Annotated in this window: 52 protein-coding genes (2 of these 52 cut by a window edge); 26 read left to right on the top strand and 26 right to left on the bottom strand. The window is 71.3% G+C overall.

The annotated features are described in order from the left end of the window. From ABZ855_RS17885 to ABZ855_RS17935, 11 genes are all read right to left on the bottom strand, one after another. Positions 1 to 376, bottom strand: partial view of a glutaminase gene (locus tag ABZ855_RS17885; protein ID WP_360807778.1) — the start only. It extends 569 nt beyond the left edge of the window; 376 of the gene's 945 nt are visible here — the first part of the coding sequence; it begins with the start codon at positions 374 to 376; its stop codon lies beyond the left edge, outside the window. Positions 377 to 435: 59 nt separating this feature from the next. After that, positions 436 to 1,863 carry an aspartate ammonia-lyase gene (gene aspA / locus ABZ855_RS17890; RefSeq protein ID WP_360807780.1) on the bottom strand — a complete coding sequence of 476 codons (1,428 nt, stop codon included), beginning with the start codon at positions 1,861 to 1,863 and terminating at the stop codon, positions 436 to 438. Positions 1,864 to 2,019: 156 nt separating this feature from the next. Next, complete coding sequence (locus ABZ855_RS17895; RefSeq protein ID WP_360808057.1) at positions 2,020 to 3,039, bottom strand: asparaginase; 1,020 nt, start codon at positions 3,037 to 3,039, stop codon at positions 2,020 to 2,022. A 65-nt stretch (positions 3,040 to 3,104) separates the two neighbouring features. After that, on the bottom strand, positions 3,105 to 4,610 hold the full coding sequence (locus ABZ855_RS17900) for an amino acid permease (protein ID WP_360807782.1): 1,506 nt from the start codon (positions 4,608 to 4,610) through the stop codon (positions 3,105 to 3,107). Beyond that, positions 4,607 to 5,308, bottom strand: coding sequence for a FadR/GntR family transcriptional regulator (locus ABZ855_RS17905; protein ID WP_360808059.1), 702 nt, complete (start codon positions 5,306 to 5,308; stop codon positions 4,607 to 4,609). The genes ABZ855_RS17900 and ABZ855_RS17905 overlap by 4 nt, the downstream gene beginning before the upstream one ends. Before the next feature lie 315 nt (positions 5,309 to 5,623). Beyond that, positions 5,624 to 6,457, bottom strand: a complete 834-nt coding sequence (locus ABZ855_RS17910) for an undecaprenyl-diphosphate phosphatase (protein WP_360807784.1) — start codon at positions 6,455 to 6,457, stop codon at positions 5,624 to 5,626. A gap of 81 nt (positions 6,458 to 6,538) precedes the next feature. Further along, on the bottom strand, positions 6,539 to 6,895 hold the full coding sequence (gene crcB / locus ABZ855_RS17915; RefSeq protein ID WP_360807786.1) for a fluoride efflux transporter CrcB: 357 nt from the start codon (positions 6,893 to 6,895) through the stop codon (positions 6,539 to 6,541). Beyond that, complete coding sequence (locus ABZ855_RS17920) at positions 6,892 to 7,275, bottom strand: DUF190 domain-containing protein (protein WP_360807788.1); 384 nt, start codon at positions 7,273 to 7,275, stop codon at positions 6,892 to 6,894. The genes crcB (ABZ855_RS17915) and ABZ855_RS17920 overlap by 4 nt, the downstream gene beginning before the upstream one ends. Then, positions 7,272 to 7,730 (bottom strand): fluoride efflux transporter CrcB, encoded by a 459-nt coding sequence (gene crcB, locus ABZ855_RS17925; RefSeq protein ID WP_360807790.1) that lies wholly within the window; start codon positions 7,728 to 7,730, stop codon positions 7,272 to 7,274. The genes ABZ855_RS17920 and crcB (ABZ855_RS17925) overlap by 4 nt, the downstream gene beginning before the upstream one ends. Positions 7,731 to 7,991: 261 nt before the next feature. After that, entirely contained in the window at positions 7,992 to 9,587 is a 1,596-nt protein-coding gene (locus ABZ855_RS17930) for a glycosyl hydrolase 53 family protein (protein WP_360807792.1), read from the bottom strand. 156 nt (positions 9,588 to 9,743) lie between these two features. Further along, the gene (locus tag ABZ855_RS17935) at positions 9,744 to 11,765 is read right to left on the bottom strand and encodes a beta-galactosidase (RefSeq protein WP_360807794.1); all 2,022 of its coding nucleotides are present in this window, start codon (positions 11,763 to 11,765) and stop codon (positions 9,744 to 9,746) included. A gap of 202 nt (positions 11,766 to 11,967) precedes the next feature. Here ABZ855_RS17935 and ABZ855_RS17940 point away from each other — a divergent pair, with 202 nt between their 5' ends. The 5 genes from ABZ855_RS17940 (at position 11,968) to ABZ855_RS17960 (ending at position 16,636) form a co-directional block, all read left to right on the top strand. Next, positions 11,968 to 13,284, top strand: coding sequence for an extracellular solute-binding protein (locus ABZ855_RS17940; RefSeq protein ID WP_360807795.1), 1,317 nt, complete (start codon positions 11,968 to 11,970; stop codon positions 13,282 to 13,284). Further along, on the top strand, positions 13,281 to 14,204 hold the full coding sequence (locus ABZ855_RS17945) for a sugar ABC transporter permease (protein WP_360807797.1): 924 nt from the start codon (positions 13,281 to 13,283) through the stop codon (positions 14,202 to 14,204). Before ABZ855_RS17940 ends, ABZ855_RS17945 begins: the two co-directional genes overlap by 4 nt. After that, positions 14,201 to 15,106: a carbohydrate ABC transporter permease gene (locus ABZ855_RS17950; protein ID WP_360807800.1), complete on the top strand. Its 906-nt coding sequence runs from the start codon at positions 14,201 to 14,203 to the stop codon at positions 15,104 to 15,106. The genes ABZ855_RS17945 and ABZ855_RS17950 overlap by 4 nt, the downstream gene beginning before the upstream one ends. After that, the gene (locus tag ABZ855_RS17955) at positions 15,103 to 16,134 is read left to right on the top strand and encodes a LacI family DNA-binding transcriptional regulator (RefSeq protein WP_360807802.1); all 1,032 of its coding nucleotides are present in this window, start codon (positions 15,103 to 15,105) and stop codon (positions 16,132 to 16,134) included. Before ABZ855_RS17950 ends, ABZ855_RS17955 begins: the two co-directional genes overlap by 4 nt. 94 nt (positions 16,135 to 16,228) lie before the next feature. Continuing rightward, the gene (locus ABZ855_RS17960) at positions 16,229 to 16,636 is read left to right on the top strand and encodes a MarR family transcriptional regulator (protein ID WP_360807804.1); all 408 of its coding nucleotides are present in this window, start codon (positions 16,229 to 16,231) and stop codon (positions 16,634 to 16,636) included. A 79-nt stretch (positions 16,637 to 16,715) separates the two neighbouring features. Here the strand turns inward: ABZ855_RS17960 and ABZ855_RS17965 are convergent, their stop codons facing one another. Beyond that, on the bottom strand, positions 16,716 to 17,564 hold the full coding sequence (locus ABZ855_RS17965; protein ID WP_360807806.1) for a LysR family transcriptional regulator: 849 nt from the start codon (positions 17,562 to 17,564) through the stop codon (positions 16,716 to 16,718). A 350-nt stretch (positions 17,565 to 17,914) separates the two neighbouring features. On the opposite strand from ABZ855_RS17965, the gene ABZ855_RS17970 reads away from it, so the two are divergent. From ABZ855_RS17970 to ABZ855_RS18010, 9 genes are read left to right on the top strand one after another with little or no spacing between them, the layout of a single operon-like run. Then, on the top strand, positions 17,915 to 18,616 hold the full coding sequence (locus ABZ855_RS17970; protein ID WP_360807808.1) for a lysophospholipase: 702 nt from the start codon (positions 17,915 to 17,917) through the stop codon (positions 18,614 to 18,616). After that, a complete protein-coding gene (locus tag ABZ855_RS17975; RefSeq protein ID WP_360807810.1) occupies positions 18,613 to 19,464 on the top strand; it encodes a sulfurtransferase in 852 nt (283 codons plus the stop codon). The genes ABZ855_RS17970 and ABZ855_RS17975 overlap by 4 nt, the downstream gene beginning before the upstream one ends. 45 nt (positions 19,465 to 19,509) lie before the next feature. Further along, a complete protein-coding gene (locus ABZ855_RS17980) occupies positions 19,510 to 20,388 on the top strand; it encodes an ABC transporter permease (RefSeq protein ID WP_360807812.1) in 879 nt (292 codons plus the stop codon). A 5-nt stretch (positions 20,389 to 20,393) separates the two neighbouring features. Continuing rightward, positions 20,394 to 21,113, top strand: coding sequence for an ABC transporter ATP-binding protein (locus ABZ855_RS17985; protein WP_360807813.1), 720 nt, complete (start codon positions 20,394 to 20,396; stop codon positions 21,111 to 21,113). Beyond that, positions 21,110 to 22,081 (top strand): ABC transporter substrate-binding protein, encoded by a 972-nt coding sequence (locus ABZ855_RS17990; protein WP_360807815.1) that lies wholly within the window; start codon positions 21,110 to 21,112, stop codon positions 22,079 to 22,081. The genes ABZ855_RS17985 and ABZ855_RS17990 overlap by 4 nt, the downstream gene beginning before the upstream one ends. A 23-nt stretch (positions 22,082 to 22,104) precedes the next feature. Next, positions 22,105 to 23,208, top strand: a complete 1,104-nt coding sequence (locus tag ABZ855_RS17995; RefSeq protein WP_360807817.1) for an LLM class flavin-dependent oxidoreductase — start codon at positions 22,105 to 22,107, stop codon at positions 23,206 to 23,208. A 55-nt stretch (positions 23,209 to 23,263) separates the two neighbouring features. Further along, complete coding sequence (locus tag ABZ855_RS18000; RefSeq protein WP_360807819.1) at positions 23,264 to 24,280, top strand: ABC transporter substrate-binding protein; 1,017 nt, start codon at positions 23,264 to 23,266, stop codon at positions 24,278 to 24,280. Beyond that, positions 24,277 to 25,428 (top strand): acyl-CoA dehydrogenase family protein, encoded by a 1,152-nt coding sequence (locus ABZ855_RS18005; protein WP_360807821.1) that lies wholly within the window; start codon positions 24,277 to 24,279, stop codon positions 25,426 to 25,428. The genes ABZ855_RS18000 and ABZ855_RS18005 overlap by 4 nt, the downstream gene beginning before the upstream one ends. Continuing rightward, on the top strand, positions 25,425 to 26,807 hold the full coding sequence (locus ABZ855_RS18010) for an FAD-linked oxidase C-terminal domain-containing protein (protein WP_360807823.1): 1,383 nt from the start codon (positions 25,425 to 25,427) through the stop codon (positions 26,805 to 26,807). The genes ABZ855_RS18005 and ABZ855_RS18010 overlap by 4 nt, the downstream gene beginning before the upstream one ends. Positions 26,808 to 26,819: 12 nt before the next feature. Here ABZ855_RS18010 and ABZ855_RS18015 read toward each other — a convergent pair whose 3' ends face one another. Further along, positions 26,820 to 27,230 carry an SseB family protein gene (locus ABZ855_RS18015; RefSeq protein WP_360807825.1) on the bottom strand — a complete coding sequence of 137 codons (411 nt, stop codon included), beginning with the start codon at positions 27,228 to 27,230 and terminating at the stop codon, positions 26,820 to 26,822. A 206-nt stretch (positions 27,231 to 27,436) separates the two neighbouring features. Here ABZ855_RS18015 and ABZ855_RS18020 point away from each other — a divergent pair, with 206 nt between their 5' ends. Together ABZ855_RS18020 and ABZ855_RS18025 are read left to right on the top strand one after the other, a co-directional pair. Then, a complete protein-coding gene (locus ABZ855_RS18020; RefSeq protein ID WP_360807827.1) occupies positions 27,437 to 28,702 on the top strand; it encodes an alpha-L-fucosidase in 1,266 nt (421 codons plus the stop codon). Positions 28,703 to 28,838: 136 nt separating this feature from the next. After that, positions 28,839 to 30,023 carry a helix-turn-helix domain-containing protein gene (locus ABZ855_RS18025; protein WP_360807829.1) on the top strand — a complete coding sequence of 395 codons (1,185 nt, stop codon included), beginning with the start codon at positions 28,839 to 28,841 and terminating at the stop codon, positions 30,021 to 30,023. 71 nt (positions 30,024 to 30,094) lie between these two features. Here the strand turns inward: ABZ855_RS18025 and ABZ855_RS18030 are convergent, their stop codons facing one another. After that, complete coding sequence (locus ABZ855_RS18030) at positions 30,095 to 30,589, bottom strand: NUDIX domain-containing protein (protein WP_360807831.1); 495 nt, start codon at positions 30,587 to 30,589, stop codon at positions 30,095 to 30,097. Positions 30,590 to 30,655: 66 nt separating this feature from the next. Continuing rightward, entirely contained in the window at positions 30,656 to 32,266 is a 1,611-nt protein-coding gene (gene lnt, locus ABZ855_RS18035; protein WP_360807833.1) for an apolipoprotein N-acyltransferase, read from the bottom strand. A 221-nt stretch (positions 32,267 to 32,487) separates the two neighbouring features. Between lnt and ABZ855_RS18040 the strand changes: the two genes are divergently transcribed. Beyond that, positions 32,488 to 33,552: an O-antigen ligase family protein gene (locus ABZ855_RS18040; RefSeq protein ID WP_360807835.1), complete on the top strand. Its 1,065-nt coding sequence runs from the start codon at positions 32,488 to 32,490 to the stop codon at positions 33,550 to 33,552. A 98-nt stretch (positions 33,553 to 33,650) separates the two neighbouring features. Here ABZ855_RS18040 and ABZ855_RS18045 read toward each other — a convergent pair whose 3' ends face one another. Together ABZ855_RS18045 and ABZ855_RS18050 are read right to left on the bottom strand one after the other, a co-directional pair. Then, positions 33,651 to 34,214: a hypothetical protein gene (locus ABZ855_RS18045; RefSeq protein WP_360807837.1), complete on the bottom strand. Its 564-nt coding sequence runs from the start codon at positions 34,212 to 34,214 to the stop codon at positions 33,651 to 33,653. A 62-nt stretch (positions 34,215 to 34,276) separates the two neighbouring features. Then, positions 34,277 to 35,062, bottom strand: a complete 786-nt coding sequence (locus tag ABZ855_RS18050) for an aspartate/glutamate racemase family protein (RefSeq protein ID WP_360807839.1) — start codon at positions 35,060 to 35,062, stop codon at positions 34,277 to 34,279. A gap of 58 nt (positions 35,063 to 35,120) precedes the next feature. Here ABZ855_RS18050 and ABZ855_RS18055 point away from each other — a divergent pair, with 58 nt between their 5' ends. Further along, positions 35,121 to 36,299: a glycosyltransferase gene (locus ABZ855_RS18055; protein WP_360807841.1), complete on the top strand. Its 1,179-nt coding sequence runs from the start codon at positions 35,121 to 35,123 to the stop codon at positions 36,297 to 36,299. 9 nt (positions 36,300 to 36,308) lie between these two features. On the opposite strand, the gene ABZ855_RS18060 is transcribed toward ABZ855_RS18055, so the two are convergent. Further along, entirely contained in the window at positions 36,309 to 37,595 is a 1,287-nt protein-coding gene (locus ABZ855_RS18060; RefSeq protein ID WP_360808061.1) for a TerD family protein, read from the bottom strand. 275 nt (positions 37,596 to 37,870) lie between these two features. On the opposite strand from ABZ855_RS18060, the gene ABZ855_RS18065 reads away from it, so the two are divergent. The 4 genes from ABZ855_RS18065 (at position 37,871) to ABZ855_RS18080 (ending at position 42,443) form a co-directional block, all read left to right on the top strand. Then, the gene (locus ABZ855_RS18065) at positions 37,871 to 38,311 is read left to right on the top strand and encodes a DUF6643 family protein (protein ID WP_319202885.1); all 441 of its coding nucleotides are present in this window, start codon (positions 37,871 to 37,873) and stop codon (positions 38,309 to 38,311) included. 41 nt (positions 38,312 to 38,352) lie between these two features. After that, on the top strand, positions 38,353 to 39,177 hold the full coding sequence (locus ABZ855_RS18070; protein ID WP_360807844.1) for an MOSC N-terminal beta barrel domain-containing protein: 825 nt from the start codon (positions 38,353 to 38,355) through the stop codon (positions 39,175 to 39,177). A 101-nt stretch (positions 39,178 to 39,278) separates the two neighbouring features. Then, positions 39,279 to 39,884 (top strand): hypothetical protein, encoded by a 606-nt coding sequence (locus ABZ855_RS18075; RefSeq protein WP_360807846.1) that lies wholly within the window; start codon positions 39,279 to 39,281, stop codon positions 39,882 to 39,884. Between the two features lie 117 nt (positions 39,885 to 40,001). Then, positions 40,002 to 42,443 carry a right-handed parallel beta-helix repeat-containing protein gene (locus tag ABZ855_RS18080; RefSeq protein WP_360807848.1) on the top strand — a complete coding sequence of 814 codons (2,442 nt, stop codon included), beginning with the start codon at positions 40,002 to 40,004 and terminating at the stop codon, positions 42,441 to 42,443. On the opposite strand, the gene ABZ855_RS18085 is transcribed toward ABZ855_RS18080, so the two are convergent. Then, positions 42,413 to 44,665 (bottom strand): hypothetical protein, encoded by a 2,253-nt coding sequence (locus ABZ855_RS18085; protein ID WP_360808063.1) that lies wholly within the window; start codon positions 44,663 to 44,665, stop codon positions 42,413 to 42,415. The two genes, ABZ855_RS18080 and ABZ855_RS18085, sit on opposite strands and share 31 nt — an antisense overlap. Before the next feature lie 514 nt (positions 44,666 to 45,179). Here ABZ855_RS18085 and ABZ855_RS18090 point away from each other — a divergent pair. Beyond that, complete coding sequence (locus ABZ855_RS18090) at positions 45,180 to 45,998, top strand: DeoR/GlpR family DNA-binding transcription regulator (protein WP_360807850.1); 819 nt, start codon at positions 45,180 to 45,182, stop codon at positions 45,996 to 45,998. Between the two features lie 78 nt (positions 45,999 to 46,076). Here ABZ855_RS18090 and ABZ855_RS18095 read toward each other — a convergent pair whose 3' ends face one another. After that, complete coding sequence (locus tag ABZ855_RS18095) at positions 46,077 to 47,210, bottom strand: PLP-dependent cysteine synthase family protein (RefSeq protein WP_360808065.1); 1,134 nt, start codon at positions 47,208 to 47,210, stop codon at positions 46,077 to 46,079. Positions 47,211 to 47,552: 342 nt separating this feature from the next. On the opposite strand from ABZ855_RS18095, the gene ABZ855_RS18100 reads away from it, so the two are divergent. Beyond that, positions 47,553 to 47,876 carry a hypothetical protein gene (locus tag ABZ855_RS18100; RefSeq protein WP_319202895.1) on the top strand — a complete coding sequence of 108 codons (324 nt, stop codon included), beginning with the start codon at positions 47,553 to 47,555 and terminating at the stop codon, positions 47,874 to 47,876. Between the two features lie 242 nt (positions 47,877 to 48,118). Further along, positions 48,119 to 48,694, top strand: coding sequence for an ATP-binding protein (locus tag ABZ855_RS18105; protein WP_360807852.1), 576 nt, complete (start codon positions 48,119 to 48,121; stop codon positions 48,692 to 48,694). 65 nt (positions 48,695 to 48,759) lie between these two features. Here the strand turns inward: ABZ855_RS18105 and ABZ855_RS18110 are convergent, their stop codons facing one another. The 5 genes from ABZ855_RS18110 to ABZ855_RS18130 form a co-directional block, all read right to left on the bottom strand. Further along, entirely contained in the window at positions 48,760 to 51,342 is a 2,583-nt protein-coding gene (locus tag ABZ855_RS18110) for an FtsX-like permease family protein (RefSeq protein WP_360807854.1), read from the bottom strand. Continuing rightward, the gene (locus tag ABZ855_RS18115) at positions 51,339 to 52,109 is read right to left on the bottom strand and encodes an ABC transporter ATP-binding protein (RefSeq protein ID WP_360807856.1); all 771 of its coding nucleotides are present in this window, start codon (positions 52,107 to 52,109) and stop codon (positions 51,339 to 51,341) included. The genes ABZ855_RS18110 and ABZ855_RS18115 overlap by 4 nt, the downstream gene beginning before the upstream one ends. Beyond that, entirely contained in the window at positions 52,106 to 52,426 is a 321-nt protein-coding gene (locus tag ABZ855_RS18120; protein WP_360807857.1) for an SHOCT domain-containing protein, read from the bottom strand. The genes ABZ855_RS18115 and ABZ855_RS18120 overlap by 4 nt, the downstream gene beginning before the upstream one ends. 147 nt (positions 52,427 to 52,573) lie before the next feature. Then, complete coding sequence (locus ABZ855_RS18125) at positions 52,574 to 53,806, bottom strand: ROK family protein (RefSeq protein ID WP_360807859.1); 1,233 nt, start codon at positions 53,804 to 53,806, stop codon at positions 52,574 to 52,576. A gap of 48 nt (positions 53,807 to 53,854) precedes the next feature. Then, positions 53,855 to 54,496: an alpha-ketoglutarate-dependent dioxygenase AlkB gene (locus ABZ855_RS18130; protein ID WP_360807861.1), complete on the bottom strand. Its 642-nt coding sequence runs from the start codon at positions 54,494 to 54,496 to the stop codon at positions 53,855 to 53,857. 55 nt (positions 54,497 to 54,551) lie between these two features. Here ABZ855_RS18130 and ABZ855_RS18135 point away from each other — a divergent pair, with 55 nt between their 5' ends. Continuing rightward, entirely contained in the window at positions 54,552 to 55,706 is a 1,155-nt protein-coding gene (locus ABZ855_RS18135) for a methyltransferase (RefSeq protein WP_360807863.1), read from the top strand. Positions 55,707 to 55,732: 26 nt separating this feature from the next. Here the strand turns inward: ABZ855_RS18135 and ABZ855_RS18140 are convergent, their stop codons facing one another. Then, on the bottom strand, positions 55,733 to 56,309 hold the 3' portion of the coding sequence (locus tag ABZ855_RS18140) for an AraC family transcriptional regulator (RefSeq protein WP_360807865.1). Its footprint extends 212 nt past the window's final position; the window shows 577 of its 789 coding nt (coding positions 213–789); its start codon lies off the right edge, out of view; its stop codon occupies positions 55,733 to 55,735.

Genomic DNA, 56,309 nt, shown 5'->3' on the forward strand with positions numbered 1-56,309 from the left:
CCGCGTTGATGAACGGGTTGCGCGGGATGCCGTTCTCGTACTCCAGCTGGACAAGGGAGTTGAAGGGATTGCCGGAGGGTTCGCGGCCCACGTGCTCCCAGAGCTCGTCGCCCTCGCGGGCCAGGTCGAGGGCGAGGGTGAACACCTTGGTGACGGACTGGGCGGAGAACGGCTGCCGCCAGTCCCCCACGCCGTAGACCGTGCCGTCGAGTTCGGCGACGGCCATGCCGAAACTGCGCGGGTCACGCGCGGCGAGCGCGGGGATGTAGTCGGCGGGGCGTCCTCGGCCGGGGGTGCGTCCGATCTCCTCGGCGATGCGTTCCAGGACCGGCTGGAAGGTCGGGGGTGCGGGCGAGGGTGACGGAGCTGCTGCCATGATCGCCATTGTCCCTTCGGGCGGGTCCTGGTACGCGGTCGTGTGTTTCTGAAGTGCCCCTACCGGGCCGCGCCGCTGCCCGCCACGATCTCCGGGCGGAGCAGGTCCGCGAGGCGTTCGGCGGGCAGCAGGCCCTTTTCCAGGACGAGTTCGGCGACGCCCCGGCCGCTCACGAGGGCCTCCTTGGCGATGTCGGTGGCGGCCGTGTACCCGATGTAGGGGTTGAGCGCGGTGACCAGGCCGATGGAGTTCTCCACGCTCGCGCGCAGGGCCTCGGTGTTGGCGGTGATGCCGTCGACGCAGCGTTCGGCGAGGGTGAGGCAGGCGGCGCGCAGATGGGTGATGGACTCCGAGAGGGAGTGCAGGATGATCGGCTCGAACGCGTTGAGCTGGAGCTGTCCGGCCTCGGCGGCCATGGTGATGGTGACGTCGTTGCCGATCACCTCGAAGGCGACCTGGTTGACGACCTCGGGGATGACCGGGTTGACCTTGCCGGGCATGATCGACGAACCGGCCTGCACCGGCGGCAGGTTGATCTCGCCGAGGCCGGCGCGCGGCCCGGAGGACAGCAGCCGCAGGTCGTTGCAGCTCTTGGAGAGCTTCACCGCGACGCGCTTCAGCACCCCCGACATCTGGACGAACGCCCCGCAGTCCTGGGTGGCTTCGACCAGGTTGGCGGCCGTGACGAGAGGCAGGCCGGTGATGGCGGAGAGGTGGCGGCGGGCCGACTCGGCGTATCCGGCGGGGGCGTTGAGGCCCGTACCGATGGCGGTGGCGCCGAGGTTGATCTCGTGGATCAGCTCGACCGCCTCCGCGAGACGGCTGCGGTCCTCCTCGATCATCACGGCGTACGCCGAGAACTCCTGCCCGAGTGTCATCGGCACGGCGTCCTGGAGCTGGGTACGGCCCATCTTCAGCACGTCGTGGAACTCGACGGCCTTGCGGGCGAAGGAGTCCTGGAGCACGGCCATCGCCTTGAGCAGTTCCCGCACCGCGAAGACGGTCGCGATCTTGACGGCGGTCGGGTAGACGTCGTTGGTGGACTGCCCGAGGTTGACGTCCTCGTTGGGGTGCAGGTACTCGTACTGGCCCTTGGCGTGGCCAAGCAGCTCCAGCGCCCGGTTGGCGACGACCTCGTTGGCGTTCATGTTGGTCGAGGTGCCGGCCCCGCCCTGTACGACGTCCACCACGAACTGGTCGTGCAGCCTGCCGCCCCGGATCTCCTGGCAGGCGGCGACGATGGCGGCGGCCTTCTTCGGCGCGAGGAGCCCGAGTTCCTCGTTGGCGAGGGCGGCGGCCTCCTTGACAGCGGCGAGGGCGTCTATGAGGTGCGGGTAGGCGGAGATGGTGGTGCCAGTGATGGGGAAGTTCTCCGTGGCACGCAGGGTGTGGACACCCCAGTAGGCGTCGGCGGGGACGTCCCTGTCGCCGAGCAGGTCGTGTTCGTAGCGGACTGCGGCGGCGCTGCGCTGGGCTGCTGCGGTCATGGTGGGGCGGGCCTCTTTCGGTGGTTGGCGGTGGTCGGCGCGGATGGGGGTGGGGAGGGCTCGGGTCTGCCGGCGAACTCCCGTGGTTCGCCTGGAGCAAGGGCCCGCGCCCGCCGGGCCATGGCTCACGTCCGAGTGGGTTCTACGGGTGCCGTCTCAGGTGTACGTCGGTCCCGCCGGAAGCGGGTCCAGGGCGCGTACCGGGCGGATGCTGCCGACCGGTTCGCCGCCGCCGAGCAGCGGTTCGCCCGCGAACTCGGTGAGCGCCGCCGGGTCGACGCCGGCCCGGGCAAGCGCCGCCGCCATGACCGGGACGCGAGCCCGGTTCGCGCCGTCGGCGATCTTCACCGCGACAGCCCGGCCGTCCGGCAGGGCGGCGACCTGGACGCCCTCGAAGCCGTCCTTGCTGAGCAGCCCGGGTACGGCCCGCATCAGCGCGGCCACGTCCCGGCCCGAGCCGGAGGCCATCTCGGCGTGGTCGCGCATCGCGTCGGCGACCAGCGCCTCCGGGGTGTCCGGGGCGGCGGTGGTGATCCGGGCGGCGGCGCGGGCCAGACCGTGCAGCGAGATGGAGAAGAGGGGTGCGCCGCAGCCGTCGACGGTCACCCGGGCGATGCGCTGCCCGGTGAGGTCCTCGACGATCTCGGCGATCGCCTGCTGGAGGGGGTGACCGGGGTCGAGGTAGGTGTCGAGGGGCCAGCCGTTGAGCTTGCAGGTGTAGAGCATGGCCGCGTGCTTGCCCGAGCAGTTCTGGGCGAGGCGGGAGGGCAGTCGGCCCTCGCGTATCCAGGCGTCGCGGACGACAGGGTCGAACGGCAGGTCCGTCACGTTGCGCAGGTCGTCCTCGCCGAGGCCGGCCAGTTCCAGGATGCGCCGGGAGCCTGCCAGATGGCGTTCCTCGCCGGAGTGGCTGGCGGCGGCCAGGGAGAGCAGTTCGCCGTCGAGCGGCAGGCCCGCCCTGAGCATGGCCACGGCCTGGACCGGCTTCAGGGCGGAACGCGGGTAGAAGGCCGCCTCGATGTCACCCACCTGGAGCTCCACCTGGCCGTCGGCGCCGAGGACGACGACGGACCCGTAGTGGATGCCCTCGATGACCCCGCCGCGTACGAGGTGCGCGACGGGTGAGTGGAGGGGTTCGCGGATCGTGGGAGCGTCCGCGAGAGAACTGCCGTACATGGCTGCCTGCACTGCTTCCTGCATTCCTGCATCGTGCATCACTGCATCGTGCATCACTGCGTGGTTCACGCGTCGGCTCCGGCCGACCCGGTGGAGGAGGGGGACCCGGGGCCGGGTTCTCCGACCGCTTCGGCGGCCTTGCGGGCCACCTGGGCGCGGACGCCGTACCAGCCCGCGACCAGTGCCCCGGCGATCAGCGGGAGACACAGCACGGTGGTGCGGCCGGCGCCGCCGTCGGCGTACATCAGGACGAGGACGGAGGCGAGGAAGGCCAGCGTCACGAGCTCGGTCCACGGGGAGCCGGGGAGACGGTAGCTCGGCCGGGTCAGCTCGCCGTTCTCGGTCTTCCGCCAGAACACCAGGTGGCAGACCATGATCATGCCCCAGGTGGCGAGGATGCCGATCGCGGCGAAGTTCAGCACGATCTCGAACGCGTCGGCGGGGACGACGAAGTTGAGGCCGACACCGAGTACACAGAAGCCGCTGGTGAGCAGGATGCCGCCGTACGGGACCTGGCTGCGGCTCATGTTGCCGGTGAACTTCGGCGCGGAACCGGCCATCGCCATCGAGCGCAGGATGCGGCCGGTGGAGTACAGGCCCGAGTTGAGGGACGACATGGCCGCCGTGAGGACGACCAGGTTCATCACGCCGCCGGCCGCCGGGATACCGATGTTGGACAGGACGGTCACGAAGGGGCTCTCGCCCGACGTGTACTTGTTCCACGGCAGCAGCATCGACAGGAGGAGCACCGAGCCTACGTAGAAGAGGCCGACGCGCCACATGATCGAGTTGATCGCCTTCGGCATGATCTTCTCGGGGTTCTCGGTCTCGCCCGCCGCGACACCGACGAGTTCGACGGAGGCGTAGGCGAAGACGACGCCCTGGATGATCAGCAGCATGGGCAGCAGGCCGTTGGGGAAGACGCCGCCGTTGTCGGTGATCAGGGACGGGCCGGGGGTGGTGCCGTCGACCTTGTGCTGGGTGACCAGCAGGAAGATGCCGATCAGCATGAAGACGACGAGGGCGCTGACCTTGATGATCGCGAACCAGAACTCCAGTTCGCCGAACATCTTCACCGAGATCAGGTTCACGGTGAGGACGACCGCCAGGGCGATCAGCGCGAGCACCCACTGCGGGATGTCGGAGAACAGGCCCCAGTAGTGGGTGTAGAGGGCCACCGCGGTGATGTCGGCGATGCCGGTGGTGGCCCAGTTCAGGAAGTACATCCAGCCTGCGACGAAGGCGCCCTTCTCGCCCAGGAACTCACGGGCGTACGACACGAAGGCGCCGGACGAGGGCCGGTACAGGACGAGTTCGCCCAGTGCCCGGACGACGAGGAACGCGAAGACGCCGCAGACCGCGTACGCGATGAAGAGGGACGGGCCGGCGTCGGCCAGCCGGCCGCCGGCGCCGAGGAACAGGCCGGTGCCGATGGCACCGCCGATGGCGATCATGTTGACGTGCCGGGACTTCAGCGACTTGCTGTAGCCCGCGTCACCGGCGTCCACGTGCACGGCCTTCTGCTGCGCCGTACCGTTCGCCGGCCCGTCCTGGAGGGATTGCTCGCTCACGCCTCGGGTCCGCCTTCCGGGGATGGTTCTGTGGGGGTTTCAGTGGGGGCTTCCGTGTGCGCGGCGCGCACGATGTCGGTGAGGGTCGTGGAGACCCGGTCGAGGTGGTGGGACATGGCTGCCACCGCGTCCTGCTCGCTGCGGTCGATCAGTGCCTCGACGATCGCCCGGTGCTCACGGTTGGACTGCTCGCGCCGGCCGCCCAGTTCGTTGAGGAAGGCCGACTGACGGGCCAGCGCGTCCCGGATCTCCTCGATCACCCGGCGGAACACCGGGTTCTGGGCGGCCTGGGCCACGGCCAGATGGAAGAGGGTGTCCATGGCGACCCACGCGGTGGTGTCGGTCTCGTGCTCCATGCGTTCCAGCAGGTGCGCGAGGTGGTCGAGGTCCTCGGGTGTCCGCCGTACGGCGGCGTAGCCGGCGACCGGGATCTCGACGTGCCGGCGGACTTCGAGGAGGTCGCTGGCCGCGTAGTCGCCGAAGGTGGGGTCCTCGACGGTGCTGGACACCACGAAGGTGCCCTTGCCGGTCCGGGAGACGGTCAGGCCCATGGTCTGCAGGGCCCGCAGGGCCTCCCGCAGCACGGGCCGGCTCACCTCCAGCCGCCGGCACAGCTCGGCCTCGGAGGGGAGCTTGTCCCCCACGGCGTAATCTCCGCGCTCGATGGCGCTGCGCAGATGACCGAGGACCGCTTCCATCGCGCTGACGCGCCGCGGCACCGAGCCACCTGTCTGGCTGTCTGACAGGTTCACGGAGGTGATCCTGCGGGTGACGAGACGGGGCTGTCAAGGGTGTGTGGGCGCAGCAGCCGGTTGGACGCCCTTGCGGGCGGCGCCGGACCGGTCGGGGTCACGCCTCACCGGTGAGCGCCCGCCTCGCGGCTGTGGTGCCGCGGCCGGGCGCCTGGCGGCCCCATCCGACCGCCGGCCCGCACAGCGCCCGCCCGGCCCCCGGGCCGACAGCCCCGACCGGCTGGAGCAACCGGCCTGAGCTGCGGAAACCCCGGTGGTCGCTCAGTTCAGTACGCCCGCGCCCAGCAGCCCGAAGAGCAGCACACCCACGACGATCCGGTAGATCACGAAAGCGTTGAAGGAGTGCTTCGCGACGAACTTCAGCAGCCACGCGATGGAGCCGTAGGCGACGACGAAGGACACCGCCGTGCCGACGGCGAGCGGCGCGGCCCCGACTCCGGCGCCCAGGGCGTCCTTCAGCTCGTACAGCCCGGCGCCGGTCAGGGCGGGGATGCCCAGGAAGAAGGAGAGACGCGTGGCGGCGACCCGGTCGAGGTCGAGGATCAGCGCCGTGGACATGGTGGCGCCGGAGCGGGAGAAACCGGGGAAGAGCAGGGCGAGGATCTGTGAACTGCCCACCAGCATCGCGTCCTTGAACGACGTGTCGTCCTCGCCGCGCTTGTGCCGGCCCATCTGGTCCGCGGCCCACATCACACCGCTGCCGACGATCAGCGAGGCGGCGACCACCCACAGCGAGGCCAGCGGGCCCTCGATCAGCGGCTTGGCGGCGAGACCCACGACGACGATCGGGATGGTCGCGTAGATGACCCACCACGCGAACTTGTAGTCGTGGTGATGGCGCTCGTCGCGGTTTCGCAGGCCCCTCCCCCACGCGGAGACGATCCGCACGATGTCCTTGAAGAAGTACACGAGCACGGCGGCGATCGCGCCGACCTGGATGACGGCCGAGAACCCGACCACGGCGTTGTCGTCGACGGGGATGTGCATCAGCCCCTCGGTGATCTTCAGATGGCCGGTGGAGGAGACCGGCAGGAACTCGGTCACCCCCTCGACGGCTCCGAGGACGACGGCCTGACCGACGGAGATGGCGCTCATGGAATCCAGTTCTGCTGGAGAGGTACGGGCAGCGGCGGGGTAAGTCCTACTACACGCCGACAAGGCCCCAGCGCCCCTCGCCTACAGCGCCCCGCCCACCCACACCCCCGCGAAAGCGGCCCCGAGACCGGCCAGGACACTCACCATGACGTTGGCGACGGCGAACAGTCCGGCCCCGTCCTCGGCCAGCCGCAGCGTCTCGTACGAGAAGGTCGAGTACGTGGTCAGCGCGCCGCACAGGCCCGTACCCAGGAGCAGCTGGAGGTTCGGGCCCGGGGCGGCGCCGGTGAGCAGGCCGAGGATCAGGCAGCCGGTGACGTTGACTGCGAGGGTGCCCCAGGGGAAGACCGTGTCGTGGCGGGACTGGAGGATCCGGTCGGTGAGATAGCGGAGGGGTGCGCCGACCATTCCGCCCGCGATCACGAGCAGCCAGTTCACAACGACTTCTTACCCTTCTCGTCCGTTTCGCCGGGTTTCCCTTCGGTGCGGCCCACATACCGGATGACCTCGCAGTCGTCGAGGATCACCAGGCCCTCGGTGACGAGTTCGTCGAGCTGCGGCAGGAAGGACCGTACGTGTTCCTCGGTGTCGACGATGACGATCGCGACCGGGAGGTCCTCGCTCAGGGAGAGCAGGCGGGAGGTGTGGATGAGGGAGGATGCGCCGAAGCCCTCGATGCCGCGGAAGACGCTCGCGCCCGCGAGGCCGGCCGCGCGGGCGCGGTGGACGATCTCCGAGTAGAGCGGTCGGTGGTGCCAGGTGTCGTGCTCGCCGACGAGGACGGTCACGCGCAGGGCGCTGCCGGTCAGCCTGGTCATCGTCGCCTCCGCTTCAGGATCCGGCGGGTCGCGGTCGCCGCGAGGGTCACGGCGGTGAGCGCCGCGAGCAGGGTCGCGGCGAGGTAGGCGAGGCCGGTGCCGGGGTGGCCGTGGTCGACCAGTTTCTGGATGTCGACGGCGTACGTCGAGAAGGTGGTGAAGCCGCCGAGGACACCGGTGCCGAAGAACGGGCGTACGAGGCGGTGGGCGGCCCAGGTCTCCGTGATGACCACCATGAACACGCCGATCACGGCGCAGCCGACGACATTGGTCCAGAAGGTGGTCCAGGGGAAGCCGCCGGTCCGCGCGGGCCAGGCGAGGGAGGCCGCGTAACGGGCGGTGGCACCGATCGCGCCGCCGATCGCGACCACCGCGACGACGGCCGCCTGCCCGCGCAGGACGGACGGGCGTGGTGGGGCGGCGACGGGTTCGGTCCGGATGTCGGGGGCTGACATGGTCGTACGTCTCCTACTCGCCGGCGCCGCGAGGTGCGGGCGCGCCCATGTGCGCAAGTAGGGACCGTTGGCGGCGGCTGCCGCGGTTCGGGTACGGCGGGCCCCACCGCCGCGCCACGAGCGGGGATCGTGGCCGGTCACCAGCGTAACGCCGGGGGCACGGGGGCCGCACGCCGCCCGACCGGCACCCACGGGCCCGTGGACGACCCATGAGGCGGAGCCCGGCCACCCCAGGGCGGCCGGGCCTGCGTCACCTCGGGCTCAGCGGTGGCTGAACCACGTCATCGCGGGGAGCGCCCTGTCGTCGTAGCCGAACAGTGCCTGGTTCTCCCAGCCGTTGCCGGAGGCGGCGTCCGTGGGGTCCCAGCCGTTGCCGTTGACCGCGGTCCAGGTCGCCTCCCAGTAGAAGACACCGAGGCCCCGGCCGTTCGGAACGGCCTCCACGATGTTGAGGATGTCCCGGAACCAGGCCGACTGTCCGGCCGTGGACGCCGGGTAGCCGGAGACCAGTTCACCGGTCGTGTCGATGATGTTCTCGTGCGAGTCCTTGCTGTCGAGGCGGAACGGGTAGGCCGTCTCGGCGACGAACACCGGCTTGCCGTAGCGGGCGGCCGCGTCGTCCAGGGTGGTCTGGAAGTCGTAGAGCGAACCGTGCCAGTAGCCGTAGTAGGACAGACCAATGGCGTCGAACTTCACCCCGTTGGAGACCGCGCTGTCGAACCACCAGCGGGTGCCCGAGAGGTCCCCGCCCTTGGCCAGGTGCAGCGCCACGGTCGTACCGGAGTTGACCGCCTTGACCGCGTTGTAGCCGGAGTTGAGCAGCCCGGCGAGCTGCGACCAGTTGTCGGTCGAGCCCTCGGACCACAGCATCCCGCCGTTGATCTCGTTGCCGACCTGGACCATGTCGGCGGTGGTGCCCTGGGACTTGAGGGCGTTCAGGACGTCGTACGTGTGGTTGTAGACGTCCGTCTTCAGCTGGCTGTACGAGTGTCCGGCCCACGCGGACGGCTTGGACTGAGCGCCCGGGTCCGCCCAGATGTCCGAGTAATGGAAATCGACCAGCAGCTTCATGCCCTGCGCCTTGATGCGCTTGGCGATGGCGAGCACGCGTGCCTTGTTGTTGTAGCCGTCGGCCGGGTTGACCCAGACCTTGACGCGCGCGTAGTTCATGCCGGAGTTCTTCAGGACCGTGAGCGCGTCCGTCGTCGCACCAGAGCTGGTTTTGTAAGTGCCGCCCAGCGCCTCGCTCTTGGGGAGGGAGGAGATGTCGGCGCCCTTGACGGGCACGCCGCCGGTGCCGGAGGCGAACGTCAGGTCGTCGACGTTGATCCAGTTGCCCGCGTTGGCATCGGAGTTGACGCTGATCGTGCACTGGTTGTTCGTCACCGCGACGGGCACGACGATCCGTATCCATCCGCTCGCGGACACGGGCAGGTCGGTGCGCTGCTCGGCGCTGCCGCAGTTCTTCAGCGCTATGTAGGCCGACTTCTGGCCGCCGCCCGAGCGCACCCACGCGGTGAGCTTGTAGTTGCCGTTGGTCAGCCCGGACAGGTACTGGTAGGTCTCCACCTTGTAGGCGGAGGCGGAGTAGTGGGACAGGCGGTAACTGCCGCCGTGGCCGCCGGACTCCACGTAGGAGGCGCCCGTGTCGCCGTACTCCGACCAGCCGTTGGGTGTCGCCACACCCGAACCGTCGGCCTCGAAGCCGCCGTTGGTGAGGGTGCTGGCGGCCTGCGCGGAGGTGGCGGGGAGGCCGGTGAGCGCGAGGCCCGCGGCGAGCGGGAGCAGCAGGGCCCTGAGGGTGCGCCTGGGTGTGTGGTTGGGGGTGCGCCTGGGTGTGCGTCTGGGATGGAACATCGTCGTCCGTCGTCCCTTCGACGTGATGGGGTGGGGGTGTCCCTCCTGAGGAGCGGGAGGGGGACCCCCTCCGCCCGCGGCTCTCGTGGCACGCACGGGCGGAGGGGAACTTGCGGCTCAGCCGTACAACTCAGCCGTCCAACTTGGCTGTCGGACTCAGTCGTCGAGTCGTACGACCCGGACGGCTCCGGCGGGGAGCGCGAGGCGGCCCGCGGCTCGTTCGCCGGTCAGGAGTTCGGTGCCGGGTGCCTCCAGGGGCACCTTGGCGTCCGTGGCGGTGTGGTTGACGGCGAACAGGTAGGTGCCCGACTCGCCGGTGCGGCGGACGAGTTCGACGTCGCGCGGCAGTTCGGCGCGGGGTGCGAGGTCGGCGTCCTCGGTGGCCCAGCCGAGCAGGGCGTCCAGGCCGTGCGCGTCGAGGCGTGTCGACACGTACCAGGCGGTGCCCTCGCCGAGTCGGTGACGGGTGACGGCCGGGTGCTCGGCGGGGAGTCCGTCGGCGTACGTCCACACGGTCTCGGCGCCGCGCGGGACGACGAACTCGGTCCATACGTCGCCGGTCAGCTCGGAGCCGTCGGGGCCGGTGATGCGTACGGCCTCGCCCTGGAGGAGCGGTGAGAACTCCTCGACGGTCAGGCCGAGTACGTCACGCAGGGCGCCCGGGTAGGGGCCCGTGTGCACGGCGTCGTGTTCGTCGACGATCCCGGAGAAGTAGGAGACGACGAGGGTGCCGCCGTTCTCGACGTACTCCCTGAGGTTGTTCCCGGCTGCCTCCGTCATCAGGTAGAGGGCGGGAACGACGACAAGGGGATAGGCCGACAAGTCGGCTTCCGGGTGGGCGAAGTCGACGGTGAGGTGGCGGTCGTACAGGGCCTCGTAGAAGGCGTCGGCGCGCTCACGCGGGTCGTGGTCCTCGCTGGGGCGCCACTGGAGGCTCTGCGCCCACCAGGAGTGCCAGTCCCACAGGACGGCGACGTCGGCGACCGTCCGGGTGCCGCGGATCGACGCCAACGAGTCGAGTGACGCGCCGAGTTCGACGACCTCGCGCCAGACGCGGGTCTCCGTGCCGCCGTGCGGGAGCATCGCCGAGTGGAACTTCTCGGCGCCGCGCCGGGACTGGCGCCACTGGAAGAACATGGCGCCCTCGGAGCCCCGGGCCACATGGGCGAGGGAGTTGCGGGCCATCTGGCCCGGCGCCTTCGCGGGGTTGCGGGGCTGCCAGTTGATGCCCGACGTGGAGTGCTCGAGGAGGATCCATGGGGCACCGCCGCCGACGGAGCGGGTGAGGTCGGCGGCCATGGCCAGGTTGACGTGGGTGCGACGGCCGTCGGTGATCAGGTAGTGGTCGTTGGTGACGATGTCGACCTCGCGGCCCCAGGCCCAGTAGTCGACGGAGTCGCACTGGCTGAGCGCGGTCATGAAGTTGGTGGTGACCGGGATGCCGGGTGCCAGGCGGTGCAGGATGTCCCGCTCCGCCACGAAGTTCTCGCGCATGGTGGCGTCGGCGAACCGCTTGTAGTCCAGCGCCTGCCCCGGGTTGCCGACCGTGGGTGCGGCGCGCGGCGGGTTGATCTGCTCGAAGCCTAGGTACCTCTGGCCCCAGAAGGCGGTGCCCCAGGCCTCGTTGACCGCGTCGACGGTGTCGTACGTCGTCTGCAGCCAGCGGCGGAAGTGGGCGGCGCAGGAGTCGCAGTAGCAGGCCGAGACGGGGACCCCGTACTCGTTGTGGACGTGCCACATGGCGAGCGCCGGGTGGGCGCCGTAGCGCTCGGCGAGCTTCGTGGTGATGTTCGCGGCGGCGGCGCGGTAGTCGGCGTTGCTGTGACAGATCGCGGCACGTGAGCCGAACTCGTAGCGCACGCCCTCCGCGGTGACCGGCAGCGCGTCCGGGTGGGCGCGGTAGAACCAGGCCGGCGGGGCCACGGTGGGCGTTCCGAGGTCGGCGCGGATGCCGTTCTCGTGCAGCAGGTCGAGCAGACGGTCCAGCCAGCCGAAGTCGTACACCTCGGGCTCCGTCTCCAGCAGGGCCCACGAAAAGATGCCGACGCTGACCATCGTGACGCCGGCCTCGCGCATCAGCCGGACGTCTTCCTGCCAGACGGATTCCGGCCACTGCTCGGGGTTGTAGTCCCCTCCGAAGGCCAGCCTCGTGAGGCCCGTGGGGGTGGTCTCCGGCATGGAATGTCTCCCGGTTGATTCGGTCACTTCGGAACAATGTGGGAACGTGCACACACAGCATCAGCGGTGCGTGGCCTAGATAACCGCATGGCCACAACCATTGACAAGTGTCCAGTGTGTTTCTCTACTGTGAACGCTCACAGAAGGATGGCGGGTCTTCGCAGCAGGCGAGGGCCCCACCAGGTCAGGGGAGAAACGTTCCATGCCGAACACGAAGCAGTGGCGCCTCGTGGCAACCGCGGTCGCCGTCACACTCGGCGCCACCACACTCGCCGCATGCGGGTCCGACGACGACAGCGAGACCCAGTCGGGCCCGGTGTCGCTGACGTACTGGACCTGGACGCCCGGCATGGACAAGGTCGTCGGCCTCTGGAACAAGGGGCCGGGCAAGGAGCAGCAGATCACCGTCACGGTGAAGAAGCAGGCGTCCGGCGACACCCTGGTCACCAAGATCCTCACCGCGCACAAGGCCAAGAAGGCGCCCGACCTGGTGCAGGCCGAGTACCAGGCGCTGCCCACCCTGGTCAGCAACGACGCGCTGGCGGACATCTCCGGCGAGGTCGGCGACGCCGAGAAGGACTTCGCCGAGGGTGTCTGGCAGCAGACGACGCTGGGCACGGACGCGGTGTACGCGGTGCCGCAGGACATCGGGCCGATGATGTTCTACTACCGCGAGGACCTCTTCAAGCAGTACGGGCTGAAGGTCCCGACCACATGGGCCGAGTTCGCCCAGACCGCCAGGGACCTGAAGAAGAAGGCCCCGGACAAGGACCTCACGACTTTCTCCGCCAACGACTCCGGTCTCTTCGCGGGCCTCGCCCAGCAGGCCGGCGCCAAGTGGTGGACGACCTCCGGTGAGAAGTGGAAGGTCGGCATCGACGACGCGGCGACCCAGAAGGTCGCCACGTTCTGGGGCGACCTCGTCAAGGAGGACGCCATCGACAACCAGCCGATGTACACCCCGACCTGGAACAAGGCGCTGAACACCGGCAAGCAGATCGCGTGGGTGAGCGCGGTGTGGGCGCCGGGCACGTTGACGACGGCCGCCCCGGACACGAAGGGCAAGTGGGCCATGGCGCCGCTCCCCCAGTGGTCGGCCGGCGAGGACGTGACGGGCAGCTGGGGCGGCTCCTCGACCGCCGTCACCACCGACTCGAGCCACAAGTCCGCCGCCGCCAAGTTCGCCGCCTGGCTCAACACCGACCGTGCCGCGCTGGCCGCGCTCGCCAAGGAGGGCGGGATCTACCCGGCCGCCACGGGCGCCCAGCTCAGCGGCGCGTTCGTCAAGTCGCCCGACTTCTTCTCCAACCAGGCGGACTTCTACCCCAAGGCCGCCGAGATCGCGAAGACCACGGCACCCTCCGCGTGGGGACCGAACGTGAACGTGGCGTACACGTCGTTCAAGGACGCGTTCGCGGCGGCCGCGAAGAACAAGTCGGACTTCGGCGCCGCCCTGAAGACGATGCAGGACGCCACCGTCGCCGACCTGAAGAAGCAGGGCTTCGGAGTCGCGGAGTGACCAGCGCACGCCGGAGGCCGTACGGGGTCAGGTCGGCCCCGTACGCCTTCCTCCTCCCCGCGGTGATCCTCTTCGCCCTGTTTTTCGCGCTGCCCATCGGCTACGCGCTCTGGCTGAGCCTGCACAAGGTGAAGGTGTCGGGCCTGGGCCTCGGTGCCGGGGCGCGCAAGGAGGTGTGGGCGGGCATCGGCAACTACACCGACGCCCTCACCGACAGCGAGCTGCTGCACGGCGCGCTGCGCGTGGTCGGTTACGGCGCGATCGTGGTCCCGGTGATGCTGGGGCTCGCCCTCGTCCTCGCGCTGATGCTGGACGCGGACAAGGTGCGGTTCACCCCGTTCACCCGGCTCGCGATCTTCCTGCCGTACGCCATCCCGGGCGTCGTCGCCGCGTTGCTCTGGGGCTTCCTCTACCTCCCGGACGTGAGCCCGTTCTACTTCGTCCTCGACAAGCTGGGGCTGCCGCAGCCGGATCTGCTGGACGGCGGTCCGCTGTATCTCGCCCTCTCCAACATCGCGGTGTGGGGCGGCACCGGCTTCAACATGATCGTCATCTACACCTCGCTGCGGTCCATCCCGGCCGAGGTGTACGAGGCGGCGAGGCTGGACGGCGCCACCCCGCTGCAGATCGCGCTCCGGATCAAGATCCCGATGGTGGCGCCCTCGCTGGTGCTGACCTTCTTCTTCTCGATCATCGCGACGCTCCAGGTGTTCAGCGAGCCGACCACCCTCAAGCCCCTCACCAACTCCGTGTCCACGACGTGGAGTCCGCTGATGAAGGTGTACCAGGACGCCTTCGGCAAGGGTGACATCTACTCGGCCGCGGCCGAGGCGACGATCATCGCGATCGTCACGCTGGTCCTGTCGTTCGGCTTCCTGCGGGCCGCGAACTCCCGTAACAAGCAGGAGGCAGCACGATGAGTTCTCTTGCCGTGGGCAAGACGGAGGCGACGGCGGGCACCAGGCCCGGCACCGTGCGGCGCCCGCCCCTGCGCAACCGCATCGCCCTGATCCCGACGCTCACCCTGCTCCTGGGCGCCCTGTACTGCCTGCTGCCGGTCGCGTGGGTGGTGATCGCGGCGACGAAGTCGGGCAGCGAGCTGTTCTCCACGTTCACGTTCCTGCCCGGCAGCGGCTTCACGGACAACGTGAAGGAGCTGAGCGCCTACCGCGACGGCGTCTACTGGAAGTGGATGGGCAACTCGGCGCTGTACGCCGGCCTCGGCGCCCTTCTGTCGACAGCGGTCAGCGCGATCAGCGGTTACGCCCTCGCGATCTACCGCTTCCGCGGCAGGGAGGCGGTGTTCGGCGTCCTGATGGCGGGCGTGCTGATGCCGCCGGTGATCCTCGCGATCCCCCAATATCTGCTGCTCGCGAAGGCCGACATCACGGACTCCTACGCCTCCGTGCTGCTGCCGCTGATCCTCTCCCCCTACGGCGTCTACCTCGCGCGGATCTACGCCGCCGCTGCGGTGCCCGCCGATGTGGTGGAGGCCGGGCGGATGGACGGCGCGGGTGAGTGGCGGATCTTCACCCGGGTCGCGCTGCCGATGATGATCCCGGGCCTTGTGACGGTGTTCCTGTTCCAGTTCGTCGCCGTGTGGAACAACTTCCTGCTGCCCTACATCATGCTCAGCGACGACGAGAAGTTCCCGATCACACTGGGTCTGTTCACGCTCCTCGAGCAGGGAGCGGCCACCCCGGCCCTCTACACGCTGGTGATCACGGGCGCGTTTCTGGCGGTCCTCCCGCTCATCGCGCTCTTCCTGGTCATCCAGCGGTTCTGGAGCCTCGACCTGCTCTCCGGAGCCGTAAAGTCATGACCATGAGCAATACCGGGGGCCGGCGCAAACCGCCGACGATCCACGACGTTGCCCGCGAGGCGGGAGTGTCCCGAGGGACCGTCTCGCGCGTGCTCAACGGCGGGCACTATGTGAGCCCCACCGCCGCGGAGGCGGTGAACGCCGCGATCCGCAAAACGGGGTACGTGGTCAACCGCCACGCCCGTTCGCTCATCACCGGCCGCTCCGACTCGATCGGCTTCCTGTTGACCGAGCCGCAGGAGCGGTTCTTCGAGGACCCCAACTTCAATGTCCTGCTGCGGGGTTGCACCCAGGCACTGGCGGCGCACGACATCCCGCTCCTGCTGATGCTGGCAGGCACGGAGGACGAACGGCGCCGCCTGACGCGGTACATCACCGCCGGTCATGTCGACGGGGTGCTACTGGTCTCCAGTCACTCCGGTGACCCGGTCGCGCAGGAGCTGTGCGAGGCGGGCGTACCGCTCGTCGCGTGCGGGAAGCCCATCGGGCTCGGCTCGAAGGTGAGCTATGTGGCGGCGGACGACCGCGACGGCGCCCGGGACATGGTCCGCCATCTCCTGTCGCTGGGCCGCCGGCGTGTCGGGATGGTGACCGGTCCGCTCGACACCCCGGGCGGTGTGGAGCGGCTCGCCGGTTATCGCGAGGTGCTGGCCGAGGAGGGCATCGGCTACGACGAGGCCCTCGTCGTCTCCGGCGACTACAGCCGGGCCAGCGGCGACGCGGGCGCGGAGCAGTTGCTGGGCCGGCGCCCGGACCTGGACGCCGTGTTCGTCGCGTCCGACTTGATGGCGCAGGGGGTGCTGACGGCACTGGAACGGGCGGGCCGGAGCGTCCCCGGGGACGTTTCGGTGGGCGGCTTCGACGACTCCTCGGCCGCGCTGGCCGCCCGGCCCCAGCTGACGACCATCAGACAGCCCTACGACCGGATCAGCGCCGAGATGGTCCGGGTGCTGCTCGCGCAGATTGGCGGCGAGGACCCGGCGGCGGTGATCCTGCCCACCGAGCTGATCAAGCGGGGGTCGGCCTGAGCAGGCGGGGATCTGCCTGAGTCAGGGGTCCCACCGCCGTGCCCGAGCCGCCTCCGCCGGGCGGTTTTTATGCATACGCATTAACATGGGGTGCATGGCAGCGAACACGGCCGGTACGGGGCTGGCGGACCAGTGGCGGGACATCCTGGCAGCGCATGCGCGCACGATGTGCGAGATCGACCGTGTGCTGCATCCGCACGGGCTGGGGGCGAGTGACTTCGAGGTGCTCGATGTTCTCGTCGCGGAGGAGGCGGCTGCGGCTGCCGCCTCCGGCCCTGGTGAGAAGTGCCGGGTTCAGGACATCGCCGGGCGGGTTCATCTGAGTCAGAGTGCGCTGTCTCGGCTCATCGGGCGGCTCGAGAAGGATGGGCTGGTGGAGCGCAGTATGTGTGTGGAGGATCGGCGGGGGGTGCGGGTGGGGTTGACGGAGCGGGGGCGTGCGTTGCACGGGGAGGTTTTGCCGCTTCAGCGTGCGGCTCTGGCACGCACGTTGGGAAAGTGAGCGGATAGGTTGTGCGTTCGCTGCGGGCCGGTGGGGGCTTGTCGCGCAGTTCCCCGCGCCCCTGTGGGGCGCGTTTTTCTCATGTCAGTAGTTGTCTTACTGCCGCGAATGCTGCCTCTGCTGTGGCTGGGTCTGCTCCAGGGCGGGCCAGGGCGCTCATGGGGATTGGGGGGACCGGGGGGAGGGCCTCGTACGGGGTGAGGCCGTCGGGGGACGGGCCTACCGTTGCCAGGAGAGCCACGCCTCGGCCGGTGCGGGCCAGGTCCAGGACGCCCGCCAGGTAGCCCGCGTCGCCGACCACCGACGCCGGAACACCCTGCTCGGCCAGGGTCGCGATGGCCCGGCGGCGGATGGCGCAGGGGTCCTCGATCGCGACCAGCGGAACCGGCGTCGGGGCCGCCGGTGGAGCCCAGCCGGGCGGAGCGTGCCAGGTCAGGGGCAGGCCACCGACCGGCGTACCCTCCGTGGCCGCGGCCTCGGTGACGTACACGGCGACATCCACACTGCCGCGCTCCACCGCCTCCACCAGCCGCGCCGACCGGTCGATGCGGAACCGCACCCGGCAGCCGGGGCGCACCGCCTCGACGGCCGCGGTGAGCAGGGGCAGGAACTGATCGGCGGCGTGCTCGGTGGAGCCGATGGTGACCGTGTCGCCGTCGACGTCGAGCAGGGTGCGTACGGCCTCGTCGTGGACGGCGAGAACCCGGCGGGCCTGTTCCAGCAGCAGGCGGCCTTCCTGGGTGAACCGCATGCCCCGGCCCTCGCGCTCGACGACGGGCTTCCCCAGCGTCTTCTCCAGTCGGCGGACATGCTGGCTCACTGCGGACTGGCTGAGGGCCAGTGCCTCGGCCGCACGATGGAAGCCGCCGTGGTCGGCGATCGCGGTCAGGCTGCGCAGCGCCACGATGTCGAGGACAGGTTGGGGCATACGGCGACCGTAGCCCGTACCCGTCATCGATTGCTATTCCTGATCGATCACGAACGCTGATCGATTTCGATGATGAATCGTCGTTGGACGTCACGCCCGGGTGCCGGTCATGATGAGCGCATGGCGTATCCGACCGCAGCTGCTGCTCTTCTCACGCAGCGCCGAGTCATCGACTTCGGCGTGGCGTGCAGCGCGCGCTGTCGTTGATCCCACGCCGCTCTCCGGCGTTTCCGTACGGCCTGGACTGACCGGCTTCGCGCTGTCCGCGTGCCGGTAAGCCGTTCTCCTCCCCTCCTTTCACACGCTTCCGCATGCCCATATCCCTGCCCTGAAACGGGAGTTGCCCCCTCATGTCCTCTTCCTCCTGGGACGAACCCGATGGTCTCGCCGCGCGTGGCACGCTGATCGTGCTGCCCGGCCGGGGCGAACACGGCGGTGTGTACGAGCGGTTCGGCCGCCGTCTCGCCTTCGACGCCTACCGGGTACGGGCGTTGGGCGACCCGTCCGCCGACCCGTCCGTGCTCGACGAGGCGGCCAAGCTGCTCGCCGACGAGTCGCTGCCCGGCCCTAAGGTCCTGGTCGGCTCGGACACGGGTGCCCGGTACGCCGTTCAGCTCGCCGCCGAGCACCCGGCGGGCGTCGACGCGCTGATCCTCGTCGGCCTGCCCACCGAGCCCTGGGAGTCCGGGAGTTGGGACGACGAGCTGGCGGCGCGGACCGCCTGCCCGACGCATCAGGGTCGCCTCGCCGACGACCCCGCCTTCCGGCGCGGCGCGATCGAGGGTGCTGTCGATCTGCCGGAGGCTCCACTCGTCCAGGTCCAGGTCCCTGTCCTCGCCCTGCACGGCCAGGACGACCCGGTCAGCTCGCTGGACCAGGCGCTAAGCGTCTACGAAGGGCATCCGAACGTACGGACCGTGACCTTCGCCGGTGGCCGGCACGACGTGCTCAACGACGCGCTTCACCGCACCGCCGCCGCCACGGTCGTCCTCTTCCTCGAACGGCTGCGCCTCTCCCCCGAGTTGCCCGCGATCGCGGAGGGCCTCGCATGAGCAACCCCCGTGTGACGACAACCGTCGCCGAACTGCGCGACGCCCTCGCCTCCGAGCAGCCGCCGCTGGTGCTCGATGTCCGCTGGGCGCTCGGCGATCCGTACGGGCGCGACCATTACGCGGACGGGCACATCCCGGGCGCGGTGTACGTCGATCTCGACACCGAGCTGGCCGCGCCCGCGACTCCGGAGGGCGGCCGGCATCCGCTGCCGGATCTCGCCCGGTTGCAGACAGCGGCCCGGGGCTGGGGGCTCAGGCAGGGCCAACCGGTCGTCGTCCACGACGACTCGGGCAACACCGCCGCCGCCCGGGCCTGGTGGCTGCTCCGCTACGCCGGAGTGGCCGAAGTGACGCTGCTGGACGGGGCGTTGGGCGCCTGGCGGGCTGCGGAACTGCCCCAGGAGACCGGCATCCCCGCCGATCCCGAACCGGGGGACGTCGTCCTCGGCGCGGGTGGTCTGCCGCTCGTCGACGCCGACGGTGCTGCGGACCTCGCCCGCGACGGGCTGCTGCTGGACGCCCGCGCCGCCGAACGGTACCGGGGTGAGGTGGAGCCGGTCGACCCCCGCGCGGGGCACATCCCGGGCGCGGTCTCCGCACCCACCGGCGAGAACCTCGCCCCCGACGGCACCTTCCTGTCGCCCGAGCTGCTGCGCAAGCGGTTCGAGGACCGGGGTGCCGGTGACGCGTCCCGCATCGGCGTGTACTGCGGTTCCGGTGTCACCGCCGCCCACCAGATCGCCGCGCTGGCCATCGCCGGGTTCGACGCGGCCCTCTTCGCAGGGTCCTGGTCCGCCTGGTCCGCCGATACCGCCCGCCCGGCCGCGACCGGCCCCGAGCCGTCCTGAAACCGAGTGCAGTCCGGAGCCCCGCGAGAGGAACCGACCCCCGCCATGACCACCAAACCGCTCGACGCGGCGCCCCTGGCCCCGCCGCCACCCGACACTCCCCCGGACCCGAAACCCCGGATCACTCTTCGCGGCAGCGCCCGCACCGCCCGCCGCTTCCAGGTTCCCCGTTCGGTGCGCCGGAGCGCCGGACCCGTGGGCCTCGTACTCCTCTGGTTCCTCACCTCGGCCACCGGTGTGCTGCCCGAGTCGGTGCTCGCCTCACCCGTGGACGTCCTGAAACAGGCCGTCGAGCTGACGAAGAACGGTGAACTGCCCAGCGCCATCGCCGCGTCGGGCCGCCGGGCCGCCACCGGCTTCCTCATCGGGGCGACGGCCGCACTCGCCCTCTCCCTGCTCGCCGGGCTGTTCCGGCTCGGCGAGGACGTCATCGACTCCTCGATGGGCATGTTCCGGGCGATCCCCTGGGTGGGTCTGATCCCGCTGTTCATCGTCTGGTTCGGCATCGAGGAGACCCCGAAGATCGCGCTGGTCGCCCTCGGCGTCACCTACCCGCTCTACTTCAACATCTACGGCGGGATCAGGTCCACCGACGCCCAACTCGTCGAAGCCGCACGGATGATGGGGCTCGGCCGGCTCGGACTGATCCGGTACGTCATCCTGCCGAGCGCACTGCCCGGAGCACTCGTGGGCCTCCGGTACGCGCTGTCCACCGCCTGGCTGGCCCTGGTCTTCGCCGAGCAGATCAACGCGGACGCGGGGCTCGGCTATCTGATGAGCAACGCCCAGCAGTACTTCCGTACCGACATCATCGTGCTCTGCCTCGCCGTGTACGCGGCTCTCGGCCTCGCCTGCGACTTCGCCGTACGGGTCCTGTCGCGCCGTCTGCTGACCTGGCGGGCCAACTTCGAAGGCGAGGCGTGATCGCCATGGCCAACAGTGTGGAGATACGGGGGCTTTCGCGGGCCTTCGACGGCAACACCGTCCTGCACGAGCTCGATCTCGACATCCGGGAGGGCGAGTTCGTGGCCCTGCTCGGGCACAGTGGCTGCGGCAAGTCGACGTTGTTGCGCGTTCTCGCCGGGCTCGACGACGAGATCGGCGGTGAGGTGACCGTGCCCGCGCGGCGCAGCGCGGCCTTTCAGTCGCCGCGGCTGCTGCCCTGGCTCAAGGTGTGGCGCAACGTCGTCCTCGGGCTGCCCGGGCGGCCCGACCGGGCGCTCGCCGCGAAGGCGCTGGAAGAGGTCGGGATCGCGGACCGCGCGACCGTCTGGCCCAAGACACTCTCCGGCGGCCAGGCCCAGCGGGTCTCGCTGGCCCGCGCCCTGGTCCGCGAGCCCGAACTCCTGCTTCTCGACGAGCCGTTCGGCGCGCTCGACGCGCTGACACGGGGCAGGGTGCAGCAGCTGGTCGCCGAGCTGTGGCAGCGGCACGGCTGCGCGATCCTCCTGGTCACCCATGACGTGGAGGAGGCGCTGCTGCTCGCCGACCGGGTCCTGGTGATGGACGAGGGCCGTATCGCCCATGACCTCACCGTCGGCCTGCCCCGCCCCCGCGATCTCACCTCGCCCGAGTTCGTCACCCTCCGCGCCCGCCTCCTCGGCTGGCTCGGCGTCACCACGCACACCCTCGAAGGGACCTCCTCGTGATACGCAGACTCGCCACCGCCGCGCTGAGCCTCACCGCCCTGCTGGCGCTGACCGCCTGCGGCGCGGACTCCTCGGCGGACGCCGCCGGAAGCGGCTCCCGGGTGACCCTCACCCTCGGCGACCAGGCCAAGACGCTCCAGACGCTCGTGGGGGCGTCCGATGCCCTCAAGGGCGCCAAGTACCAGGTGAAATGGGCCGAGTTCGAGGGCGCGGCCCCGCTGTTCCAGGCCGTGCAGGCGGGCGCCGCCGACACCACGTACTCCGCCGATCTGCCCGCCTTGCAGGCGCTCAGCGGTGGGGTGAAGTTCAGGAACGTGGCCGCGCTGAAGAACGACGGCCATCACACCGGGATCATCGTCCGCAAGGACTCCGACGTGCGGAGCGTCAAGGACCTCAAGGGCCGGAAGGTCGTGGTGTCCTCGGCCAAGGGCAGTATCGCCGAGTACCTGCTCGCCAACGTGCTGAAGCAGAACGGCCTGAAGTACTCCGATGTGAAGGTGCAGTACCTGCTGCCGACGGACGCGCAGGCCGCCTTCTCCGCCGGGAAGATCGACATCTGGGCCACCTTCGGTGTCTACCAGGCCGTCGGACTCCAGCAGGGCGGCCGGCTGCTGATCGACGGCGCGGACGGCCGTATCAGCGGCTACGGCTTCATCGGGGCCTCGGAGAAGGCCCTCGCGGACCCGGCGAAGAAGGCCGCGCTCGGCGACTTCCTCAAGCGGCTCGGTACGGCTCTGGCGTGGACGAGCACGCACCAGGACGCGTACGCCGACGCCATCGTGGAGCGCAACGGCGCCGACCCGGCGATCGCGAGGACGCTCGCCTCGGCGGCGTACAGCAAGGTCCTGCCGATCACCCCGGAGGTCAGCTCGACCGTCCAGGACGTCGCCGACCTCATGAACGGCATCGGGGTCCTCGAACCGAACGTCGACGTGGCGAAGTCGGCGGACACCTCCGTCCTCAAGTAACCGATACCGCACGGGAGTTCATCATGCCTGTCGAGTTCATCAGTGCAGTGCACACCGACTCCGGAGCCTCCGGCCCGGCAGCGGCGAGCCGCACCGGTTTCGACCCCGACCACCTTCGCAAGTACGCCCGCGCCCTCGACGACGGCGGTTTCGACCACACCCTGGTCGCCTATCACTCGGCCTCGCCGGACGCCTTCCAGGTCGCCCAGTTCGTCGCCACGCACACCGAGCGGGTGCGGCCGATCCTGGCCCACCGGCCGGGCGTGATCTTCCCGACACACGCGGCCCGCGCGCTGGCGACGCTGGACCGGATCAGCGACGGCCGGCTGTCGCTGCACATCATCTCCGGGGGCAGCGACGAGGAGCAGCGCCGTGAGGGCGACTACCTCGACAAGCGGGAGCGGTACGAGCGTTCGGACGAATACATCCAGATCCTGCGGAAGGTATGGCAGGCCGAGGGGCCTGTCTCCCACGAGGGCAAGTACTTCCGCTTCGAGGGCTACTACTCCGATGTGAAGCCCGTGAACGGGCTGGTGCCGATCTCCGTCGGGGGCTCGTCCGAGGACGCGTACCGGGTCGGCGGGCAGCAGGGTGACATCTTCGGGCTGTGGGGCGAGCCGCTCAAGGAGACAGCCGAGCAGATCGCCGCCGTCAACGCGGTCGCCGAGGCCGCCGGGCGCCCTCACCCCCGGATCTGGGTGTCGTTCCGCCCGATCATCGCGCCCACCGACGAACTGGCCTGGGAGAAGGCGCATCGCACGCTCGGTGCCCTCAAGGACCAGTCGTCGAACACGGAGTTGCTGCGCCACTACCGGACCAACGGCCGTCCCGCGAACGTCGGTTCGCAGCGGCTGCTGGACATCGCCGAGCGCGGCGAGGTCCACGACCGGTGCCTGTGGACCGCCCCGGCGGTCGCCACCAACGCGGCCGGCGCCTCGACCGCCCTGGTCGGCTCCCCCGAGACAGTCGCCAAGGCGCTTCTCGACTACGTCGACATCGGCTGCGACCTGCTGTCGATCCGCGGCTACGACCCGCTCAACGACGCGATCGACTACGCCCGTTACGTCCTTCCACTGGTCCGCCAGGAACTCGCCCACCGCGCGGCGACGACCACCCGGGCAGCCTGACCCGCCAACTCCCCCCTCCCCCGGCCCAGTCTGCGAACACCCCTATGGAGACTCCGTGTTCCGCCGCTCACGCGCACTGCGCACGTCCGCCGCCGTCCTGCTGCTCGCCCTCACCGCCGCCTGCGGAAGCCAGGCCCAGGCTGAGTCGCCGTCCGACCAGTCCGAGGTCACCCTCAAGGTCGGTGCCACCGGCTGGAAAGTCGAGGAGGCGGTCCTGAAGTTCGCCCACCTCGACGACACCCCCTACAACGTCAAGTGGAGCGTCTTCCAAGGAGGTGACCTCCAGCTCCAGGCGATCCGCGCCGGCGCCCTCGACGTGGCCTCCTCCAGCGAGATCCCGCCGATCTTCGCCGCCGCCGACGGCAAGCCGAACTTCAAGGTCGTCGCCGTCCAGCGCGGCGCCACGCTCAACCAGGAGGTCGTCGTCCCCAAGGGCTCGAAGGTGACCGACATCGCCGGGCTGAAGGGCAGGAAGGTCGGTTACGTCCAGAACACCACCGCCCACTACTTTCTCTACCAGTTGCTGAAGCAGGCGGGCCTGAAGTGGTCCGACGTCGACGCCAAGCCCCTGCTGCCCAACGACGGCCTCGCGGCCCTGAACGGCGGTGGCATCGACGCCTTCGCCTCCTACGGCACGTCGATCATCACCGCCCACCAGCAGGGCGCCGTCACGGTCGGCTCGGGCAAGGACATCCTGTCGGGCAACTTCCTGTGGACGGCGCGCGACAGCGTGCTGAAGAACCCGGCCCAGCGGGCGGCGACGGCCGATCTGATCGCCCGGATCACCCAGGCATACGCGTACGTCAGGGACGGCCGCGAGGCCGAGTTCGCGAAGATCATCTCGTCCAGCACCCACCAGCCCCTCGCCCAGGCGAAGAAGGACCTGGTCGACGCGCAGACCCAGCGTCCGACACAGGCGAGGACGGTCGGCGACGACACCGTCACCTCGCAGCAGAAGGTGGCCGATGTCTTCACCGAACTCGGCGCGCTCAAGGAGCACTTGGACGTGAAGTCGTTCTGGTCCACCGAGCTGAACACCGAACTGGCCGCCGACCTGAAGAGGACGCCGTGACCGCCCGCATCGCCGAACTGGCCGCCCACTACGACCGGTCGGGCGCGTTCCCCGCCGAGTCCCTCAGGGTCGCCCACGAGGCGGGCCTGCTCACCGCGACCATCGGCGAGCGGTACGGCGGCGGGGGCGCCGGAGTCGAGGAGACCGCGCGCATCCTGCACACCCTCGGCCAGGGCGATCCGTCCGTCGCCCTGATCGCCGCGATGACCCTCACCACCCACGGCCGGCAGTCCGTCCAGCCGCACTGGCCCGAGGAGTTGTACGCCCGGGTCGTCAAGGAGTCGTTCGTACGGCCCGTGCTCATCAACCACGCCCGGGTGGAACCCGAGTTGGGCTCCCCCGCCCGGGGCGGGCTGCCCGCGACCCGGGCCCGGCGGACCGAGGACGGCTGGTCGGTCAGCGGGACGAAGCGGTTCGTCACCGGCGCCGAGGGCCTGGACTGGTTCCTGGTGTGGGCCACGACCGACGAGCCGGAACCGCGCGTGGGCACCTTCCTGGTGCCGGGCGACTCCCCCGGTATCGAAGTCACCGGCCACTGGGACCAGTTGGGGCTGCGGGCGAGCGGCAGCCACGACGTGACGTTCCGGGACGTGGAGGTTCCGTACGAGCACGTCATCGGCCTCGCGCCGCACGGTCCGGCCGCCGAGCAGGACAACCGGGCGGGCGCATCGCTCCATCTGCCGCTCGCCGCGCTGTACTTGGGGGTCGCGCGGGCCGCGCAGGCGTACTTCCACACGTTCGCCCGGACACGGGTGCCCGCCAACCTCGGGCATCCGGTGGCCCGTACGGAACGGTTCCGCCGGACGGCCGGGGAGATCGAGGTGCTGCTCGCCGGGGCCGAGCAGCTGGTCTTCGGCGGCGCCGCCCGGGTCGACGCCGCCGATTCCTCGTACACCCCTGAACAGGCGCTGGGGGCAAGGGTGTTGGCGGACCGGCACGGGGTACGGGCGGTCGGGTTGGCCGTGCGGCTGCTCGGCAATCCTGGGCTGGCCCGGGGCAACCCCCTGGAGCGGCACTTCCGTGACATCCAGTGCGCACCCGTACACGCGCCGCAGGAGGACATCTCCCTGCTCGCGATCGGCACGAAGGCCCTGGAGGCGCAGGTCGCGCAGGCACCGGCCTCGGACGCGGAGGACCAGGACCGGTGACCGCCCCGACCACGACCACGACCGCGTCCGCCCAGCTCCTGGGCCTGCTCGCCCGCGATCTGCCGCCCGACCGGCTGGCCACCGACCCGGTGACGCTCGCCGCGCACGCCACCGACCGCTCCGGAACCCGGGCGCACGGCGGTCCGCTCGCCGTGGTGCACGTGCGGCGGACCGAGGACGTGACCGTGACCCTCCGGCACGCGCACGCCCTGCGCGTGCCGGTGGTGCCGCGTGGCGCGGGCACCGGGCTGTCGGGCGGCGCGACGGCCGACGAGGGCAGCCTCGTCCTCGACCTGTCGGGCATGAACCGCGTCCTGGAGCTGTCGGCGGACGACCAGCTCGCCGTCGTCGAACCCGGCGTGATCACCGCCGAGTTGGACCGCGCGGCCGGCGCGCACGGTCTGCGGTACGCGCCCGATCCGGCGAGCGCCGCGCTGTCGACGATCGGCGGGAACATCGCGACCAACGCGGGCGGGCTGCGCTGCGCCAAGTACGGCGTGACGCGGGACAGCCTGCTCGGCCTGGAGGCGGTGCTCGCGGACGGCACGGTGGTGCGCACCGGCCGCCGTACCGTCAAGGGCGTCACCGGCTACGACCTGACCGCGCTGCTCACCGGCTCGGAGGGCACCCTCGCGGTGATCACCTCGGCGACGCTGCGGCTGCGTCCGCTGCCGGCGGCCACGGCCACCCTCGCCGCGTACTTCCCGTCCTTCGAGGACGCCGCCGAGGCCTCGTACGCGATCGGCAGGGCCGGGGTGGTACCGGCGCTGGCGGAGCTGCTCGACGGGCCGGTGCTGGACGCCGTCGACCCGGCCCTGCGGGAGCGGGGCGCGGCGCTGCTGCTGGTGCAGTGCGACGGGGCGGGTGCGGGAGCGGAGGCCGACGCGGTCGCCGCTGTTCTCGCCGGGGCGGGGGCGACGTCGGTCGAGCGGACCGAGGACCCGGCCGAGGCCGAGGCCCTGCTCGCGGCCCGCCGGGGCGCCCTGCCCGCGCTGGAACGGCTGGGCCGTCCGCTGATCGAGGACATCGCCGTGCCCCGTTCCCGGCTCGCGGAGGCGGCCCGGGAGATCAGGGCCGTCTCGCGGCGCCACGACGTCCCGGTGTTCACCCTCGCTCACGCCGCCGACGGGAACCTGCACCCGATCATCGTGGTCGACCCGGCGCTGGACGGACTGCCGGAGGCGGCCTGGGAGGCGGCGGGCGAGATCTTCGCCCTCGCGCTGCGGCTCGGCGGAACGCTGACCGGCGAGCACGGAGTGGGGTTGCTGAAGCGGCAGTGGGTCGCCGACGAACTGGGGCCCGCCGCCCATGCGTTGCAGCGGCGCATCAAGGACGCGTTCGATCCGCGGGGCATCCTCAATCCCGGCAAGTCCCTGTAGCCGGGCTGGGGTTCAGTACTTGAACTGCCTGGCCAGCAGGGTGCGTACGCCCTCGGAGGTGACCGTCATCCCGTGCGGGGAGGCCGCGTCTATGGTGAGCGAGAGGTTGCCGGTGGGCCACTGTTCGGCGAGCGCGCCGAGCGGGATCAGACGGTAGCGGGAGACGGACGGCAGCAGTTCGGCCAGTTCGGGTTCCGAGGTGAACACGGGCACGGCTTCCCGGCCGTCCGCTTCCTCCAGGACGGGCAGTGCCACCGTCGAGGGGTCACCGGCGTCCACGTCGCTGACGTCGTCCGGCACCGGTACCAGCACGTCGCTCATCGCGAGGACGTCCAGCGCGGTCGGATCCTGGCTGTTGTCGGCGAGGGCGTCGAGCGCCCGCCTGGCCGGAGTGGCGGTGTGCCGACGTGCGGGTGTCTCCATGGTGGGTCCCCTGGTGGTGGCGGTCGGGTGGGCCGCCCGGGACACGACGGCCCGGGCATGGTGCCAGGGCGCATACCCGGCGGGGTCCCGGGCATGCGCTCCCACCCGAACGGGACCACTGGCGAGCACCCTCCATGGTGAAAACGGACCAGTAATGGTGACCCGCGCCCACGCGCGCGCCGGGGGCCCGTGCCTAGCGTGGGCACATGCCGATGCAACCCTGGTTCCCCGATGCCAAGCTGGGCATCTTCATCCACTACGGCATCTACGCCGTGGACGGCTGGGCCGAGTCCTGGTCCTTCTACACGGGCGATGTCTCGCACGAGAAGTACATGAAACAGCTCGACCGTTTCACCGCCTCGCGCTACGACCCCCGGGCCTGGGCGGAGCTGTTCGCCCGCGTCGGCGCCCAGTACGCGGTCCTCACCACCAAGCACCACGACGGCGTGGCCCTGTGGGACACCGACCACCGCAACCTGGACGTGGTCCGGGACACCCCGGCGGGCCGTGACCTGGTCAGCGGCTTCGTGGACGCGCTGCGGGAGCGGAACCTCAAGGTCGGCCTGTACTACTCGCACTCCGACTGGAACCACCCCGACTACGCGAGCGAACGCCACCCCGGCCCGCACATCGTCGAGCCCAACGACTACTCCCACGCCCGTCCCGGCGAACAGGACCCCGCGGCCTGGGCGCGCTATCTCGCCTACCGCGACGGCCAGGTGGGCGAGTTGGTCGAGCGTTTCCGCCCGGACGTCCTCTGGTTCGACGGCGAGTGGGAGCGCACCGAGGAGCAGTGGCGGATGCGGGAGCTGTCCGAGCTGATCCTCGCGGGCAACCCGGAGACGATCCTGAACGCCCGCATGCTCAGCTACGGCGACTACGCCACGCCCGAGCAGGGCGTTCCGCTGATCGCCCCGGACGGCCCGTGGGAGCTGTGCCTGACGATCAACGACTCGTGGAGCTACCGGGCCACGGACCGCGATTTCAAGTCGGTGCGCCAGCTGGTGCGTTACTTCACGGAGACGATCGGCATGGGCGGCAATCTGCTGCTCGGGGCCGGCCCGAGGGAGGACGGCACGATTCCGGCGGAGCAGGTCGAGCGGCTGGAAGGTCTCGGCGCGTGGGTCACCAAGCACGCCGAGGCTGTGTACGGCACGGTCGCGGGCCTGCCGGCCGGGCACCACTACGGGCCGAGCACACTCTCCGCCGACCGGCGCACCCTGTACCTGATCTGCTTCGACGCGCCCCGCGAGGCCGTGTCGATCAGGGGCCTGCGCAACGCGGTCCGGCGTGTCTCGGTGGTCGGCACGGGCACCGAGCTGGGCCACCACGTCACCGGCGGTCTGGGCAAGGTGCCGGGCGTGACCTGGATCGACGCGCCCGGGGCGGCCGACCTCGACGAGTACGCGACCGTCCTGGCCGTGGAACTCGACGGTGAGCTGGACCTCTACCGGGGCGCGGGCCGCGACTGACAGGGCGGGCCGGTCTCCGCCGACCCATCGCCAACAGCACGTCGACTCCATCACACGACATGACATCCAAGACAGGAGTTCGAACGAACACCCTCCTGGGCGGACCGGCCGCCAACGGCGCCATGAGGAGGGCGACATGGGGAATCTCTTCAGGACACTGCTCAGACAACTCGACAGCAACGCACGACACGCCACCGGGGTCTACCGGCGTGAGGTCGCCGAGTACGAGGTGCTGGAGCGGGACGTGCGCGCACGCGCGGAAGCCCTTGAGTACTCCGTGTGGTTACGGCGCAAGACCATCGACCTGGCGGACAAGGAACAGCCTCTGAGCGCCGACGATCTCGCGCTGATGGCCTCGGTGGGCGAACAGCGTGCCGGAATGGGCCTGTCCTTGCCCGGACACCAGCAACTGGTCGTCGCACACACCCGGTTGCTGCTGCGCGAGATCGACCAGGCGACCGGCCCCGGCGACGGTGACGACCTCATGCGCCTGATGCGCTGGTTCGGCCCGCAGGGCACCCGCGGCGGCGAGGCCTACCTGTCGGGGTACGTGGCGGGGCAGCGACGCCGTATGTCCCTGGCCGGCCGGGTCGGGATGCTGGCGGAGGCGCTGCTGGCCGACGATCCGGCCGCGTCGGGCCTGGCGTCCGGGGTCGGGATGCGCGTGCACCCGCGCTATCGGGTCACCGTGATCCGCGTGCCCGGGCGGCAGCGGCCCCCGAAGGCCCGCCGCGAGGAGATCACCGAGACCCTGCTGCGCCGCCGTCAGGTACCGGTCCTGTGGCACGACCCCGCGGAACTGGTGGCCCTGACACCCGAGCACACCGGTGAGCCGGCCGACGCGGCGACGACACCGACCGGGCAGGAACGCGCGCAGTCCGTCGTCCAGGACATCACGGCGGCCGTGGGCGGCACCTGCGCGATCGGTACGAGTGTCGGCGCGACCGGTGCGCTGGCCGCTGTCCTCGCCCAGGCGCGGCGGGTGAGCCGGGTCGCGCCGATGAAGTCCGGGCAGCAGCATCTGCACACCATGGCCGACGTCTTCGTCGAACTGGGGGTCACCCGGCTGCCGGAGGTCGACGACTGGCTGCGCGACATCGACAGGAACCTGTCCCGGGGCCCCGATCTCGTCGCCACGCTGGACAGGTACTACCAGCTCGACATGGACCGGGCGCGCACGGCGACGGCCCTGAACGTCCATCCCCGCACGCTCGACTACCGCCTGCGGCGCGCGCACGAACTCACCGGCATCCATCCGGGCTCCACTCGCGGCGTACGCGTCCTCAGCGCCGTCGTGACCCGCTCGCTCGCCCGGGGCTGAAGGGGACAACCCGCTCGCAGAGGGCCCGCCGGACGTCCGGCGGGCCACTCACCCCGCGGTCGCCGCCCGGCTCACTCGAAACTGGCGAAACCCGTGGTGTCGAACCAGGTGGGCGCCTCGGCATCGGACATCGCCTGCTTGATCCGGAAGAGCGAGAACTCGTTCAGTTCCGGCAGCGCGTCCACCGCGAACCACGCGACGTCCAGGGACTCGTCGTCGTTCACCCGGGCCTCCCCGCCGACGGCACGGCAGCGGAAGGTGATGTCCATGTACTGGCAGACGTCACCGTTCTCGTACGTCACCGGCTCGAGGGCCTGGACGAGCACGACCCGCTCGGGCACGCACCGGACCGCCGTCTCCTCGTAGACCTCCCGCACCGCGCAGGCCGCCGGCTGCTCACCCGGGTCCGGAATGCCGCCGACCAACGACCACTTGCGGGTGTCGGTACGGCGGCCCAGGAGCACTCTGCCCTCGTCGTCGAAGACGAGGGCGGTGACACCGGGGAGCCAGAGCAACTGGTGGCCGGCGGAGGCACGGACAGTGCTGATGAAGTCAGGAGTAGCCATGACCCGACCCTAACGGGCCGGTCAGGTCACCCTTGTCGATCACGGGGGCGTGGCACCGGCGTACGGCTACACGCCACCGGCGCGCCGCCCGCGCATCCCGGCGCCGATCGCCCAGCCGAGACCGCCTGCGGCGACCAGGACGAGGAGCATCTCGGGCAGGATGCCGAGCTCGGTGGCGGGTGTCTTCGAGGAGCGCAGCGGCACCTTCTGGACGAGGTGGTCGGCCACGAACATGCCGGTCTTCTGGGTGATCCGCCCGTCCGGCATGATGATCGCGCTGACGCCGCTCGTCACCGGGACCGTGACGGTCCGGCTGTGCTCGACCGCGCGGATACGGGACATCGCGAGCTGCTGGTAGGTCATCTCGCTGCGGTCGAACGTGGCGTTGTTGCTCGGCACGGAGATCATCTGGGCGCCGTGGGTGACGGTGTCGCGGACCGCCCAGTCGAAGGCGGCCTCGTAGCAGGTGGCGAGGCCGACCTTGGCGCCGTCCATGGTGAAGACGCCCGGCTTGCTGCCCCGGCTGAAGTCCTGGTGGACCATGGTGGTCCAGTTCTTGTTGATGTGCTCGAGCAGCGAGCGCAGCGGGAGGTACTCACCGAAGGGCTGGACCTGCCGCTTGTCGTACGTGTCGGTGGGCCCCTTCGCCGGGTCCCACAGGATCTGCTCGTTGTAGAGCTTGCCGTCCCGTTGGACGACCCCGCCGACCGAGATGGGCACACCGACCGCCTGGGCCGCGCCCTCGATGACCGCGGCGGCGTCGGGGTCGGCGAACGGGTCGACGTCGGAGGAGTTCTCCGGCCACAGCACGAAGTCGGGCCGGGCCACCTTGCCGGCCTTGACATCGGCGGCCAGCCGCAGGGTCTCCCGCGCGTGGTAGTTGAGTACAGCCTGCCGCTGGGCGTTGAAGTCGAGGCCCGCGCGGGGCACGTTGCCCTGGATGAGGGCGACGGTCGCGGTGCCGTTCTCGGCCTTGTCGCTCACCAGCGTCCGTGCGGCGAGGGCGCCCACCACGGGGACGGCCACGCTCAGCGCGGCGACGACCGCAGCGATGCGGGGCACGACGCCGGTACGGCGCCACTCGATCACCTGCCGGACGATTTCGTACAGTCCGAAGCCGCACAGGACGACCGCGAAGCCGAGTACCGGGGTGCCGCCCAGCGCGGCGAGCGGCAGGAAGACGCCGTCCGCCTGGCCGAAGGCGATCTTGCCCCAGGGGAAGCCGCGGAAGGGCACACGCGCGCGTGCGGCCTCGCCCGCGATCCACACGGCCGCGGCCCACAGCGGCCACCCGGGCAGCTTCGACACGGCGGCGATGCCCACGCCGACCAGCGCGATGAAGACCGCCTCGACGGCGACCAGCGCCAGCCACGGTCCGGAGCCCACCTCCACCCCGGTCCACACCAGCAGCGGCAGCAGGAAACCGAGCCCGAACAGGTAGCCGAGCCCGAGTCCCGCCTTCCACGACCGGCCGCGCAGCACCCAGCCGAAGAGTCCGAAGGCGGGCAGCGCGAGCCACCACAGGGTGCGCGGCGGGAAGCTGACGTACAGCAGCACTCCGGCGAGCGCGGCGGTGGCGGCCGGCCAGAGGCGCAGCAGCCGCGCGCGGCGCGAAGCGGGCGCGAGCTGCGGTTCGAGCTGGTCCGGCTCGTCTATGGAGGGAGCGGTGGCGGTCACTCCGGGAGTGTACGGCGCCCGGCCCGGACGCCGACAGCACGGTCCGGCGGTACCGGTGGGCCCGCACGGCCTCACCTGCCGCATCGTTTCTGCGCAACTCGTCCACAAATCGCCCACCAGCCGTTACGGTGTGCCGGAGCCTCTGACGTGCGCGCCGGCGACGGCCCCGTACGGTCGGGGCCCGTCACAGGTCGGGGGGCGACGGGTTGGGATCCACGGGGATGACATCGGCGACGGACGCGCCGTCGGACGGGGAGAGACGCAACGTTTCCGACGCGGCGGGCGTCGTCGTGCTGGGCGCCTGTGCCGTCTGGTCGCTGATCACGGCTGCCGCCCACGACGGCCGCCCCGAGGGCGTGCTGCTTGCGGTGCTCGCGGTGGCCGCCGGTTACGCGGCGGGCCGGATCTGCGGAGCGCTGATGCCCGTCGCCGCCCCCTGTACGGCGGCGGTGGCCGGGCTGGGTCTCGCGGTGGCCGCCCCGCACGCGCTGCCGGGGCCGCGGATCGCCACCCCGGTCGGGCATCTCGGTGCGGTGGCCGCTCTGCTGGCCCTGGCCACGGGCGCCGCCTGCTGTGCCGCCTGGACGGCCCGGTCGCGGTCGCTGCGGCTGGCGCTGCGCGCACTGGCCGCCTCGGTGACGGTGGCGTCGGCAATTCTCGGCTCGGTGGCCGGCTTCGCCCTCTGCGCCGGCGTCCTGCTCTGTTCACTGGCCGCCGGCCACATGCCGCGCCGGGGCGTGGGCCTCGCGGGGCTGGCCCTCACGGCGGCCCTGCTGACCGGGACGGCGTGGGCGGTCGCCGAGAAGGCGCTGCCGGACGGGCTGTCCGACTCGCTGGAGGGCCAGCTGACCGGGAACCGGGTCCAGCTGTGGCGCGACGCCCTGACGATGGCGCACCGGGACCCGGCGGCGGGGGTGGGGCCCGGCAGGTTCTCGGAACTCAGCGAGACGGCGGCACTGTCGCTGCCGGCCGAGGCGAGACCGCACTCCGCGCCGCTCCAGCAGGCGGCCGAGCAGGGCGTGGTCGGTGTACTCCTGCTGGCGGCGGTCTTCTGCTGGGTGCTGTACACCCTGTGGCGCACTCCGCGCTCCACCGCCGTCGCGCTGACCGCGGGAGCGGCCCTGACGGCTCTGGCGGCCCTCGCGACGGTCGGCAATGTGCTGAGCTTCACCACGGTGACCGTGGGCGCGGGCCTGCTGGCCGGCCTGGCCACGGCCCGTCCGCTCGGCTACGAGACACCGGACGCGGCGACACCACGCGCGCGGGAGCAGCGGGAACGCCGGTGAGCCGGCCGCTAGGGCCTGTTCCAGGTTTCCCGTCTGCCCCGCGACGCCCTCCGGGCGGACGACGGGAAACCTGGAACAGGCCCTAGAGCGACTCGACGTCAGCGCGTCGCCCCGGTGGCGCCCCGCAGTCGGTCCCTGATGACGCGTACGGCCGCCTCCGCGTTGTCCACCGTGATCGTGAACGTGTGCCCGTCCCCGAGGCGCAGCACCACGCCCTCGCCCCGGCGGACGACGACCGCGGTGCCCTGGTGGGGCCGCCAGCGATAACCCCAACCGCCCCACTGGCGCGGGGTGACCCTGGCCACGAACTCCGCGCCGACGATCTGGGAAAGCGGAATCCGGCGGCGCGGCAGGCCGATGTGGCCGCAGCGCACCTCGAGGGTGTCCCTGTCGACCTTCACGGCGACATGCACGAACGCGATGGTGCCGAAGAGGACTAGCAGCCCGGCCGCGATACATCCCACGACGGACATGACGAGCGGTGCGCCGGACGTCCACGCCGAGTCGATCGCCAGCTCGATACCGAGTGCCATGAAGGCGCAGCCACCGAGCGCCAGCAGCCACTGGGCACGGTTGGTCGCCCGGCCTGTCCAGATCTCGGTCGGCACGGGCTCGCCGGTCTCGCCGGCTTCGACGTGCTCGCTGTGGGGGTCGTCCCTCATATGTTTGAGAGTACTCAGCTTCCGCTGCGCGGGCAGCGGGTTGCGGAGGGTGACTGCTCCGGTCAGCGGACGGGGGTGACCGTCTGCAGCAGTCGGCCCTCCTCGTAGGCGAGCGCGGGCGTGGGCAGCGGGCTCACGGTGCCGTTCAGCAGTGCGGTGAGGGTGCCGTCCGGTGACGCCTCGGGCATTGCCTGCGCGCCGAGCCTGCGGAGCGTCTGGGCGGCCACCGCGCCGGCCGAGCCGTGCAGGACGAGCGGCGGGCGGTCGGGCCGCTGGACGGCCGCGCGGATGCGCTCGGCGACGAGTTCGTAATGGGTGCAGCCCAGGACGACGGTCGTCACCTCGTCGGGGGTGAGGGCGGCCGCGGCCGCGATGGCGTCGGCGATCGCCTTCTCGTCCGCGTGTTCGACGGCTTCGGCCAGTCCCCAGCAGGGCACCTCGGTGACCGCGACGCCCTCGGCGAAGTTCCGGATGAGGCCCTGCTGATAGGGGCTGCCGGTGGTCGCGGGGGTCGCCCAGATGGCGAGGGGCCCGCCGCCCGCGGCGGCCGGTTTGATCGCCGGGACCGTCCCGATGACCGGCAGCGCCGGCTCGAGGCGGGCGCGCAGGGCGGTCAGGGCGTGCACGGTCGCGGTGTTGCAGCCGACAATGAGGGCGTCGGGCCGCTGCGCGGCGGCGGCCTCGGCGACGGCCAGGGCGCGCTCAGTGAGGTCCTGCGGGGTGCGCGGACCCCACGGCATGCCCGCGGGGTCCAGGGAGAGCACGAGATCCGCGTCCGGCCGCAGCCGCCGTACCGCCGCGGCCGCCGGCAGAAGTCCGATTCCGGAGTCCATCAGCGCGATCTTCACCCGGTCACTATAAACGGGGTCCCCCTACGGGCCTCGGGGGTGGGGCAGACTGCGGCGGGTGAACGCCGTTGTGTGGATCGCCGTCGGATCACTCGCCGCCTGGCTGTGGCTGCTGCTGTGCCAGGGCTTCTTCTGGCGTACGGACGTCAGACTGCCGTCCTACGACGGGGAGCCGGAGTCCTGGCCGTCCGTCTGTGTCGTCGTGCCCGCGCGCGACGAGGCGGCCGTACTGCCCGCGAGCCTGCCGTCGCTGCTCGCCCAGGACTATCCGGGACGGGCGGAGGTCTTCCTGGTCGACGACGGCAGTTCGGACGGCACCGGGGAGCTGGCCCGGGAGCTCGGGCGACACCAGGGCGGGCTCCCGCTGACCGTGGACTCGCCCGGTGAACCGCCGGCGGGCTGGACGGGCAAGCTGTGGGCCGTACGCCACGGCATCGGGCTGGCACGCGCGCGTGGACCCGAGTTCCTGCTGCTGACGGACGCGGACATCGCCCACACGCCGGACAGCCTGCGGACGCTGGTGGCGGCGGCTCGGGGCGGCGGTTACGACGCCGTGTCGCTGATGGCCCGGCTGCGGGTGGAGAGCGTCTGGGAGCGGCTCGTCGTGCCGGCCTTCGTGTACTTCTTCGCGCAGCTCTATCCCTTCCGCCGGATCGGGAAGAGGGGCACGCGGACGGCGGCCGCCGCGGGTGGATGCGTGCTGCTGCGGACGGAGGCGGCCGAGCGGGCCCGGATCCCGGACGCCATCCGGCACGCCGTCATCGACGACGTGGCCCTCGCGCGGGCCGTCAAGGGCGGCGGTGGCCATATCTGGCTGGGGCTCGCCGAGCGCGTGGACAGCGTGCGGCCCTACCCCCGGCTGCACGACCTGTGGCGGATGGTCTCGCGCAGCGCGTACGCGCAGTTGCGCCACAGTCCGCTGCTGCTGCTCGGCACGGTGCTCGGCCTCGCCCTGGTCTACCTGGTCCCGCCGTTCGCCCTGCTCACCGGCCTCGCCACCGGGACGCCCCCGGCCGCGGTGTGCGGCGGCCTCGCGTGGCTGGTGATGGCGGGGACGTACGCCCCGATGCTGCGTTACTACGGGCAGCGGCTGTGGCTCGCGCTGCTGCTGCCCTTCACCGCGTTCCTGTATCTCCTCATGACGGTCGACTCGGCGGTGCAGCACTACCGGGGGCGGGGCGCCGCCTGGAAGGGACGGACGTACACCCGTCCCGAACCCGCCGCGGAGGAGAGCTGATCCGCCGCGTCATTTGCGGCCGGGGGTCCAGTTCATGCCCCAACCGTAGGCGTGGTCGACGGTCCGCTGCGGGCTCACCCCGCGCTCCGGGACGAGATAGCGGGCCTCGCGCTGGACGATGAGATCGCCCCCGTTGTTGGTGATGAGGGCGAGCGCGCACACCGTGGAGGGCACCGTGCACTCGTCGAGCGAGAAGTCGACCGGCGCGCCGTTCGCCGGGGTCAGGGTGACCGTGGCGTGCAGATCGGCGAAGGAACGCGCCCCCGCGTAGATGGTCACGAAGACCAGGATGCGCCGGAAGGCCTGCTTGCGGTCCAGGTTGACGGTGAGGTTCTCGCCGCTCGACACGGCCCCGGTGCGGTCGTCGCCGTCGAGATGGATGTACGGCGGCTGGTGCAGCGCCCCGAAGGCGTTGCCCAGGGACTGTACGACGCCCTTGCTGCCGTCGGAGAGCTCGAACAGGGCGCACAGGTCGAGGTCGAGGTCGGAGTGCTGGGCGACGGCGCGGCCGAGTTTGCTGCCCCACCCCGAGAACTGCTTGTGCACCTGCCAGTTGAGGTTGACGCGCAGGGCGCCCGAGGTGCCGCCCTGCTTGGTGAGCGAGACGGACGGGGCCTCCTTGGTGAGCGTCACCTTGGTCAGCCGTACCGGCGTCGCCGGAGGTGCGGGCGGGGGCGCGGTCACGGGCCGTGCGGGCGCCGGGGACAGGGGCGCCGGGGGTGCGGGTGTGGCCGGGGCGGTTGCGGGGACGGCGGTCTGCGGGGCGGGCGCGTGCTGGGGCTCGTCCACGGTGATGCCGAAGTCCGTGGCCAGGCCCTCCAGCCCGCTGCTGTAGCCCTGTCCGACCGCGCGGAACTTCCACGCGCCCTGACGGCGGTAGAACTCGCCGAGCACGAAAGCGGTTTCGACACTGGCGCCCGCGTTGTCGAAGCGGGCGACGACCGTGCCCTGCGCCGCGTCACGGACCTCGATGTACAGGTCGGGGACCTGGCCGAACGTTCCTCCGTCGGCGGAGGCCGCGAGGACCACGGTCTCGACCGTCGGCTCCACGCGCGCGAGGTCGACGAGAAGGGTGTCCGTCACCCGGCCTCCCGCGTCCCGTTTGCCCTCGTGCCGGACCGCGCCGGAGGAGTGCACGGGCTGGTTGTAGAAGACGAAGTCGCTGTCGGAACGCACCTTTCCGGCGACCAGCAGCAGCGCGGAGGCGTCCGCGTCGGGCACGCCCGGACCGGAACGCCAGCCCAGTTCGACCCGGAGTGCGGTTGTCGGTACCGGAGTGTTGGATCCCTTGGACATTGACATGGCTGCCCCCATCTCTGCCGGCCTCGCGAGACAACCTATTCTCCCGGGCCCGCGGCCTCCTGTTGAACTCCCTTGCCGGACGCGGGAAGAACGCGGGGCGACCCGTCGGTAACCCGCCTGGAACCTGGCCTTTACCTGATCTCAGCATGCCGGGGTGCCCCTTTTTGGCAAGTTCGCTCGCATTGGGGGTCCCAAGTCACCGCCGACACGGAAAACAACCCTCTTATCGGTCTCCCCAACCAGCTCATCGTGGGCTTAACTTATGTGCCATGACCTCCCCCCGCTCCACCTACGGCGGCGGCTACTACTCCGCCTTCCCGGACACTCCGATCTACGACTCGCTCGTCGCCGAGCGGGGCACTCCTCAGATCGCCCCGATCCGGGTCCCCGCCGCGTACGACACGGGCAGCAGCAACCTGCCCGCGCTGCCGTCGGCGCTCCCCGCACTGCCGGCCGGGCCCTCCCAGCAGGCTCCCTCCTACGGCTACCCGCAGGCGCAGCAGCCCTCGCCGCTGCAGCAGGCGCCCGCCGCCTACATTCCGCAGCAGGTACCGCCGCGTGGTTACCCCGGCGGCCAGCCGATGCAGCAGCAGCGCCCGGCGCCCATGGCCACCGGTTACGAGGCGATGCGTCCTGCGGCCCCCCGGCCCGCGCAGCCGCAGTACCAGGATCCGTACAACAACCAGCAGCAGCAGTACCGCGGGTACTGATACCACCCCGGAATGTCCGTGCCTGCTGGCACGATGGCGGTATGGGGAATGCGGAACTGCACTCGATTCACATCCATCCGGTCAAGGCGTTCCGGGGCCAGGCGCCCCGGCAGGCCGTGGTGGAGCCCTGGGGGCTGGCCGGAGACCGACGCTGGGTTCTGATTGACGCCGGGGGAAAGGTCGTCACACAGCGCCAGCACCCGCGCCTGGCGCAGGCCGCCGCCGAACTGCTGCCCGACGGCGCGATCCGGCTGTCCGCGCCCGGTCGCGCGCCCCTGGCCGTGCCCGTCCCGGAGGTGACGGGCACGACGACGGTGGACATCTTCGGCACCAAGGTGCAGGCGGTGCTCGCGGGCGACGAAGCACACGACTGGTGCGGCGGATATCTCGGTGAGGACGTCCGCCTTCTGCACATGGACGATCCGGGCACGCGTCGCGCGATCGACCCCGAGTTCGCGTCGCCCGGCGAGACCGTGAGTTTCGCCGACGGCTTCCCGCTGCTGCTCACCACGCTCGGGTCGCTCGACGCCCTCAACTCGCTGATCGCGCAAGGGGATCGCGCTCAGGAGGGCCCGCTGCCGATGAACCGCTTCCGGCCCAACGTGGTGATCTCGGGGACGGCCGCCTGGGCCGAGGACGACTGGTCCCGGATCGCCATCGGCGAGGTCTCCTTCCGCGTGGCCAAGATGTGCGGGCGGTGCGTGGTGACCACCACCGACCAGGAGACCTCCGAACGCGGCCGGGAACCGCTGCGCACGCTCGGGCGCCATCGCCGCATCGACAACCAGTTGATCTTCGGCCAGAACCTGGTGCCCGAGACTCCCGGCACGATCAGCGTGGGCGATCCGCTGAGGATCCTCGGCTAGGGGGATTGGTCCCGTGAGCGGGAACACCGGCACCTGGGTCGGCCGTTGGGTCTGTGAGAAGTGCATGAGACGGCCGGCGGGTGCGGGAAGGGGGTGCGGCTGTGCGGGTGATCGGCGGACTCTGGCGCTGGCGGCACAATCCGCTGCGCCGCGCGACCGACCTGGCGGAGGCCTGGGTGGCGCTCGTGGCCCTGTTGCTGATCCTCGTCGCCGCGCCCCTGATCGGCCTCCTGATCGGCGGTGTCGCCCAGGACGCGCTGCAACAGGCCGTACGGGACCAGCGGGCGGCCCGCCACGTCGTGACGGCCACGGTGGTCAAGAAGCTCCCCCGCTCCCCTCTGGAGCCCGACCCCGAGTCGGCGGCCGCCCGGGAGGCCAGAAGCCGCGTGGAGGCCGACTGGACGGGGCCGGACGGCACCTCGCAGCACGGCAAGGTCATGGCGAGCCTCAAATCCCCGCATCCCGGCGACCACTTCACCCTGTGGACGGACGAACACGGGCGAATAGCCGCCCGCCCGCTGGACACCGCCACCGCGACGACACACGCCGTCCTGGCCGGATTCGGTGCGGCCGTCCTGTCGGCCGGATTCGTCGAGGGCGGCCGGCGCCTGATCGTCTGGCGCATGGTCCGTCGCCGGTACGCCCGCCTGGACCGGGCCTGGGAGCGGGCCGGACCCGACTGGGGCCGGACCGGGACCGGCAGTTGACCGCGTTCCCGCTCTGGTCAACCCACCGTGCCCGCGCACGCTACGGTGGACCGGCCGACATCGTTCGGCACCTTCCGCGACTTACCGCGTTCCACGAGGTGGGGGCACAGCAGCGCCATGGCACAGGGCACGGTCCAGGTGACGCACACCGGCACATCGAGGTGGCGGCGCCGCACGGGTGAGTACGTATCGCTCGCCGCCGCCCTGGAGGCCGCGGCGGACGGCGACGTCCTCACCGTCGCCCCCGGGACCTACCGGGAGAACCTCGTCGTCGAACGGGCGGTGACGCTGCGCGGCCCGGAGGGCTCCCCCGGCTCGGTGCGCATCGCGCCCGTCGACGGTGTGCCGCTGACGGTGCGCGCCTCCGCGGTGGTCCAGGATCTGCATGTCGAGGGCCAGGACTCCACCTCGGCCGCCGTGCTCGTCGAGGAGGGCACACCGGAACTGCTCGATATGCGGATCGTCACCCGGTCCGCCGCCGGCATCGAGGTGCGCGGCGGCGCGCGCCCGACGGTGCGGCGCTGCACGGTCGACAACCCGGCGGGCGCCGGCATCGCCGTACTGGACGACGCGGGCGGGGTGTTCGAGGAGTGCGAGGTCGTCGCGGCCGGACAGGCGGGGGTGGCCGTGCGAGACGGCGGTCATCCGCGTCTGGAGCGCTGCCGGGTGCACCACGCCTCGGGCGTCGGTCTGTCGGTCTCGGGCGAGAACTCGGCGCTGGAAGCGGTCGGTTGCGAGGTCTACGAGGTCAAGGGCAGCGGCGTCCAGATCACCGGCCGGGCCACCGCCTTCCTCACCGACTGCGATGTGCACCGGACGTCCGCGGACGGCGTGACGCTCGACACTGACGCCGTGCTGACGCTCGCCGACTGCCGTATCCACGACATCCCGGAGAACGCGGTCGATCTGCGGTCCCGCTCGGTGCTCACGCTGACCCGTACGACGGTGCGTCAGTTCGGGCGCAACGGGCTGTCGGTGTGGGACCCGGGCACGCGGGTGGACGCCAACCAGTGCGAGATCTTCGACAGCACCGGCGACTACCCGGCGGTGTGGATCAGCGACGGGGCCACGGCGGTGCTCGAGTCCTGCCGGGTGCACGATGTGCCGGACGCGCTGTTCGTGCTCGACCGGGGCTCTCGCGCGGACGTCATCGACAGCGACCTCTCGCAGGTGCGCAACACGGCCGTGTCGGTCAGTGACGGCGCGACGGCGCAGCTCGACGACTGCAGGATCCGGGACGCGGCGACGGGAGCCTGGTTCCGTGACCACGGCAGCGGCGGCACGCTCAACGGCTGCACGGTGGTCGGCACCCAGACGGGCGTGATCGTCACGAAGGGCGCCGATCCCACCATCGAGCGCTGCACGGTCGACTCCCCCACCGAGGCGGGCTTCTATGTGTCCGCGGGCGGCCGGGGCAGCTTCCTGCACTGCCGGGTGACGGGCAGTGAGGGGTACGGCTTCCATGTCATAGACGGCTGCCGTGCGACGCTGACGAAGTGCCGTACGGAGCGGTGCGCTCGCGGCGGCTACGAGTTCGCCGACGGCGGCTCGGGCACGACTTCGGGCGGGGGTCCGGTCGTCGAGGACTGCACCAGCGACGAGAGCGCCGCGCTGCGGACGCCCCCGCTGCCGGACACGGCCGTACAGACGATGGCGGTCCAGTCCCCGGGGCTGCTGGGTTCGATTCCGGGCCAGCGCGCCACCGAGCCGGAGCCGGCGGCGGCCGCCCCGGACCCGGAGGTGGCCGCGCGGTCCTCGAAGGACGTCCTCGGTGAACTCGACACGCTGGTGGGCCTGGAGAGCGTCAAGCGCGAGGTGCGGGCCCTGACCGACATGATCGAGGTCGGCCGGCGCCGGCAGCAGGCGGGCCTCAAGGCGGCCTCGGCCCGACGCCATCTGGTGTTCACGGGCTCCCCCGGTACCGGCAAGACGACGGTCGCCCGGCTCTACGGCGAGATCCTGGCCGCGCTGGGCGTCCTGGAGAAGGGCCATCTCGTCGAGGTGTCCCGGGTGGACCTGGTCGGCGAGCACATCGGTTCCACGGCGATCCGCACCCAGGAGGCCTTCGACCGGGCGCGCGGCGGTGTGCTGTTCATCGACGAGGCGTACGCGCTGTCCCCTGAGGACTCCGGCCGTGACTTCGGCAAGGAGGCCATCGACACGCTGGTGAAGCTGATGGAGGACCACCGGGAGGCCGTGGTGGTGATCGTCGCGGGCTACACGGCCGAGATGGAGCGCTTCCTGTCGGTCAACCCCGGGGTCGCCTCCCGTTTCTCGCGGACCATCACCTTCGGTGACTACGGCGCCGAGGAACTGCTGCGGATCGTGGAGCAGCAGGCGGAGGAGCACGAGTACCGGCTCGGCCCCGGCTCCTCCGAGGCCCTGCTGAAGTATTTCGAGGAGATCCCCAAGGGGGCGACGTTCGGCAACGGCCGTACGGCGCGGCAGACGTTCGAGGCGATGGTCGAGCGGCACGCGGGCCGGGTCGCCCAGCACGCCGAGCCGAGCACGGACGACCTGACCCTCCTCTACCCGGAGGACCTGCCCGAGCTGCCCTGAGCCCCGTCCCCGGGCCGCGGCCCGGGGACCGCCTCGCGGGGCCGCAGCCGGGCCAGCAGCTCCTCGCGTTCCTCGGCGAAGGCCGGGTCGGCCTGGTAGTCGGAGTGGCCGAGGATCGGCGAGGGCAGCGGATGCTCCTTGTCGCGGCCGTGGGCGAGCGGGTCCTTGAGCGGCGCGCGGTCCACCTCGGGGCCGCAGTCGCCCGGCAGGTGGACGGGGCCGCCGATGGGGTCGGTGAGCCGGTACAGATTGCGCCAGCAGGCCACGTCGTGGTGCAGCGAGGTGAGCGCGGCGGGCCCGAAGTGGGCGGGGAACCAGCGCCCGTACAGGCGCTCCAGCGGTGAGCCGTAGGTCAGCAGCGCGACGCGCGCCCGCACGGACGGCTCCAGCTGCCAGGCGGCGGCTGCCGCGAGGACGCTGCCCTGGGAGTGGCCGGAGATGACCAGACGGCCGCCGGTGGCCTCGGTCCAGGTGGCCATCCGCCAGGTCAGGTCGGGCACGGCACGCTCGGCGTAGCAGGGCGGCGCGAAGGGGTGGGAGGCACGCGGCCAGAAGGTTCCGACGTCCCACAGGATGCCGATGGTGCGGCGCGCGGCCTGGTCCTTGTAGGCGCGCCGCCCCCAGGTGACGAACAGCAGGAAGCCGAATCCGATCAGCCAGGAGCCGAGGGCCTGGGCGGTCTCGGCGGCGCCCTGGACGAGCCCGTAGGAGGACTGTGAGGCCTCTCCCGGTGTGTCGTCGGTGAGCTGCGCTCCGGCGAGCGCGGTGGCGCCCAGGAGGAGTGTCGCGGCGGAGGTGATGCCGAGGATGCGTGGTGCCCGGTCGGTGAGGGCGGCCATCGCGCGCATGCTCGCGATCCGGCGGGTGCGCGCGGCGTCCATGGGCGCGCCGGAAGCGTCCGTGTAGTCCTGCTCCACGGCGGCCAGCTCGGCGCGGCGCAGGTGCAGGGTGCGCCGGGCCAGCCAGCCGATCAGGCCGAGGACGACCAGGATGACGGCCGGGATGACGGACGCCTGCCAGGTCAGCAGGACGGGCGGGCCCTCGATGGTGCCGCCGGTGCCGTCCAGCCAGTCGGCGACGCGCTGGGACACACCGCCGGACATCACACCGCCCAGCGCGCAGGCGAGCGTCGCCACGGCGGGCCCGGCCAGGCCGCGCATGGCGGCGCGCGGGTCGGGGTGGGCGCGGTACAGCAGGTGGGCGACGACGGCCAGGACGACGACGATGAGTCCCTGGAGGAGGGCGAGGATGCCAAAGGTCGTGTCGCCCGGAAGCCGCCCCGCCGATTCCCATCCGGGTCGGGACCAGCAGGCGTACACGGCCGTCAGGAGCAGCAGGGCGAGCGCGCCGCCCGGCAGGAGACGGACGAGGCGGGCGTCCAGCGCCTGGTCCAGGCGTCTCTCGCTGCGTCCCCGGCGGCACACCACCCACACCACGGCGACGGCACCGGCGGCCAGCGCCACGTACAGGAGCCCGGCGAGGGTCGCCAGGGTCGCCGATCCGCCGGGTTCGCGGTCGTGCCGGGCGGCGGCGGAGCCCAGGGCGGCGGCGACCGTCAGCAGGCCGGCCGCGGTGTGCGCGGCGCGCAGCCGGGCGACCAGTCGCCGTCCGTACCAGAACCCGGGCCGCCCCAGCGCGGTACGGATGTTCTCGTCGGCGGGCTCGGGGGCGTGGGCCGGAGGTCGCTGGGACTCGTAGGCCCGCCAGGTGCGGCGGGAGAGGAACCACAGCAGGCCGGTGAGGGCGGCGGGCACCACGGCGGCCAGGGCGAGGCGGCGGCCCGGCAGGCTCCACCAGCCGCCGCCCGACTCGGCCGGCGAGAGGAAACCGAGCCATGAGTGTGCCTGGGCACACGCGCGCGTGCCCGCGCACTGCCAGGCCGTGAGGTCGAGGGCGACCTCGCAGGCGGCGGCGACCAGCAGGACGGTCAGGGTCAGCCCGGCGAGACGCACCAGGAGGCCGTAGAGACGGACCGTGCGCGGGCGGTTGCGGGCGGTGGGGCGCATCCAGTGGGCGAGGTTGACCACCATGAACGGCAGCAGCAACAGCCACAGGGCTCGGGTGCCGTTGCCGGAGGTGAGGTTGCACCAGACGTACGCCTCGCGCACCGGTGCGCCGCTCGGGTCGGCGGGCCGGTCCTCCGCGTCGGCGTCGTCCGCGCGGCGGAAGACGGCCGCCGTGTCGTCGCCGCTGATGCGGACGGTCCGCGGATCGTTGAGCATCTTGTCGGGTGTGGCGCCGCCCACCCCGTGGACGAGTAATTCCAGGGCGATGCCGTTGGTCGCCTCGGTTCCTTCGGGCGGCTCGGCCACGCCGGTCGCCCCGGTCTTCGAGAATCGTTCCTGTGCAGGTTCCACTGTGCGCACTTCCCCCGTTGCTGGTGCTTCCCCCGTGCCGCGCCGACGGCCCGTGTCCTGTGGTGGACGATGCCGGGCGGGACTGGAGGATCTCCGCCCGGGGGGCTTCGTACACCTCTCGTCACGGAATCTCCCCGATCCGTGTGACGAGCGGGAAGCCCGTGTTGCCAGGGTGACATGTTCGCGTCGTCACGGGCAGTGGCGCGACGAGTGGTGGCCCATGCGAGTATGGGACGTCCGCCGGGCCGGTAGCAGGAGGAAAGTCCTTGTCGGAGCGGGTTCGCAGCAGGTTCGCAGCGGGTGTGCGGGACGTGTCGGAGTTGGTGGGGGCGAGTGGACCGGCAGGCCCGGAGGAACCCCGGAAGGACGTGGAGCGGTCGTGAATGACAACCAGAACCTCCTCGCGGAGCAGCGCCGCGCCCTGATCCTCGACGAGGTACGGCGTCGCGGGGGCGTGCGCGTCAACGAGCTGACCCGCAAGCTCGGCGTGTCGGACATGACGGTCCGCCGGGACCTCGACGCGCTGGCCCGCCAGGGCGTCCTGGAGAAGGTCCACGGCGGCGCGGTTCCGGTGGTCGAGGCGAGCACGCACGAGCCGGGGTTCGAGGCCAAGTCCGGCCTGGAGCTGACGGCCAAGGAGGACATCGCTCGGGCCGCGGCGGAGCTGGTCTCGGCGGGCTCGGCGATCGCACTGTCGGGCGGCACGACGACGTACGCGCTGGCGCACCAGCTCCTTGACGTGCCGGATCTGACCGTCGTGACCAACTCGGTGCGCGTGGCCGATGTCTTCCACACCGCACAGCGCGTGTCGGGGCAGCGGCAGGGGGCGGCGACGGTGGTGCTGACCGGTGGGGTGCGGACGCCGTCCGACTCGCTGGTGGGGCCGGTGGCCGATCAGGCGATCGCCTCGCTCCACTTCGATCTGCTGTTCCTCGGGGTGCATGGGATATCGGTCGAGGCGGGGCTTTCGACGCCGAACCTGGCGGAGGCGGAGACGAATCGGCGGCTTGTGCAGTCCGCTCGGCGCGTTGTCGTGGTTGCCGACCACACCAAGTGGGGGACGGTGGGGCTCAGTTCGTTCGCGGCGTTGGAGCAGGTGGATACGTTGGTGACGGACTCGGGGTTGGTGGCGGAGGCTCGGGGTGAGGTGTCGGAGCATTTGCGGCGGCTTGTTGTCGCCGGGGAGGTCAGTGGTTGAGGGGCCTAAGGGGTTGCCTCGGTAGGTGGGTTGGCGGGTGCGGGTGCGTTGTGGCTTGTCGCGCAGTTCCCCGCGCCCCTAGGGGGAGTTGGTCCACATGCCCGATTCCAGAAAGCCTCTGATGGCGCTCAGGTATGGGGCGATGTCCAGCCCCTGGTCGGACAGCCAGGTGTCCGAGTAGTACTTGTCCAAGTAGCGGTCGCCCGGGTCGCACAGGAGGGTTACCACGCTGCCCTGTTGGTCGCTCGCGACCATCTCGGCGACGATCTTGAGGGCGCTCCACAGGCCCGTGCCCGTGGAGGCGCCCGCCTTGCGGCCGATGGCCCGTTCCAGGGCTCTCACCGCGGCGATGCTGGCCGCGTCCGGGACCTTCATCATGCGGTCCACCGCGCCGGGGACGAAGCTGGGTTCCATCCTGGGGCGGCCGATGCCCTCGATGCGGGAGCCGCAGTCGCAGGTGACGTCCGGATCGCCGGTGGTCCAGCCCTCGAAGAAACAGGAGTTCTCCGGGTCGGCGACACAGATGCGGGTGTCGCGCTGCGTGTAGTGGACGTAGCGGGCCAGGGTCGCCGAGGTGCCGCCGGTGCCGGCCGTGGCGACGATCCACGCGGGTTCCGGGAAACGTTCCAGTTCCAATTGGCGGAAGATGGATTCGGCGATGTTGTTGTTTCCGCGCCAGTCCGTGGCCCGTTCCGCGTAGGTGAACTGGTCCATGTAGTGGCCGCCCGTCTCCGCCGCGAGGGCTGCCGAGGCCTCGTACATCTTGCGGGGGTCGTCCACGAAGTGGCACTGGGCGCCGTGGAACTCGATGAGGCGGCACTTCTCCGCGCTGGTCGTGCGGGGCATCACCGCGATGAAGGGCACGCCGATCAGTTTCGCGAAGTACGCCTCCGAGACGGCGGTGGAGCCGCTGGACGCCTCGATCACCGGGCGCCCGGGACGGATCCAGCCATTGCACAGTCCGTAGAGGAAGAGCGAGCGGGCGAGGCGGTGCTTGAGGCTGCCGGTGGGGTGGGTCGACTCGTCCTTCAGATACAGGTCGATTCCCCATTTGTCGGGCAGCGGGAAGCGCAGCAGGTGGGTGTCGGCCGAGCGGTTGGCGTCGGCCTGGACCTTGCGGACGGCCTCTTTGAGCCAGGCGCGGTAGTCGGCATCGCTGCGGTCGACGTCGAGCGTGTCGACGGTTTCGGCGGTCCCGGTGGGGTCGGGGATGCTCACGTCAGGCTCCTTGTGGTGCGCTCGCCGACGGCTCCTCGGGCAGCCGGACACATCGATCATAGACACCTTTCACACGCCTCTCACCTGCATAAACACACCTTTGGGTGCCCCAAAGGCAGGCCTGGGGCGAGGGGGTGGGGACGGGGCTCGCGGGGGCCTCGAGCCACCGGGGCGCATCCCGGTGAGTGCTTCCGCCGGTTGCCCGAGAGCGCCGTACGCACTGGTGCTCCACGCCGGGGGCAGGCAGACTGCACGGCACGGGGGCGCACACTGGATCACGTACTGACGCGGGATCACCATGTATCCCGGCGGGGGCCGACTAGGGGGCGGAGCATCATGGCGGAGCCGGAGTTCACGGCCACGGGCGTACGGATCGGGAAGAGGCTGCGCTCCCTCACCCGGGCCGGGCAGGTCCGGATCAGCGGCGGCAGGCTGGAGCTGCTCACCAGTTACGGCAGCGAGATCGACAGCGCTCCCGTGCAGGCGGTGCGCGCGTCGAAGCCCTGGTTCGCGAACGACGACCGGGCGCTGGCGGACCTCAACGGCACGCGCTACCAGCTGACTCTGGGGGAACACGACCCGGCGCCGGGCCAGCCCGGGCCGCCGACGGCGCGCAGGTTCATCGAGGCCGTACGCAGGGCGGCGGGGCGCGGGCACTGAACAGGGCGGGGACCGCGAGGCCGCACCTCGCGCGGACACCGGGCGTGCCCGGCCGACCGGGCCGCGAGTTGCGGGTTTCCGCCCCCTGAGCCACGCTTGTCACACATCACTCTGGGTTTACCGGCGATAACGCTGCGAACCAGCCCGCCGGCCACCGACAGCAGGCGGCCATTGCACGCAGGCACTCTGCTGGATCCGATCTCGTGTCTTCTTCCGGACCTCAATTCGGGGAGTCGCAAGCCGTGATCAGTCACCCAAGCAGGCACTGCACGGTGGAGCTCCAAGCCCTGCCGTCGCGGATCGGCCAGGTCCGCAGAATCGTCTCTGCACAATTGCGCTACTGGCATCTGGATCCCTTGATAGACCGGGCCTCGCTCGGTGTGACCGAACTGCTGACCAACGTCCACCGGCATGCCCAGCCCGACAAGCTGTGCACCGTGGAGATCGAGGTGCTGCTCGACCGGCTCACGGTCTCGGTGCACGACCACGACCCTCGCATCCCCGAACTGCGGGACGCGGATCCCACCGCGACCTGCGGACGGGGTCTGGCGATGGTCGCCGCGGTAAGCGAGAGCTGGGGAGTGCGGCCGGACGGCGAGTCGGGCAAGGTCGTGTGGTTCACGCTGCCGACGGTCACGCCGGCGGTGACGGCCCCGGAGACCAGGCCCACGGCCGCCGCGCCCGTACGTCAGCCGTTCGAGGAGCAGTTGTGCGACGGTGCCGGGTTCGACGAGCCGCCGTACGACAAGGGACATACGCCGGGGGTTCACCGGCGCAGGCCGGAACACGCTCCCGCCCGGTCGGCCGTTGCCGGCTGACCGGGCGGTGACCAGCGGAGTCCCGCCTCCCTCCTCCCTCCTCCCTCCGTGGCCGCGGTCGTACGTCATTCGGTGGCGACGGCCCGCAGTACGTCCAGGCGGGCCGCCCGCCGGGCCGGGCGCAGGCCCGCGAGGGCGCCGGCCGCGATGCCCACCAGGGCGACGATCACGAGCTGGGTGGGCGGCAGCGCGAAGGCGAAGTCACTGTCGCTCGTGCCGTCCGAGGCCTTCACCAGCACCCAGCCGAGGAAGCCGCCGAGGGCCAGCCCGCCCATCGTGCCGAAGGCGGCGACGAGGACCGACTCCCAGCGGACCATGGCGCGCAGTTGGGCCCGGGTCTGGCCGACGGCCCTCAACAGGCCGAGTTCGCGGGTGCGTTCGTGGATGGCGAGGGTGAGCGTGTTGGCGATGCCGAGCAGGGCGATGAGCACCGCGAGGGCGAGCAGGGCGTAGACGAGGGTGAGCATCATGTCGATGCCTCCGGCCGACGACTGGGCGAACTCGTCACGGGTCTGCACCTCGGGGTCGCCGTACCGTGCGGCGACCTGTTCCACGGCGGCCTTGCCCGCGTCGGTGCCGACGCCGTCCTTGAAGGAGACGGCGATCAACGTGTCGGAGTCCTGGATGCGGTGCGGCGCCCAGGCCGTGCGGGTGATGACGTAGTCACCGGCGAGTTCCGAGCGGCCGTAGACCGCGCGGACGGTGAAGTTGTCCTTCTCACCGTCGGTGAAGGTGAGTCGGGTGGTGTCGCCGGGTTTCAGACCCTGCCGGTCCGCCTCCGCCTCGGTGACGGCGATTCCGTCGGTGCCGAGGTTGTCGAGTGAGCCGCGGATGTGGCCGAGGTCGAAGAGCCGGGCGAGGGCGGCGGGGTCGGTGACGGTCAACGCCCTTCCCCTGCCGTCGACTTCGGCGACACCCCGGCCGAGTCCCACGGCGTCCGCCACCTCGGGGCGCTGGGCGACGGCGGGCGCGAGGCGGGGGCTGAGTCCGCTGCCGCCGGCGCCGAACGACGGGGTGCTCACAGCCACTTCACCCGCGAAGGACCGCGACACGGTCTGGTCCATGGTGGCCTTCAGCGAGGCGCCGAACACCGTGAACAGCGAGACGACGGCCACGCCGATCATCAGGGCGCTCGCGGTCGCGGCGGTCCGCTTTGGGCTGCGCAGGGCGTTGCGCCGGGCGAGCCGTCCGGTGACTCCGCGCAACCTGTCGAGGGGGCCGCCGAGCACACGTACGGCCGTGGTGGACGCGACCGGGCCCAGCACCACGAAGGCCGCGAGGGCCAGGACGGCGCCAAGTCCCGCCAGCCACAGGGACGGTGAGAGCAGGACGCCGGTCAGGGTCAGCGCGAGCGCGAGGGCGCCGAGACCCGCGCCGATGACCGCCCGGACCGGTGAGGCGCCCGACTGGTCGACCGCCGTCTCGCGGAGCGCGGCCAGGGGCGCGGTGCGTCCGGCGCGTACGGCGGGCAGCAGGGCGGAGCCCAGACAGACCACGGTGCCGACTGCGAGGGGCAGCAGCATGGACAGCAGGCTGATCATCAAGTCGCCCCCGGGGAAAGGGAATCCGATGGCCGGGAACAGCGCCTGGAGGCCCGCGGCGACGCCGATGCCACCGGCGAGGCCCGCGATCGACGCCGTCACGCCTACCGCGCTCGCCTCCATGAGGGTGGCCGCGCCGATCTGTCGGCGGGAGGCGCCGAGGGCCCGCAACAGGGCGTTCTCGCGGGTGCGTTGGGCGATGACGATCGCGAAGGTGTTGTGGATGGAGAAGGTCGCGACCAGGATCGCCACGCCCGAGAATACGAGAAGGAAGAGGGTGAAGACGGTCAGGAACCGGCTGGAGATCATCTCCGTGTTCTCCTCGGCCGACTGCCGGCCGGTGATGGCCTCAGCTCCCTTGGGCAGTACGGAAGTCAGCCGGTCGACCAGCTGCTGCTGACCGATCCCCGGGCCCGCCCGCACCAGGATGGTCGCTGCCTCGCCGGGCCTCGCGGTCAGGTACTTTTCGGCGTCGGCCCGGGTCATCCCGGTGAACGTCACCTGGGCCATGCCGTCCTCACCGGCGAAGGTCGCGAGGCCGACGATCGTGACCCTGACCGGGTCGGGCGTACGCAGGATCGTCGTGTCGCCGATGCTCAGGCCGCCCTTCTCGGCTGTCCCCCGGTTTACGACGACCTCGCCGGACTTCACCGGGGCTCGTCCTTCGGCGAGTCGGTACGGGTTCAGCTTGGGGTCGGTGATCCAGTTGCCGGCGACGGTGGGCGGGCCCTTTCCGCCGATGGGTTCGCCGTCCGCGCCGATGAGCTGGCCCGCGCCCTGGATGTCGGGCGCGGCGGCGGCGACCCCGGGGACCCGCTCGAGGGCGTTGACCAGTTCCGTCGGGACCGGCCGGCGTACGCCCTGGCTCTCGCCGGGGGTGGTGATGGCGTCGGCGCTGCGCACGACGGCGTCGGTGCCGCTGGTCGCCTCGCCGAACATGGTGTCGAAGCCGGCCCGCAGGGTGTCGCCCATGACGAGGGTCCCGGCCAGGAAGGCCACGCCGAGGAACACCGCCAGGAACGTACCGGCGAAGCGGCGTTTGTGGGCGCGCAGTGAGGACAGGCCGATGCGGAGAGTGGGGCGGAGGGCACGTGGAGAACTGTTCATGACGGCACCTCGAAGGCTTTCAGCCGGTCCAGGACCCGGTCGGCGGTCGGGGACTCCATGCGGTCCACCAGTCGGCCGTCGGCCAGGAAGAGGACCTGGTCGGCGTGGGCGGCGGCGACCGGATCGTGGGTGACCATGACGACCGTGCGGTCCATCTGTCGCACCGCGCGCCCGAGCAGGCCGAGGACCTCCTGGCCGGAGCGCGAGTCGAGGCTGCCGGTCGGCTCGTCGGCGAAGACGACATCGGGCCGGCCGGCGAACGCCCGTGCCACGGCGACACGTTGCTGCTGGCCGCCGGAGAGTTCGGCGGGCCGGTGGTGGAGCCGGTCGCGCAGTCCGACCACGTCGATGAGCGCGTCGACCCACGCCGGGTCGCCGTCCTCGCCCGCCAGGTCGGTCGGCAGGGTGATGTTCTCCCGGACGGTCAGTGTCGGTACCAGGTTGAACGCCTGGAAGACGAAGCCGATCCGGTCGCGGCGCAGGAGGGTCAGGCGCCGGTCGTCGAGCGCGCCCAGGTCGGTGTCGCCGATGAACGCGGTTCCGGAGGTGAGGGTGTCCAGGCCCGCCGCGCAGTGCATCAGGGTGGACTTGCCGGAACCGGAGGGCCCCATGATCGCGGTGAACCGGCCGGCCGGGAAGCCGACGCTCACCCCGTCGAGGGCGCGTACGGCGGTGTCTCCACCGCCGTACACCTTCACGGCGTCGACGACGTGTGCCGCCGTACGGGTCGTGGTGGCGGTGGTGGCGGTGGCGGTGGCGGTGGTCACAGCGCACCGCCCTTGCCCGGGCGGCCGCCCGTGGCACCGAACTGCTCGTCCAGGACGGAGAGGCGCCGCCAGTACTCGTCCTCGTCGATCTCGCCGGAGGCGAAGCGCCGGCCCAGTACGGCGAGCGGCGAGTCGCCGGAGAGCCGGCGGTCCTGGGCGTCGTGGCGGCCGTCCATGGCACTCCACGGGCCACGGCGTCCGCGCCATACCGTGCGGCGCAGGACGGTGACGACGCCGAGCACGACGGCCGCCCAGATCAGCGGGAAGAAGAGGATCCACGGCCCGGGGCCGCCGTTCCAGTTCGCGAGGGTCTGCATGTCGAGTCATCTCCCGGATCGGGTTTTTCGGTGATGACTCGAGGTTCGCGCGGGGTGGGGGTCCGGGTCGTCGTACGGCCGGGGGCAGTGCGCGTACCTCCCCGGGAGTACGCGGGAGCTTTCCGGCTGCTCCCCCGGGGTGGCTGACTACGTGAGCGCGCCGAGGGGGTCGTCGAGCACCGGCTGCCATGCCAACTCGGCTGCTCCGACAAGGCTGTTGTGGTCCAGGGTGCAGGCCAGGATGGGGACGCCACCGCTGCTGCGGCCCCACAGGCTGCGCTCGGCGACCACCGCGCGCAGCCGGTCCGGGTCGGCGTCGAGGAGGGTGCGGTGCAGGCCGCCGAGGATGATGCGATCCGGGTTGAGGATGTTCACCAGGCCCGCCAGGCCCAGGCCCAGGCGGTCGATCAGGGTCTCGACAGCCGTGCGGACCGCCGGGTCCGGTTGCCGGGCGCGGATCAGGTCGTTGGCCTGCTGGAGGAGGGACACCTCGGGGCCGGGGTCGCGGCCCGCCGCCGTGAGGAAGGCGAGCGGATCGGCCTCGACGTCCAGACAGCCCCGGCTGCCGCAGTGGCAGGGGCGCCCCTCGGGGTTGACGGTGAGGTGGCCGACCTCGAGCGCAAGACCCGAACTGCCGGTGTGCAGGCGCCCGTCGAGGACCAGCGCGCCGCCGACACCCCGGTGCCCGGTGGCCACGCACAGCAGGTCGCGGGCGCCGCGTCCGGCGCCGTGCCGGTGTTCGGCGAGCGCGGCGAGGTTGACGTCGTTGCCCGCGAAGGCGGGTCCCGCGATGCCCGCCGCTCGTACACGCTCGGCGAAGATCTCCCGTACCGGCGAGCCCGCCGGCCAGGCGAGGTGCAGGGGGTTCAGGGCCAGGCCCTCGGGCTCGGCGACAGCGGACGGTACGGCGAGACCGGCGCCCACGCATCGGCGTCCGGTGTCGCGCAGCAGTTCGGTACCGGCGTCGACGACCGAGCCGAGCACCTTCGCCGGGTCGGCGTCGACGGCCTCGCAGCCGGGCGCGGTGGCGACGATCCGTCCGCCAAGCCCGACCAGCGCGGCCCGGAACCCGTCGGCGTGCACCTGGGCGGCGAGGACGACCGGTCCGTCCTCGGCGACCTCGAGCCGGTGCGAGGGGCGCCCCTGTGATCCGGAGGCCGCGCCGGGCCGGGCGTCCACGGTGATCAGCCCCAGCGCCTCCAGTTCGGCGGCCACCGCGCCGGCCGTCGCCCGGGTGACCCCCAGCTCGGCGGTGAGCACGGCCCGGGTGGGCGCCCGGCCGGTGTGCACGAGCTCGAGGGCGGGCCCGAGCGCACCGCGCCCCCGGTCCAACCGCGTCCTTGAGGTCGTCGAGGTCGTCCCCTCAGCCTTGCCGCTCATGAGGGCGAGTCTCCCATGATCCGTACGAACGGTGACCGCGCCCTCGGCTCAGAACCCGCTGACCCGAAGGGTCACATTCAACCGGCCGGTCAGCCCCAGTTCGGGCGGCGCCGTGTCCTCGTACACCCGGGGCACTCCGTGGTATGCGAGCCGGGACGGGCCCCCGAACACGAACAGGTCGCCGCTGCGCAGCTCGACGTCCGTGTACGGCCGGGTCCGCGTCTCGGTGTTCCCGAAGCGGAAGAGACATGTGTCGCCGAGGCTCAGGGACACCACGGGCGCGTCCGACTTCTCGTCGCTGTCGCGGTGCATGCCCATACGGGCGTCGGCGTCGTAGAAGTTGATCAGCGCGATGTCGTAGTCGACGTCACCCTCGTACCCGGCCGTCCTGGTCGCCTCCCTGCCCAGTTCGCCGAGCCAGTCCGGGAACGGCTTCACGGGCGCGCCGTCGCCGTCGGCGACCGTGCGGGCGTAGGCGTACGGGTACCAGTGCCAGCCGAGACACACCTGGCGGGCGGTCATGGTGCCGCCGCCGGGCGTCCGGACCGTGCGCAGGCCGGCGGGTGGGCGTGCCCAGTCGCGGCAGGCGTCCAGCAGCTCGCGCTGACGCCCCGCGTCCAGCCAGTCCGGCACATGCACCGCGCCCGGCGCGATCTCCGTACGGTCCCTGGGGAACAGCTCGGCGTCCATGGTTCCCATCCTGCCCGACGGGATGTGAGCTGCGGCTCGGTAGGGTGGGGCCACGATGAACGACCGTATGACGACTCCCTGGTCCGAGCTGACGCTGACCCGTTTCCCCGCCGACCCGCGTGAGCGGCTGCGGGCGTGGGACGCCTCCGACGAGTACCTGCTCGGGCATCTCGCGCAGGCCGGGACCGATCTGTCGGGCACGGTCGTGATCGTCGGTGACCGCTGGGGCGCGCTGACCACGGCGCTCGCCGCGCACCGGCCGACACAGATCACCGATTCCTTCCTGGCCCAGGAGGCGACCCGGGCGAACCTGCGGCGGGCCGGTGTGGACGAGGATTCCGTACGGCTGCTCACCACCCGGGACGCTCCGCCCGAGTCGGTCGACGTGCTGCTGCTGCGGGTGCCGAAGAGCCTGGCGCTTCTCGAGGACCAGTTGCTGCGGCTGGCGCCCGCGCTGCACGAGGGCACGGTTGTCGTGGGCACCGGCATGGTGAAGGAGATCCACACCTCGACGCTGAAGCTGTTCGAGCGGATCGTCGGCCCGACCCGGACCTCCCTCGCGGAGCGGAAGGCACGGCTCATCCACTCCACCGTCGCCGTCGGTCCGAATCCGTCCGCGAGTGCCAGTCCGTGGCCTCACCGGTACGCGCTGCCCGACGGCATCGGCCCGGCCTCCGGGCACACCGTCGTCAACCACGCGGGTGTCTTCTGCGCCGAGCGTCTCGACATCGGGACCCGTTTCTTCCTCCAGCATCTGCCCGAACCGGCGGGCGGCGCCCGGGTAGTTGACCTGGGCTGCGGAAACGGTGTGGTCGGTACGGCGGTGGCGCTGGCCGCGCCGGAGGCCGAGCTGCTGTTCGTCGACGAGTCGTTCCAGGCGGTGGCCTCGGCGGAGGAGACGTACCGGACCAACGAACTGCCCGAGGAGCGTGCCGAGTTCCGGGTCGGGGACGGGCTGGCGGGGATCCCGGACGGGAGTGTCGACCTCGTCCTCAACAATCCGCCGTTCCACACCCATCAGGCGACGACGGACGCCACGGCCTGGCGGATGTTCACCGGCGCGCGCAGAGCGCTGCGGCCCGGGGGTGAGCTGTGGGTGATCGGCAACCGGCATCTCGGCTACCACGTAAAGCTGCGAAAGCTGTTCGGCAACAGCCGGCTCGTCGCGAGCGATGCGAAGTTCGTGGTTCTCAAGGCCGTCAAGCAGTGAATTTCAAGCAGTGAATTTCGACCACTTCACAGCGCGGTGGTGGCTGACTCGCCCCGTAGGGCCCGTGGTGACGCGCCGAGTTCGCGGCGGCATGCCTTGTTGAAGGCCTGCAGGTCGGGGATGCCTACGGAGGCGGCCACGGCGGGGATGGAGAGGGTCGAGGCGCGCAGCAGGTGGTGGGCGCGGTCGAGTCTGCGGCGGCGGATGTAGCCGACCACCGTGTCATCGGTCGCGGCCTTGAAGAGCCTGGTCAGGTGGTTGTGCGAGACGCCCGCCGCGTGGGCGACGGCGGGCACGGTGAGCGGGCCGGCCAGGCGTCCCTCGATGTACGCGATGGCGGCGGTGACCGCCGGATGCGGGCCGGGGCCGGGGCGTTCGGTGTCCGGGGTGAGGTGGGCGATGCGCCACAGCGCCGTCCAGATCTCGGCTCCGGTGCGCTCGGGGGTGCGCGGTACGGCGGCGATCGCGGCGAGCAACAGGTTGGTGAGAGTGGGGAGTTCGGGTCCTGCGTCCTGGACGACGGGCACCGTGCGGGACGGGCCGACGGCGGGGATGCGCAGGTGCGCGTAAAGGTGCTCGGAGTGGCCCTGGTAGCGGAAGCGG

It is taken from the genome of Streptomyces sp. NPDC047042 (assembly GCF_040644035.1).
Classification (GTDB): domain Bacteria; phylum Actinomycetota; class Actinomycetes; order Streptomycetales; family Streptomycetaceae; genus Streptomyces.

What these genes read in the sequence shown, in the direction of transcription:
- ABZ855_RS17910 (WP_360807784.1), bottom strand. Translation starts at nt 6,457, where the DNA reads ATGAGCGCCATCTCCGTCGGTCAGGCCGTCGTCCTCGGAGCCGTCGAG.
- ABZ855_RS18070 (WP_360807844.1), top strand. Translation starts at nt 38,353, where the DNA reads ATGGGGAATGCGGAACTGCACTCGATTCACATCCATCCGGTCAAGGCG.
- ABZ855_RS17905 (WP_360808059.1), bottom strand. Translation starts at nt 5,308, where the DNA reads ATGGAAGCGGTCCTCGGTCATCTGCGCAGCGCCATCGAGCGCGGAGAT.
- aspA (WP_360807780.1), bottom strand. Translation starts at nt 1,863, where the DNA reads ATGACCGCAGCAGCCCAGCGCAGCGCCGCCGCAGTCCGCTACGAACAC.
- ABZ855_RS17965 (WP_360807806.1), bottom strand. Translation starts at nt 17,564, where the DNA reads ATGCCCCAACCTGTCCTCGACATCGTGGCGCTGCGCAGCCTGACCGCG.
- ABZ855_RS18060 (WP_360808061.1), bottom strand. Translation starts at nt 37,595, where the DNA reads ATGTCCAAGGGATCCAACACTCCGGTACCGACAACCGCACTCCGGGTC.
- ABZ855_RS17920 (WP_360807788.1), bottom strand. Translation starts at nt 7,275, where the DNA reads ATGACCAGGCTGACCGGCAGCGCCCTGCGCGTGACCGTCCTCGTCGGC.
- ABZ855_RS18120 (WP_360807857.1), bottom strand. Translation starts at nt 52,426, where the DNA reads ATGCAGACCCTCGCGAACTGGAACGGCGGCCCCGGGCCGTGGATCCTC.
- ABZ855_RS17960 (WP_360807804.1), top strand. Translation starts at nt 16,229, where the DNA reads ATGGCAGCGAACACGGCCGGTACGGGGCTGGCGGACCAGTGGCGGGAC.
- ABZ855_RS18130 (WP_360807861.1), bottom strand. Translation starts at nt 54,496, where the DNA reads ATGGACGCCGAGCTGTTCCCCAGGGACCGTACGGAGATCGCGCCGGGC.
- ABZ855_RS17930 (WP_360807792.1), bottom strand. Translation starts at nt 9,587, where the DNA reads ATGTTCCATCCCAGACGCACACCCAGGCGCACCCCCAACCACACACCC.
- ABZ855_RS17985 (WP_360807813.1), top strand. Translation starts at nt 20,394, where the DNA reads ATGGCCAACAGTGTGGAGATACGGGGGCTTTCGCGGGCCTTCGACGGC.
- ABZ855_RS18020 (WP_360807827.1), top strand. Translation starts at nt 27,437, where the DNA reads ATGCCGATGCAACCCTGGTTCCCCGATGCCAAGCTGGGCATCTTCATC.
- ABZ855_RS17955 (WP_360807802.1), top strand. Translation starts at nt 15,103, where the DNA reads ATGACCATGAGCAATACCGGGGGCCGGCGCAAACCGCCGACGATCCAC.
- ABZ855_RS18030 (WP_360807831.1), bottom strand. Translation starts at nt 30,589, where the DNA reads ATGGCTACTCCTGACTTCATCAGCACTGTCCGTGCCTCCGCCGGCCAC.
- ABZ855_RS17970 (WP_360807808.1), top strand. Translation starts at nt 17,915, where the DNA reads ATGTCCTCTTCCTCCTGGGACGAACCCGATGGTCTCGCCGCGCGTGGC.
- ABZ855_RS18100 (WP_319202895.1), top strand. Translation starts at nt 47,553, where the DNA reads ATGGCGGAGCCGGAGTTCACGGCCACGGGCGTACGGATCGGGAAGAGG.
- ABZ855_RS18135 (WP_360807863.1), top strand. Translation starts at nt 54,552, where the DNA reads ATGAACGACCGTATGACGACTCCCTGGTCCGAGCTGACGCTGACCCGT.
- ABZ855_RS18065 (WP_319202885.1), top strand. Translation starts at nt 37,871, where the DNA reads ATGACCTCCCCCCGCTCCACCTACGGCGGCGGCTACTACTCCGCCTTC.
- ABZ855_RS17975 (WP_360807810.1), top strand. Translation starts at nt 18,613, where the DNA reads ATGAGCAACCCCCGTGTGACGACAACCGTCGCCGAACTGCGCGACGCC.
- ABZ855_RS17995 (WP_360807817.1), top strand. Translation starts at nt 22,105, where the DNA reads ATGCCTGTCGAGTTCATCAGTGCAGTGCACACCGACTCCGGAGCCTCC.
- crcB (WP_360807790.1), bottom strand. Translation starts at nt 7,730, where the DNA reads ATGTCAGCCCCCGACATCCGGACCGAACCCGTCGCCGCCCCACCACGC.
- ABZ855_RS18110 (WP_360807854.1), bottom strand. Translation starts at nt 51,342, where the DNA reads ATGAACAGTTCTCCACGTGCCCTCCGCCCCACTCTCCGCATCGGCCTG.
- ABZ855_RS18040 (WP_360807835.1), top strand. Translation starts at nt 32,488, where the DNA reads ATGACATCGGCGACGGACGCGCCGTCGGACGGGGAGAGACGCAACGTT.
- ABZ855_RS18015 (WP_360807825.1), bottom strand. Translation starts at nt 27,230, where the DNA reads ATGGAGACACCCGCACGTCGGCACACCGCCACTCCGGCCAGGCGGGCG.
- ABZ855_RS17980 (WP_360807812.1), top strand. Translation starts at nt 19,510, where the DNA reads ATGACCACCAAACCGCTCGACGCGGCGCCCCTGGCCCCGCCGCCACCC.
- ABZ855_RS17935 (WP_360807794.1), bottom strand. Translation starts at nt 11,765, where the DNA reads ATGCCGGAGACCACCCCCACGGGCCTCACGAGGCTGGCCTTCGGAGGG.
- ABZ855_RS17950 (WP_360807800.1), top strand. Translation starts at nt 14,201, where the DNA reads ATGAGTTCTCTTGCCGTGGGCAAGACGGAGGCGACGGCGGGCACCAGG.
- ABZ855_RS18125 (WP_360807859.1), bottom strand. Translation starts at nt 53,806, where the DNA reads ATGAGCGGCAAGGCTGAGGGGACGACCTCGACGACCTCAAGGACGCGG.
- ABZ855_RS17940 (WP_360807795.1), top strand. Translation starts at nt 11,968, where the DNA reads ATGCCGAACACGAAGCAGTGGCGCCTCGTGGCAACCGCGGTCGCCGTC.
- ABZ855_RS18025 (WP_360807829.1), top strand. Translation starts at nt 28,839, where the DNA reads ATGGGGAATCTCTTCAGGACACTGCTCAGACAACTCGACAGCAACGCA.
- ABZ855_RS18045 (WP_360807837.1), bottom strand. Translation starts at nt 34,214, where the DNA reads ATGAGGGACGACCCCCACAGCGAGCACGTCGAAGCCGGCGAGACCGGC.
- ABZ855_RS18085 (WP_360808063.1), bottom strand. Translation starts at nt 44,665, where the DNA reads ATGCTCAACGATCCGCGGACCGTCCGCATCAGCGGCGACGACACGGCG.
- ABZ855_RS17895 (WP_360808057.1), bottom strand. Translation starts at nt 3,039, where the DNA reads ATGTACGGCAGTTCTCTCGCGGACGCTCCCACGATCCGCGAACCCCTC.
- ABZ855_RS18080 (WP_360807848.1), top strand. Translation starts at nt 40,002, where the DNA reads ATGGCACAGGGCACGGTCCAGGTGACGCACACCGGCACATCGAGGTGG.